This is a genomic window from Pelotomaculum terephthalicicum JT, from assembly GCF_022410535.1.
Taxonomy (GTDB): domain Bacteria; phylum Bacillota; class Desulfotomaculia; order Desulfotomaculales; family Pelotomaculaceae; genus Pelotomaculum_D; species Pelotomaculum_D terephthalicicum.
The window spans coordinates 1-57,671 of record NZ_JAKNBL010000016.1; the positions used below are offsets into that span (position 1 = coordinate 1).

Annotated in this window: 56 protein-coding genes and 1 riboswitch; of the genes, 46 read left to right on the forward strand and 10 right to left on the reverse strand. The window is 47.5% G+C overall.

Going from position 1 to position 57,671, the window contains the following annotated elements; genetic code table 11:
• Positions 1-68: 68 nt before the first annotated feature.
• Positions 69-2,144 (forward strand): FAD-dependent oxidoreductase, encoded by a 2,076-nt coding sequence (locus L9W92_RS10565; protein WP_240083727.1) that lies wholly within the window; start codon positions 69-71, stop codon positions 2,142-2,144.
• Positions 2,145-2,204: 60 nt separating this feature from the next.
• Here the strand turns inward: L9W92_RS10565 and L9W92_RS10570 are convergent, their stop codons facing one another.
• The 5 genes from L9W92_RS10570 to L9W92_RS10590 form a co-directional block, all read right to left on the reverse strand.
• On the reverse strand, positions 2,205-2,780 hold the full coding sequence (locus L9W92_RS10570; RefSeq protein WP_240083782.1) for a hypothetical protein: 576 nt from the start codon (positions 2,778-2,780) through the stop codon (positions 2,205-2,207).
• 35 nt (positions 2,781-2,815) lie between these two features.
• On the reverse strand, positions 2,816-3,112 hold the full coding sequence (locus L9W92_RS10575; protein WP_240083728.1) for a ferritin family protein: 297 nt from the start codon (positions 3,110-3,112) through the stop codon (positions 2,816-2,818).
• Between the two features lie 140 nt (positions 3,113-3,252).
• Complete coding sequence (locus L9W92_RS10580; RefSeq protein WP_240083729.1) at positions 3,253-4,770, reverse strand: purple acid phosphatase family protein; 1,518 nt, start codon at positions 4,768-4,770, stop codon at positions 3,253-3,255.
• 201 nt (positions 4,771-4,971) lie between these two features.
• Complete coding sequence (locus L9W92_RS10585) at positions 4,972-6,540, reverse strand: sensor domain-containing diguanylate cyclase/phosphohydrolase (RefSeq protein ID WP_240083730.1); 1,569 nt, start codon at positions 6,538-6,540, stop codon at positions 4,972-4,974.
• Entirely contained in the window at positions 6,513-7,607 is a 1,095-nt protein-coding gene (locus L9W92_RS10590; protein WP_240083731.1) for an MEDS domain-containing protein, read from the reverse strand. Before L9W92_RS10590 ends, L9W92_RS10585 begins: the two co-directional genes overlap by 28 nt.
• A 288-nt stretch (positions 7,608-7,895) precedes the next feature.
• On the opposite strand from L9W92_RS10590, the gene L9W92_RS10595 reads away from it, so the two are divergent.
• Entirely contained in the window at positions 7,896-9,107 is a 1,212-nt protein-coding gene (locus tag L9W92_RS10595; RefSeq protein ID WP_240083732.1) for a hypothetical protein, read from the forward strand.
• A gap of 2 nt (positions 9,108-9,109) precedes the next feature.
• Here L9W92_RS10595 and L9W92_RS10600 read toward each other — a convergent pair whose 3' ends face one another.
• Positions 9,110-10,018 (reverse strand): NAD(P)/FAD-dependent oxidoreductase, encoded by a 909-nt coding sequence (locus L9W92_RS10600; RefSeq protein ID WP_240083733.1) that lies wholly within the window; start codon positions 10,016-10,018, stop codon positions 9,110-9,112.
• Positions 10,019-10,148: 130 nt separating this feature from the next.
• Positions 10,149-10,317: riboswitch (M-box (ykoK) riboswitch) on the forward strand.
• A 101-nt stretch (positions 10,318-10,418) separates the two neighbouring features.
• Here L9W92_RS10600 and L9W92_RS10605 point away from each other — a divergent pair.
• The 8 genes from L9W92_RS10605 (at position 10,419) to L9W92_RS10640 (ending at position 17,859) form a co-directional block, all read left to right on the forward strand.
• The gene (locus L9W92_RS10605; RefSeq protein ID WP_240083734.1) at positions 10,419-11,708 is read left to right on the forward strand and encodes a magnesium transporter MgtE N-terminal domain-containing protein; all 1,290 of its coding nucleotides are present in this window, start codon (positions 10,419-10,421) and stop codon (positions 11,706-11,708) included.
• Positions 11,709-11,714: 6 nt separating this feature from the next.
• Complete coding sequence (locus L9W92_RS10610) at positions 11,715-12,962, forward strand: NRAMP family divalent metal transporter (RefSeq protein ID WP_240083735.1); 1,248 nt, start codon at positions 11,715-11,717, stop codon at positions 12,960-12,962.
• Positions 12,963-13,201: 239 nt separating this feature from the next.
• A complete protein-coding gene (locus L9W92_RS10615) occupies positions 13,202-14,581 on the forward strand; it encodes a TrkH family potassium uptake protein (protein ID WP_376741802.1) in 1,380 nt (459 codons plus the stop codon).
• Between the two features lie 109 nt (positions 14,582-14,690).
• Positions 14,691-14,900, forward strand: a complete 210-nt coding sequence (locus L9W92_RS10620; RefSeq protein WP_240083736.1) for a sporulation peptidase YabG — start codon at positions 14,691-14,693, stop codon at positions 14,898-14,900.
• A gap of 288 nt (positions 14,901-15,188) precedes the next feature.
• Positions 15,189-15,653: a type II 3-dehydroquinate dehydratase gene (aroQ, locus tag L9W92_RS10625; protein WP_240083737.1), complete on the forward strand. Its 465-nt coding sequence runs from the start codon at positions 15,189-15,191 to the stop codon at positions 15,651-15,653.
• A complete protein-coding gene (locus L9W92_RS10630) occupies positions 15,637-16,728 on the forward strand; it encodes a M24 family metallopeptidase (RefSeq protein ID WP_240083776.1) in 1,092 nt (363 codons plus the stop codon). Before aroQ ends, L9W92_RS10630 begins: the two co-directional genes overlap by 17 nt.
• A gap of 22 nt (positions 16,729-16,750) precedes the next feature.
• Complete coding sequence (gene efp / locus L9W92_RS10635; RefSeq protein ID WP_240083738.1) at positions 16,751-17,308, forward strand: elongation factor P; 558 nt, start codon at positions 16,751-16,753, stop codon at positions 17,306-17,308.
• An 83-nt stretch (positions 17,309-17,391) separates the two neighbouring features.
• Complete coding sequence (locus L9W92_RS10640; RefSeq protein WP_240083739.1) at positions 17,392-17,859, forward strand: CD1247 N-terminal domain-containing protein; 468 nt, start codon at positions 17,392-17,394, stop codon at positions 17,857-17,859.
• Positions 17,860-17,917: 58 nt separating this feature from the next.
• Here the strand turns inward: L9W92_RS10640 and L9W92_RS10645 are convergent, their stop codons facing one another.
• Positions 17,918-18,295 carry a hypothetical protein gene (locus tag L9W92_RS10645; RefSeq protein ID WP_240083740.1) on the reverse strand — a complete coding sequence of 126 codons (378 nt, stop codon included), beginning with the start codon at positions 18,293-18,295 and terminating at the stop codon, positions 17,918-17,920.
• Positions 18,296-18,474: 179 nt separating this feature from the next.
• On the opposite strand from L9W92_RS10645, the gene spoIIIAA reads away from it, so the two are divergent.
• The 24 genes from spoIIIAA to recN all read left to right on the forward strand — a co-directional run bounded on the left by spoIIIAA (position 18,475) and on the right by recN (position 37,967).
• Positions 18,475-19,494 (forward strand): stage III sporulation protein AA, encoded by a 1,020-nt coding sequence (gene spoIIIAA / locus L9W92_RS10650; RefSeq protein ID WP_282442336.1) that lies wholly within the window; start codon positions 18,475-18,477, stop codon positions 19,492-19,494.
• Positions 19,488-20,006, forward strand: coding sequence for a stage III sporulation protein SpoIIIAB (gene spoIIIAB, locus L9W92_RS10655; protein ID WP_240083741.1), 519 nt, complete (start codon positions 19,488-19,490; stop codon positions 20,004-20,006). Before spoIIIAA ends, spoIIIAB begins: the two co-directional genes overlap by 7 nt.
• A gap of 122 nt (positions 20,007-20,128) precedes the next feature.
• Positions 20,129-20,332, forward strand: a complete 204-nt coding sequence (gene spoIIIAC, locus L9W92_RS10660; RefSeq protein ID WP_240083742.1) for a stage III sporulation protein AC — start codon at positions 20,129-20,131, stop codon at positions 20,330-20,332.
• 37 nt (positions 20,333-20,369) lie between these two features.
• Positions 20,370-20,756, forward strand: a complete 387-nt coding sequence (gene spoIIIAD, locus L9W92_RS10665; protein ID WP_240083778.1) for a stage III sporulation protein AD — start codon at positions 20,370-20,372, stop codon at positions 20,754-20,756.
• Positions 20,757-20,768: 12 nt separating this feature from the next.
• A complete protein-coding gene (spoIIIAE, locus tag L9W92_RS10670) occupies positions 20,769-21,935 on the forward strand; it encodes a stage III sporulation protein AE (protein ID WP_248285978.1) in 1,167 nt (388 codons plus the stop codon).
• Between the two features lie 18 nt (positions 21,936-21,953).
• Positions 21,954-22,592 (forward strand): stage III sporulation protein AF, encoded by a 639-nt coding sequence (gene spoIIIAF / locus L9W92_RS10675; protein ID WP_240083743.1) that lies wholly within the window; start codon positions 21,954-21,956, stop codon positions 22,590-22,592.
• 87 nt (positions 22,593-22,679) lie between these two features.
• Complete coding sequence (locus L9W92_RS10680; RefSeq protein WP_240083744.1) at positions 22,680-23,300, forward strand: SpoIIIAG-related protein; 621 nt, start codon at positions 22,680-22,682, stop codon at positions 23,298-23,300.
• Entirely contained in the window at positions 23,297-23,878 is a 582-nt protein-coding gene (locus tag L9W92_RS10685; protein WP_240083745.1) for a SpoIIIAH-like family protein, read from the forward strand. Before L9W92_RS10680 ends, L9W92_RS10685 begins: the two co-directional genes overlap by 4 nt.
• A gap of 123 nt (positions 23,879-24,001) precedes the next feature.
• Entirely contained in the window at positions 24,002-24,400 is a 399-nt protein-coding gene (locus L9W92_RS10690) for an Asp23/Gls24 family envelope stress response protein (RefSeq protein WP_240083746.1), read from the forward strand.
• A gap of 51 nt (positions 24,401-24,451) precedes the next feature.
• Positions 24,452-24,988 carry an alkaline shock response membrane anchor protein AmaP gene (amaP, locus tag L9W92_RS10695; protein WP_240083747.1) on the forward strand — a complete coding sequence of 179 codons (537 nt, stop codon included), beginning with the start codon at positions 24,452-24,454 and terminating at the stop codon, positions 24,986-24,988.
• 26 nt (positions 24,989-25,014) lie between these two features.
• Complete coding sequence (locus tag L9W92_RS10700) at positions 25,015-25,227, forward strand: DUF2273 domain-containing protein (RefSeq protein WP_240083748.1); 213 nt, start codon at positions 25,015-25,017, stop codon at positions 25,225-25,227.
• A 90-nt stretch (positions 25,228-25,317) separates the two neighbouring features.
• Positions 25,318-25,743, forward strand: coding sequence for a transcription antitermination factor NusB (nusB, locus tag L9W92_RS10705; RefSeq protein ID WP_240083749.1), 426 nt, complete (start codon positions 25,318-25,320; stop codon positions 25,741-25,743).
• A gap of 205 nt (positions 25,744-25,948) precedes the next feature.
• Positions 25,949-27,154: an exodeoxyribonuclease VII large subunit gene (gene xseA / locus L9W92_RS10710; protein ID WP_240083750.1), complete on the forward strand. Its 1,206-nt coding sequence runs from the start codon at positions 25,949-25,951 to the stop codon at positions 27,152-27,154.
• Between the two features lie 26 nt (positions 27,155-27,180).
• On the forward strand, positions 27,181-28,026 hold the full coding sequence (locus L9W92_RS10715; RefSeq protein WP_240083751.1) for a bifunctional 5,10-methylenetetrahydrofolate dehydrogenase/5,10-methenyltetrahydrofolate cyclohydrolase: 846 nt from the start codon (positions 27,181-27,183) through the stop codon (positions 28,024-28,026).
• A gap of 129 nt (positions 28,027-28,155) precedes the next feature.
• Positions 28,156-28,794 carry a cyclodeaminase/cyclohydrolase family protein gene (locus L9W92_RS10720; protein WP_240083752.1) on the forward strand — a complete coding sequence of 213 codons (639 nt, stop codon included), beginning with the start codon at positions 28,156-28,158 and terminating at the stop codon, positions 28,792-28,794.
• Positions 28,795-28,817: 23 nt separating this feature from the next.
• Positions 28,818-29,099 (forward strand): exodeoxyribonuclease VII small subunit, encoded by a 282-nt coding sequence (gene xseB / locus L9W92_RS10725; RefSeq protein WP_240083753.1) that lies wholly within the window; start codon positions 28,818-28,820, stop codon positions 29,097-29,099.
• Positions 29,089-29,970 (forward strand): polyprenyl synthetase family protein, encoded by an 882-nt coding sequence (locus tag L9W92_RS10730; protein ID WP_240083754.1) that lies wholly within the window; start codon positions 29,089-29,091, stop codon positions 29,968-29,970. Before xseB ends, L9W92_RS10730 begins: the two co-directional genes overlap by 11 nt.
• A 999-nt stretch (positions 29,971-30,969) precedes the next feature.
• Positions 30,970-31,584 carry a hypothetical protein gene (locus tag L9W92_RS10735; protein WP_376741803.1) on the forward strand — a complete coding sequence of 205 codons (615 nt, stop codon included), beginning with the start codon at positions 30,970-30,972 and terminating at the stop codon, positions 31,582-31,584.
• A complete protein-coding gene (gene dxs / locus L9W92_RS10740) occupies positions 31,581-33,488 on the forward strand; it encodes a 1-deoxy-D-xylulose-5-phosphate synthase (protein ID WP_240083756.1) in 1,908 nt (635 codons plus the stop codon). The genes L9W92_RS10735 and dxs overlap by 4 nt, the downstream gene beginning before the upstream one ends.
• A 21-nt stretch (positions 33,489-33,509) precedes the next feature.
• Positions 33,510-34,331, forward strand: a complete 822-nt coding sequence (locus L9W92_RS10745; protein ID WP_240083757.1) for a TlyA family RNA methyltransferase — start codon at positions 33,510-33,512, stop codon at positions 34,329-34,331.
• A 24-nt stretch (positions 34,332-34,355) separates the two neighbouring features.
• Positions 34,356-35,225, forward strand: coding sequence for an NAD(+)/NADH kinase (locus L9W92_RS10750; RefSeq protein WP_240083758.1), 870 nt, complete (start codon positions 34,356-34,358; stop codon positions 35,223-35,225).
• Entirely contained in the window at positions 35,218-35,826 is a 609-nt protein-coding gene (mnmM, locus tag L9W92_RS10755) for a tRNA 5-(aminomethyl)-2-thiouridylate-methyltransferase MnmM (protein ID WP_240083759.1), read from the forward strand. The genes L9W92_RS10750 and mnmM overlap by 8 nt, the downstream gene beginning before the upstream one ends.
• Positions 35,795-36,250, forward strand: coding sequence for an arginine repressor (gene argR / locus L9W92_RS10760; RefSeq protein ID WP_240083760.1), 456 nt, complete (start codon positions 35,795-35,797; stop codon positions 36,248-36,250). The genes mnmM and argR overlap by 32 nt, the downstream gene beginning before the upstream one ends.
• Before the next feature lie 4 nt (positions 36,251-36,254).
• On the forward strand, positions 36,255-37,967 hold the full coding sequence (gene recN, locus L9W92_RS10765) for a DNA repair protein RecN (protein ID WP_240083761.1): 1,713 nt from the start codon (positions 36,255-36,257) through the stop codon (positions 37,965-37,967).
• On the opposite strand, the gene L9W92_RS10770 is transcribed toward recN, so the two are convergent.
• Complete coding sequence (locus L9W92_RS10770; protein ID WP_240083762.1) at positions 37,948-38,427, reverse strand: bifunctional nuclease family protein; 480 nt, start codon at positions 38,425-38,427, stop codon at positions 37,948-37,950. The two genes, recN and L9W92_RS10770, sit on opposite strands and share 20 nt — an antisense overlap.
• Before the next feature lie 255 nt (positions 38,428-38,682).
• Between L9W92_RS10770 and L9W92_RS10775 the strand changes: the two genes are divergently transcribed.
• The 12 genes from L9W92_RS10775 (at position 38,683) to L9W92_RS10830 (ending at position 55,035) form a co-directional block, all read left to right on the forward strand.
• Complete coding sequence (locus L9W92_RS10775) at positions 38,683-39,612, forward strand: cation diffusion facilitator family transporter (protein WP_240083763.1); 930 nt, start codon at positions 38,683-38,685, stop codon at positions 39,610-39,612.
• Between the two features lie 473 nt (positions 39,613-40,085).
• Complete coding sequence (locus L9W92_RS10780) at positions 40,086-40,388, forward strand: hypothetical protein (protein ID WP_240083764.1); 303 nt, start codon at positions 40,086-40,088, stop codon at positions 40,386-40,388.
• Between the two features lie 111 nt (positions 40,389-40,499).
• Positions 40,500-41,036: an NADH-quinone oxidoreductase subunit NuoE gene (gene nuoE / locus L9W92_RS10785; RefSeq protein WP_240083765.1), complete on the forward strand. Its 537-nt coding sequence runs from the start codon at positions 40,500-40,502 to the stop codon at positions 41,034-41,036.
• The gene (locus tag L9W92_RS10790) at positions 41,036-42,853 is read left to right on the forward strand and encodes an NADH-quinone oxidoreductase subunit NuoF (RefSeq protein ID WP_240083766.1); all 1,818 of its coding nucleotides are present in this window, start codon (positions 41,036-41,038) and stop codon (positions 42,851-42,853) included. The genes nuoE and L9W92_RS10790 overlap by 1 nt, the downstream gene beginning before the upstream one ends.
• A gap of 23 nt (positions 42,854-42,876) precedes the next feature.
• The gene (locus L9W92_RS10795) at positions 42,877-46,338 is read left to right on the forward strand and encodes an FAD-dependent oxidoreductase (RefSeq protein ID WP_240083767.1); all 3,462 of its coding nucleotides are present in this window, start codon (positions 42,877-42,879) and stop codon (positions 46,336-46,338) included.
• 229 nt (positions 46,339-46,567) lie between these two features.
• Positions 46,568-49,249 carry a single-stranded-DNA-specific exonuclease RecJ gene (gene recJ / locus L9W92_RS10800; protein ID WP_240083768.1) on the forward strand — a complete coding sequence of 894 codons (2,682 nt, stop codon included), beginning with the start codon at positions 46,568-46,570 and terminating at the stop codon, positions 49,247-49,249.
• Positions 49,250-49,420: 171 nt separating this feature from the next.
• A complete protein-coding gene (locus L9W92_RS10805; RefSeq protein WP_240083780.1) occupies positions 49,421-51,613 on the forward strand; it encodes a RelA/SpoT family protein in 2,193 nt (730 codons plus the stop codon).
• Positions 51,614-51,632: 19 nt separating this feature from the next.
• Positions 51,633-52,082, forward strand: coding sequence for a D-aminoacyl-tRNA deacylase (dtd, locus tag L9W92_RS10810; protein ID WP_240083781.1), 450 nt, complete (start codon positions 51,633-51,635; stop codon positions 52,080-52,082).
• A gap of 18 nt (positions 52,083-52,100) precedes the next feature.
• Positions 52,101-52,727 (forward strand): MBL fold metallo-hydrolase, encoded by a 627-nt coding sequence (locus L9W92_RS10815; RefSeq protein WP_240083769.1) that lies wholly within the window; start codon positions 52,101-52,103, stop codon positions 52,725-52,727.
• A gap of 180 nt (positions 52,728-52,907) precedes the next feature.
• The gene (locus L9W92_RS10820) at positions 52,908-53,096 is read left to right on the forward strand and encodes a hypothetical protein (protein ID WP_240083770.1); all 189 of its coding nucleotides are present in this window, start codon (positions 52,908-52,910) and stop codon (positions 53,094-53,096) included.
• 74 nt (positions 53,097-53,170) lie between these two features.
• The gene (locus L9W92_RS10825; RefSeq protein ID WP_240083771.1) at positions 53,171-53,911 is read left to right on the forward strand and encodes an SDR family NAD(P)-dependent oxidoreductase; all 741 of its coding nucleotides are present in this window, start codon (positions 53,171-53,173) and stop codon (positions 53,909-53,911) included.
• A 50-nt stretch (positions 53,912-53,961) separates the two neighbouring features.
• The gene (locus L9W92_RS10830; protein ID WP_240083772.1) at positions 53,962-55,035 is read left to right on the forward strand and encodes a mannose-1-phosphate guanylyltransferase; all 1,074 of its coding nucleotides are present in this window, start codon (positions 53,962-53,964) and stop codon (positions 55,033-55,035) included.
• A gap of 78 nt (positions 55,036-55,113) precedes the next feature.
• On the opposite strand, the gene L9W92_RS10835 is transcribed toward L9W92_RS10830, so the two are convergent.
• Positions 55,114-56,520, reverse strand: a complete 1,407-nt coding sequence (locus L9W92_RS10835; RefSeq protein WP_240083773.1) for an aspartate aminotransferase family protein — start codon at positions 56,518-56,520, stop codon at positions 55,114-55,116.
• 102 nt (positions 56,521-56,622) lie between these two features.
• The gene (locus L9W92_RS10840) at positions 56,623-56,973 is read right to left on the reverse strand and encodes a hypothetical protein (RefSeq protein ID WP_240083774.1); all 351 of its coding nucleotides are present in this window, start codon (positions 56,971-56,973) and stop codon (positions 56,623-56,625) included.
• Between the last annotated feature and the right edge of the window lie 698 nt (positions 56,974-57,671).

Genomic DNA, 57,671 nt, shown 5'->3' on the forward strand with positions numbered 1-57,671 from the left:
CCGAATTCCCAATTGGATGCGGATTTAAAAAAAATTCCTCTATGGTAAGTAGGAGGAATTCAATAACGATGGTTCAAGCAAAGCCTTGTGCCATCTGCCTCGGCGAATGCCGAGAGGCTATTTATATATATCCGGAGGTTTTACTACAATTTATGGAACTATTGCCGCCCTGTACCAATGCCTGTCCCGTACACACGGATGTCCGCGGCTACCTAGCCGCCATATCAAAGCGTGACTACACGGAAGCCTACAACTTGATTAAGGCGAACAATCCTTTTCCGTCAGTTTGCGCCTGGATTTGCTCACACCCCTGCGAGGGAGCCTGCCGCCGGGCACAGGTCGACGTACCTGTCGCCATTCGCAGCCTAAAGCGCTTTGTTGTGGAAGCAGTGGGTGCGCGGACGGAAGAGAGCAGGGCAACCGGATATACCGGCAAAAAGGTTGCCGTAATAGGCTCAGGGCCATCCGGTTTAACCGCGGCATTTGACTTGGCGCGTCAAGGGCATCAGGTTGTAGTTTACGACCGTTCCAGGGAGCCGGGCGGACATTTCATGGCCTCGCTGCCGACATTCCGCCTGCCGCGGGAGGTACTGAGACGTGATGTCGGACTGATTTTGTCCGCCGGGGTTGAATTTATTCCGGAAACCGAAGTGGGTAGGGATATCAGTATTGATGAATTGAGAAACGAATATAACGCGGTTATTATTTGTACCGGTCTATGGGGTGGCCGGGGCCTGGCCATGCCGGGTTTTGACCATCCCGACATATTATCTGCGCTGCCTTTTTTGAAGTCGGCAAATCAGGGAGAGCGCCCACGGGTTGGGAAAGAGGTCGTTGTGATCGGCGGAGGAAATGTGGCGATTGACGTGGCCCGCGCCGCGTTGCGCTTAGGGGCGCTAAGAGTTAAAGTCATTTCAGTTGAGAAACGGGAGCAAATGCCGGCGTCAGCCTGGGAGATTGCCGAGGCGCTGGATGAGGGGGTGATTTTGGAGCCTGGTTACGGCCCGGTGGAGGTCCTGCTGTCTAGCGGAGGTATTATTACCGGTGTCAAAGTGCAGAAGGTGAAAGCTGTTTTTGACCGGGAAGGAAAATTTAACCCGACTTATGAACCTAATGTTTATCAGATTGTTCCAGGAGATACGGTAATCCTTTCCATCGGTCAGACGCCGGAGACATCTTTTCTTGAAGGAAGCGGCCTGAAAACCGGTGCGCTGGGTTACTTGCCGACAGATGAAAATTCTCTTGCAACCGGTTCCTCCGGCGTTTTTGCTTGCGGTGAAATAGTCACGGGGGCGGGACTGGCAATAGCCGCAGTGGCGTCAGGTCACCGGGCGGCAGGTATTGTCGGCCGCTACTTGCGTGGTGAAAAAGCGCTCCCGGTTGGTGGAGAATTTAAACTGCTTGGGGCGCTGCCTGAAGAAGTAGCCAAAAAAGTGCCGCTCAAAGAACGTCAGGGAATGCCTTCTCTACCGCCTCGACAACGTTCTCTGAGCTTTTTGCCTTATGAAATGGGTTTAAGTGAAGACGCTGCCCTCCGTGAAGCGGGACGTTGTATGAAATGCGGGTTGGGAGCAAGGGTGGAGCCGGAAAAATGCGCCGCTTGCTTAACCTGTCAGCGAGTTTGTCCTTATGGTGTTCCTGTTGTTGAAGAACACGCCAGGATTTCCGTGGAAGGCTGCCTGGCCTGCGGCGTCTGTGCGGCCGCCTGTCCGGCGGGCGCTATCACGCTGGAAGCTCTGGATGAGATTACCGTAAACATATCAAACGAAAGTTACCTGGTTATATTCGCCTGCCGGGAGGTCTGCACGAGCATCACCCGGAAAAAGTTAAAAAATATATCCGCATTATATGAATCGCGGCTGGTAGAAATACCTACCGCCGGAGCCCTGCGCCTGGAATGGATTCTGGAAGCTTTTGAGAAGGGTGCCGCCGGTGTGGCGGTCGCGGCCTGTGGACCGGGTCAATGTCGGCACCCCGGCGGGAGCGCCTCATGCAAAGGCGTATTAGAGCGCGCCAGAACGCTGATGGCCCAATTGGGGATTCCCTCAGAGCGGCTTTACTACTGCCAGCAAGATGAGGGAGAGGACCTGATTCCTCTGCTTGAAAATTATTATCACAGGTTGAAGATTATCGATACAAATTAGATGAACTCACCACAGTTTTGAGAGAATAAGCCGGGTGTTGGTAACCCGGCCGGCAATGAATTATTTTTTTTCATCTTTTGGGGGCTCATCTTTTTTGGCTTCTTCTGAATAAAACCCTTGGCCGCAGCCACAGTCACCGTCACCCGTGCCTGGGGGCATAATAGGGTTGGGATTCCAAGCCGGCATAGGGAAGCCGCCGGTTAGTCCGCCGGTTAATCCACCGGTTGGCATACCTGGACCGGGAGTGCCTGGACAAGGAGTGCAGCCGGGGGCTGGGCACCATCCAGATGTCGGGGCCATGCCGGGCGGCATGCCTGGAGGGCAGCCGGGAGTTGGGCACCATCCGGATGTCGGGGCCATGCCTGGAGGGCAACCGGGAGTTGGACACCATCCGGATGTCGGAGCCATGCCGGGTTGCATCCCTGGGCAAGTCTCTCCTCCGGTTACCTGGACTCCCCGGTATGCGGCATCAACTGTGTTCCAAAACTTTGCTTCCCCTGCCTCTTCCATGATCATGCCTAAAATTATATGCCGGGTAAATTCGTCCGGAGCCATACATCCCAGCATAGCCAGGTGTTTTATTTGCTGGAGTTCGATCTGAATCACTTCATGAACCAATGTGCGAAGAGCATCCATTTTTATTACCTCCTGTAAAAAATGTTTAGTAAATACTATTTTTTTTCTTCTTGCTCACCGGCGGAATAAGGCATGGTGCCAACAGGTGACGCGGCGGGCATTACCCCGAAACATTGGGACAGCAAGGAAAGTTTTTCCGTCATGCGTTGTTCTTTGCAGGCCATGTATAAGATTATTCTGCGGAGTTCTTCTGAAGGTACGGCTTGTGCAATCCGGGAATAGAGAGCGACTTCCTGTTGTTCACCTTTTGCCAGCATCCCCAGGATGTTTTGCGGGTTGGGATAACAGTCTCCTGTCATGCCGCCCATTACGTCTTCTTGCTTAGCGCTCATATTGATATCCTGCCTTTCTAAGGTTGATTGTTGTTATATTATATGAAAGCGGCTCCATGTGGTTACATTTACCATGTCTGGAATGTGAAATAATTTTATATTTTGTTGAGGCACCCAATATCGTCGTATGTTTTAAAATGTTATCTGACACGCAGCTTGGTTTGCTGAGGCACATCGTAATTGCCTTCTTTGCTGATCGTGGCGTTTATGTTAAAACGTGAAAACTTGTCCCGGTATGATTGGACAGCCGATAAATGTAAATCGTGATGACCTAAGACAACTTTTAAGTTATTGATGTTATCAGAACAAGTAAGACTGGCGCCATCAACGGACTGGACCCGTTGATAAAATTCAACAGCTCTCTGATGCTCTAATGTTACTGACAATTCAAACCGCGCCGGGCGAAATAACCGGCCGTTAGAATAAGAAAAGCACCGATCACCTATCCCGCCGAGACCGTACCAGGTGAAAATGGCATTACCACCGTTTTTGAGAATAAACCTTCCCCGGGACATTTCCGATAAATCCAGCCTGCTCACTTTGTATGAGTTGTAGACAAAACCATTTTCAAAAACTTGAACTACGGCATAAGCGCAAGGGAACTGCACAGTCGCCGGCACTTCCACGTAAGGGAGATTGCCGGTCATGAACCGGTTGGCGGTAACCTTGTTCCGGTGTATATGTCCGCAAAAAACACCTTGCACACAGGAAAATGGCCTGATGGTTTTTTTTAACTCAATATGGTTTTTGACGCCGAACCATAAGTCCGGACCGTTGCATGGATGGTGAAGAAACAGGTAAGAGGGCTTGCCCTCATTTTGCAATATGTTTTTAGTCCATTGCAGCTGATTTTGGTCTATATATCCCCAATTATTGTTTTCTCTGCAGGAGTCAACCAAAATAAACTGGTAATCACGAAATACATAGTTCGCGCAAGTTTTTTCCCGATTGGACACATAGTCAAGAAAACCCTGTTCGCCTATACCTGAATCTTTGGTATATTTGTCATGATTGCCGATGCATAACAGGTGGGGGGTGTCTCCGAAGCAGGGCAGGATTTGATTGCGTAGTTCCAAATATTGCTGCTTGTTGGCGGAATCAGTAAGGTCGCCTGTGAGTACCGCCAGATCAATGTTCCGTCTTTTGCTGTCCTGAATGCACTGGACTAATAAACTGCTTGAGTATTCAACGAGCTTGCCAAAGTAAATTTCATTGATGTCCTGCGCGGGGTTTGTGGAAGCAATGTGCGTGTCGCTAAAAATGGCGTAACTGAAAAGGTGCCTCCCTTCCGGTTTAGGTAGAGTGGTGAACGAGTTAAGGGGGCCTTGCGCTTCTTTGCATTCCACCCGGTACCAATAACGCGCGGAGGATTTTAAGCCATGTATTTCCACCCAGTGATATTGTGTATTTTGGTTGACTGTGTACTTAGTTAACCGTTCGGGAGTGTCCCCAAAACATATTGTGGTGTCGGCTAATCGTTTTGGTGTTGCCCAGGTGATCATGGCGTGGTCATAACCAACAGTACATAACTCTTCGTTGCAAATCGCCGGATAGCTTGTTATAGCCAACGGATAGTAATCAATTTGGCTGTCTGTTTTAAAATTCCAGGGTAAGTTATTGATACACCGTATAGCTGTTTTTTTTGAAACAGTACTCATTTGTGAATTTCTCCATAAATTTATTATTGCTAGTATATGCTTATTTATTGCGACTTGTAACATTTAGCATCAGCGGCGTTGAGTATCTAAAGCGGGTGGCTAAAATTGTTATTTAGACGAGGACAAGTGCCCATGTTTTGGATACCTCGGTATAGAGCAACTGTAGCCCCAAGGAGTATAGTAAAATTATACGGGACCAGACTAAGCGTTGAGTCTTTGTTTTTTCAGTAAGTATATGAATTTTTCTACCAATTGTGGATCAAATTGTTTCCCTGCACACCTTCTTAACTCTTTTATGGCTGCTGTTTGGGTTAAGGCCTTGCGGTATGGACGGTCGCTGGTTATGGCGTCATAAGCGTCAACAATTGCCAGGATACGGCATTCCAACGGTATTTCCTCACCCTTCAGTCCAAGGGGGTATCCCTCGCCGTTCCACCATTCGTGATGTTTAAGGACCCAGTCGGCAATAGGAACAAGATCCGGCGCGAGTATGGCGATACGGTGGCCAATTACGCAATGCTGCCTCATTTCAGCAGTTTCTTCAGCGTTTAGAGGACCGGGTTTAAATAAAATGCTGTCCGGTACTCCAATCTTGCCAATATCATGGAATTGCGCCAGAAGACGCAAATCGGTTAAACTGCGTTCCGGCAGATCGATGGCTGAAGCCAGATTAACGATCAGGATTTGTAACCGGTCCGCATGTTCTTCTGTCATAAAATCCCTTACTTGAAGCATTTTCATCAAGGTTTGCACTACGGCGCTGCGTGTGCTTTGAGCCTGGTGGAGTTTTTCCCGGTACATCTTATTGTCCGCTTCTTTAAAAAGCTCGTTGATGCTTATAGATTGATCGCTTCTTGCGGCAAACCCGACGGAAATACTGAGCGGCAGTTCATGGTTTGTCGCGTTGTGTCTGGCGATGGCGTCTTTTATTCTTTTACAGGCTTCTGCGAGAGTGCTTTCTTTAGTGTCTGGAATAATCGCGGCGAATTCGTCGCCGCCGATTCTTGCCACCACATCGCTTTCACGAAAAGAACTTCTTATGATATTGGCGACTGTCAGCAGTAGAGCGTCCCCGGCTTCATGCCCAAGTGTATCGTTGACAAGTTTGAGCCCGTCCACATCACAAACAATTATACCCGCCGTGTTGCCGCGCCCTCCTCCAACCCGCCGCATTTCCTCCTCAAAATAAGCGCGATTATGCAGGCCGGTGAGGGAGTCATGCAGGCTTATATGTTTCAGGCGTTCCTCAAGCTGCTTTTGTTCAGTTATGTCCCGAATAGTCTCAATCGCTCCGACAACTTGCTTTTCTTTGTCAAAAAGAGGTGAAACAATTCCCCAAATATAGGCGCCTTTTCCTCCGTGCAGATCAGGCAAATATGACTGCCCGTGCAATGTGATGCCTTTCTTTTCAAAGTAATCGTAAAAAGAAGAGGGATCAGCTTCAGCGTTGAAGGCAAAATCAACCAAACCTGGGCGGGGTATCCCGTAAAAAGGTAGGGAGTACATATAATCTCCTTTGCCCAGCATTTGTTCTTTTGGCATACCAGTCATTTCTTCAATAGCCCGGTTCCAGGCAATAATCTTCTTATCCGGGCCGATTACAAAAGTGGCATCGGGCAGGAATTCAATAATATCCTGCAGCCGCTGGTTTGCTAAAGCCAGGGCGGCCTCTTTCTTTTGTAATTTGTCATACTGTTGCCTGAGTTCTTCTTCGGTGGCAATTAATTCTTCATTGATGGCAATTAATTGTCCAAAACCGCCACCAAACAACCGGCAGTATCAACAACTGCTGAGATGAAATCACGTTCCCTTTTTAAATCCCGCTCAGCCTGCTTTCTCTTTGTGATGTCCGTGAGCATGCCCAATGAGCCAATAAAGCGACTGTCCTTGTCAAAAAAAGGGGTGGCCGACACTATCGCCCAAAATGGTGAGTTGTCTTCGCGGCGGTATTCAAATTCGTATTGTTCCCAAATTCCCAGTTTGCGGCGTTTCATGATGTTTTTAGCATGGGACCAGTGCTCTTTGTCTATATAATCAAAATAAGATCGCCCGTTCATTTCTTTAACAGTAGAACCAAACATTAAAGCCAGTTTTTCATTGGCGAAGGTTGTCCGATTGTCGGCATTCAATATCCAGATGCCATCATTGGCGGTTTCGACTATCCGGCGGTACTGCTCCTCCATGTCATACTTGTTTTCCGAGTTGTTTAACCAGTGCTCAACTTCGTATGCACTACTTTTTTGGTTTAGAAAATCATTTGGAGGCAAATAGTAAAAGTTATGGTGAATATGGGTACCACGCACCAGCATCGGGTGAGTGATGATCACTTCTTTTATGATTTCCGGGCCGGTTTCTTTACGGTTATACTGGCAAAGGGAAACACATGGATATTCCGGAAAGAAATAATTCAACTTGGCCTCATATTCCATTAGCTTACGCGCATCTGTTTCACTCTGGAGAAACCGGGTCATTTCTCCGGTTATACGTATGATATTATAACCATCAGCTATTGCTTCAGTTGTTTCTTTCTTTAATAATGCAATCATTTGGTCAGGATCAAATACGCCGTTTTCCAATTGAAGTTCATTTAATGTTAAAATAAGAAGTTGCCCGGATGATTCAGCAGCAGCTACGTTGACGCCTTCTTCATTTAAGTAGCCGCGTACTTGGTCAGCCGTGCTTGCATTCGCGATATAAATGCATTTGTCACCCTGCTCAAAACCAAGGACAATAAAAGGGATGACAATATCATACCATTCTTCCGGCGTGTCATAGATCAAGCAAAGATGACTGTGAGGCTTAATCATTTGCAGAGTATCCTTTTGTTGGTGAAGCAACCTATTTTCCTCCCAGTGCTGTCATATATTTTTTGTGAATTATTTGTTTTTCGGCAAAATTATGAATTTACCTGCAAAACGTGTCTTTTGATGTCGAAAAATATTGTAAAATAGTAATTAAATTATGACTATTATTAGGTGATATAAACTTTTATAATTAGATTACCAGCAGTTTGGTATGCCCGTCCGCATATCAGCCGCATTGTATGTCCAAGGGTTATTGATAAAACATATGTTCTTAAAGAGCAAATGTTTCTTAATTAAAATATATATGGAGGTGTAACTTTATTGAACAAGACAGAAATATTAAATAACATAACTAATTACTATATAAATTCTCACGATTTTAATGGGATTCCTTATATGGAGATCAAAAATAAATATAAAAATTATGATGAGAATGATTTTAAAGCAATAATAATTGATTTAATAAAAGAAAAATTAATAACATTAAACTATACAATAAATCCTCATGTTAAACAATATAGTGATTTTCCTATTACACAACAAATTGAAGTATTAAAGAACAATTCCGTAAAACAAATTTATTTTTATCCAACTGAAGAACATTTAGAAAGTACCTTGGATGAAAATAAGTACAGTGATAAACCGTTCATTAATATGTTGTATTTTGGCAAACCTCAATTAGAACCATTATTCTTCGATATGAGAATTCTGGCGGAATATTCCAATGATTCTTACCATATCAATGTTATATCTGATTATTCTGGTGCCATAGCTTATAATTATAAAGATATGTGCGAGAAGGACAAGATTCTGCTGCCGGCATTTGAGCTTGGATTTGTTAATAAAAGTAGAGAAAGGGTGGTTGCAGCTTCCTTAAGACATCTTAAAGATCTTTCTGTAGAACATCAAAATAAATGGATGTCTTATTTGATCGTTGATGATGAGTGTCAAACTTTTTGCGGTGATTATCATAATTCCATCTTCGGCGAATGGGTTGAAAACGCATCAATATATGAAGCTTTTATAGAGCAATTATTTCATATAAACCAAATGTCTTTGAGTATATTTGATAAAAAATTATTCAAAGAAGATTTCAAAAAAAACAGACCTGATGGTTTCAGGCCGCTTTTTGTTCCAAATGAGAATAATTATAATAATTTTATTAATGTATTGGATGATATGATGTCTGGAAACATCAATATAACTTTCTTTGAAGAGTCTCAAGATTCTTTTAATAACCCGGCAGCGCATCTCTTTAATGAATGGCTGCGGAAGAAAGTCATATTGCAGGATGATGAGGATTATAATGTTATTATTAACCCATTTCTTAGAATCAGCAATATTAAACAAAATTTAGCGCATCATATTGGTAATAATAATTACGATAAGAAATATATTAATGAACAGAATTCTTTATTGAAGGAAGCATATGAATCAATAAAGGCAGTTAGAACGTTGTTTGCCGGTCACCCGGCAGTTAGAGGTTATAGCGTACCGGATTGGTTAAATAAAGATGACTTGATCTTAATTTAATCTCAATTTTCAAGTATGTATTTAAATGTGCCGAGCGCTGCTTTTGCTCCTTCCCCCGCCGCGACGATTACTTGTTTCTCAGGCGCGGATGTGGCATCTCCCGCCGCGAAAATCCCCGGCACGGAAGTATTGCAGCTGCAGTCAATGACAATTTCGCCATTGTCATTTAAATTGATAAATCCCCTTAAAAAGTCGGTCATAGGCACGGTGCCGATTTCAATAAAGACACCTTGCACCTCCAGGGTCGATTCCCTGAAAGGCTCTTTGACAGACTTGAGGACAATATTTTTTACGGTTTGCTCACCGTCAATTCTAATTGTTTGATATCCGGTCATTTTAGTAAGATTCGGGGCGTCTTTAATCTTATCGTTTAGCACGGGATCACTGCTCCAGTCGTCCGGGGAAATCACGTATATGTGCTCAGCTATTTTCATTAAGTCATATGCCGCTGTAATTGCAGAATTGCCTCCGCCGATTACCGCTACTTTCATGTTCGCAAACAAGGGGGCGTCACAGATGGAGCAGTAACTTATTCCTTTGCCGGCAAACTCTTTTTCCCCCGGCACATTCAACCACCGGGGTTGCTTGCCGGTGGCCATGATCAATGTTCTGGCGGAGTATTGCCGTCCGCTTTTTGTGGCAAGAATAAAATTGCTGTTTTGTTTCCCGGCCGAAATAACTTCATCCAGTATTTTTTCAACCGGATACTTCTCAACCTGCTCCTCAAATTTTTTCATCAATTCTTGACCGGTGACAAGCTGAAACCCCATATAGTTCTCCACCATACCGGTCCTTGCCGCCTGACCTCCCCATTCCTTGCCGATGAGCAGGGTTTTTAGTTTTTTGCGTGCCGCGTATACAGCGGCTGTCATCCCGGCGGGACCCATGCCAACTATTGCGACATCGTACAAGAATAAAACCCCCTTTTATTATTAACTTTTGCTCAGTTGCCGGGGATTATTCATCAAACAACGATGGTGGATGGAATTGTCCTTCGTTTGACAGGGACTTGTTTTTTCTATAATATATAAACTGAAATAAAAATTTCCTCGTTAGGTGAGGCTTCTACATAGACCATATGCCGCTGCCCGGAAAAGTCGAAAGACTGTAACGGGTCAACAGGTATTACCGGCTTAAGGTTTTATCTAATGTGGCTGAGATCATTTCTCTAGCTATGTACGTGCCAAAGCTCGAACGAGAGGGGAAAGGGATTTACTGGGAACGACCCTTTTGATACCTTTCTCCAGGGTTGTTTTTATTTTTGTAACCATGAAGGGAAAATACTGTCCGGAAGCTGGGAGGTGCCTTTAAATGAATGAAGTCAAAACACAAGGAGAGTTTTTTATCAGCACCTTCCTTGGTAAAAAGATTTATGACGCCGGCGGTAAAAAGATAGGGACGGTCAGGGACCTGGCGGTGCTTTGGGACGGAATATATCCAAGAGTGACCGGGATAAAATATGCCAAAGGAAGCTTAAAAATCATTAATATTTCTGAGATAAATACATTTCATAATAAAGGGCTTTTTTTAAAAAACAATTCCGATGTGATGAATAATGCGGAAATTCAGGAAAATGAACTCTTTGTAAAAAAGTGGCTTCTTGATAAACAGATCGTGGATATCAAAGGGTCAAAGCTTGTTAGGGTTAATGACATCCAGCTTTCCTGGTTAAAGCGGAACGATGTCTATGAAGTGATGCTGAGCGCGGTAGATGTTGGCGTGCGCGGTTTACTCAGGAGGGTTATCGGTTACGACCCCAAGACAGAGCGGCTGCCTGTAAGTCTGGTTGGCTGGCAGTACTTGGAGCCGCTCCAGACACGCACGGAAAATATAAAGCTTTCCGAGACCACCGATAAGTTCAGTAAACTGCACCCCGCCGATATCGCCGAGATTATTGAAGAACTTGATCACTATGAAAGACCTCATTTTATCAATAACCTGGATGATCAGACCGCTGCCGAGGCGTTGGGCGAGGTGGACCTTGATACCCAGGTCAATATCATTGAACGTATGGATAGTGAGCGTGCTTCCCGCATCATCGAGGAAATGGCCCCTGACGAGGCCGCCGATTTGCTCGGCGAGCTAACGCAGGAGAAGTCGGATGAACTGCTGAACTTGATGGAGCCTGAAGAAGCGGAAGACGTGCGGGAATTGATGGAGTACCCTGAGGATACGGCCGGTGCGCTAATGACCACCGAGTTTATCGCCATAAGCCTAAACATGACCGCGCAGGAATCTATTGATAAAATTCGCGAGACGGCTCACGCGGCGGAAATGATTTATTACCTTTATGTTCTGGATGAAGATGAAACACTATTGGGAGTGTTGTCCTTACGTGAATTAATTATGGCTCAACCGAATACTCCAATGCGGGAAATAATGCAGGATCGAATCATCACTGTTTTATCCGGCGACGAACACAGGGATGTGCTTGACACCATCGTAAAGTATGACTTGATCGCTGTGCCGGTGGTGGATGACAAAAATCACATGCTCGGAATAATCACGGTGGATGACGTATTAAACACTATTGTGCCTGATCGCAAAAACCTGGAGAGCTTTTCCTATTACATGATGCGCAAAGCCTTCAGCAGGAGGTGAGCGTGAATGAAAAAGCCGTCCTTTTTAAAGAAAATAATATTTTTCCTTTCTATTTTAGGGCCGGGAGTGATCACGGCCAATGTTGACAATGACGCCGGGGGTATTACTACTTACTCCGTGGCGGGAGCTACATTCGGCTATCAAATGCTGTGGGTTTTTCTGCCCATGATTCTGGCGCTGTTTGTCGTGCAGGAAATGGGCGTGCGGATGGGGGCTGTAACAGGCAAAGGCCTGGCAGACCTGATTCGCGAAAAATACGGAGTGCGTCTGATATTATTCGCCATGCTCGGTTTGGTTCTTTCCAGCCTGGGCAATACCATTGCTGAATTTGCCGGTGTGGCTGCGAGCCTGGAAATATTCCAGATAAATAGATATATATCAGTGCCGGTTTCCGCATTGGTTGTCTGGTGGCTGGTGGTTAAAGGAACATACCAAAGAGTAGAAAAAATATTCCTAATTGCCTCAGCTATATATTTTTCCTATATAATTTCAGGTATTTTGGCTGAACCGCCGTGGGGCACTGTCGCAAGAGAAACGGTAACCCCTCATTTTACATTTGACAGCGCGTATCTGGCCATGTTAATCGGTCTGGTCGGCACTACCATCGCGCCGTGGATGCAGTTTTACATTCAGTCTGCCGTTGTGGAAAAGGGGATAACAGTTAAAGAGTATAAACTTTCACGTCTTGATGTCATCGTCGGGGTAATTATGGTCAACGTAGTGGCCATTTTTATTGTGGTTGCCTGCGCGGCGACACTGCATAAAAACGGTGTCGCTATTGAAACAGCCAAGGACGCGGCCAGCGCCCTGATGCCCTTCGCCGGCCGCTGGGCTTCCGAGTTGTTTGCTTTCGGCTTGTTTAACGCTTCCTTGTTCGCGGCGTCAATTTTACCTCTTTCCACCGCTTTTCTTATTTGTGAAGCCCTTGGTTTTGAAGCGGGTGTGGATAAGACGTGGGAAGACGCGCCGGTGTTTTACTGGCTGTATACTTTTCTGGTGGTCGCGGGTGCCGGGATTATTCTTATTCCGAATATTCCCCTGATCCCAATAATGATTTGGTCCCAAGTTATCAACGGCGTGCTATTGCCGCTGGTATTGGTGTTTATGTTAAATTTGGTAAATGACCGTGACTTGATGGGTGAGTATGTAAATTCCCGTGTGTTTAATCTGATCGCTTGGGTGACTACAGTAATAATGATTATTTTAACAACGCTCCTGGTTATTTCATCGATATTGCCGGGTTTGTTCCGGTAAGAGCCTGTTGATTGACAGAAAGGTACCAGGGCTGAAGATAACGGCGGGTGATAGATTTGGGAATAATAAATTATGAAAGGAGTAATAGAACCAATATTTTATATAAAGATTATATAAATATTGGCTATGAATACTTGTTTTCTAATATTGTATCACTATAATATAAGCAGTGCAGAATACTATAAAAAACCCAGGTGCCATTTTTAGCATGCTGGGATTTTATTTTGGAGGAAAAAATAGTGTTTAAAAGTTCGGTGAATGGTTCCTCCATATCTTACGGAGAACAACAAAAGAGGTTGACCTTGCGGGCAACCCCGTCTCAGGTTCTGGTAGTGGGTTTTGCATCGCTTATTCTGACCGGAGCTGTTTTGCTTACAATGCCGGCGGCGGTGCGGCCTGGTCAAGAAATTAGCTTTTTAACCTCCCTCTTTACGGCTACGTCCGCTGTCTGTGTCACCGGGCTGGTGGTCGTTGATACCGGCACTCACTGGACCACTTTTGGTCAGGTGGTCATTCTGGCTTTAATCCAGGTAGGCGGTTTGGGATTTATGACAATGGCCACATTCTTCGCCATGTTGATGGGCCGCCGGATTGGCCTCAGGCAAAGGCTGATTATCCAGGAATCGTTGAATCAGACCAATATAGCCGGTATAGTGAGATTAGCCAAATACGTGCTCCTTTTTACTTTTACCACCGAGTTTGTCTTCGCTATTCTGCTGGCCATCCGCTGGTCGACTGACCTGGGGTGGCGAAAGGGGCTCTGGTTCGGTTTATTTCACTCTATTTCGTCTTTTAACAATGCTGGTTTCGATCTGTTCGGCGGTTTTAAGAGCCTGACCGGTTATACTGGAGATATCACGGTAAATCTATGCATTACAACTTTGATCATCTTAGGCGGTATCGGTTTTAGTGTCATAGTCGACGTTTTGCGGCACAACAAAGATTTTAGACATTTGTCCCTGCATACGAAGATGACTTTATCGGTTACCGGGCTTTTATTAGTAACAGGGACACTGATAATATACTTTCTGGAAATGGATAATACTTTAAAAACGCTAAGTCCGGCTGGCAAGGCTTTAGCCGCTTATTTCCAGGCGGTTACGCCCCGGACGGCGGGATACAACACCCTTGATATGGGTGCGTTGCGTTCAGCCACGCAGTTTTTTATCGTAATTCTGATGTTTATCGGTGCCTCGCCGGGTTCCACCGGAGGGGGCGTGAAAACCACCACCATAGGAGCCCTGGCCATTGCTGTCTGGTCAATGGCTAAAGGAAAGGAAAACGCTGAAGTATTTCAACGGCGGATTGGACCGGAGCAGATTTACAAGTCGGTTGCCATTATTCTGCTGGCCACTATCCTGGTTGCGTCAGTTTCTTTACTGTTGTCTATAACTGAGAATGCGGATTTTCTGGCAGTATTGTTCGAGGCCACTTCAGCTTTCGGCACGGTTGGACTGTCTATGGGGCTTACTCCTGAGCTTACCTCAGCCGGACGTATTATTATCATGCTGACTATGTTTTTAGGCAGGGTGGGCCTCCTGACTGTAATTTTTGCCTTGGCCAATAAACAGCGTAGCACTCCCCTGCGTTACCCTGAGGAAAAGATTATGGTCGGTTAGGCGTGGCAGTTGAAACACAACTCCTTTTCTCACTGCATATGCTATTAGAAAAAACATCATTATTGTTCAGCTTTTTTGTTTTTCGCCGATTTCACAGGGGGTATCGCAGATGAGGATCGGGGATATAGTAACCAGGAAAATATACGGTGAGGACATGCAGTTTTGTATTATCGGGTTTTATACGAATCAGACTACAGGGGAGAGGGTGGCTATTCTTGCCATCCTGGACCCCAGTTTAATTGTGGAGGCTTCAGTACAAGATCTGGCTCCAATTTCCGCCCGTCATTTATTTGCTCTGACAGCGCCTTTTGTACACTAAAATGCCGGGGACAGCATTGTTGTAAAGCGGAAATAGATATTTAAATCCATGTGTGCTGTAAATTCTTAGTTTCGTTAAAAGGGATATTATAACTGACATTGAATTATACTACATGAACAAGTAAAACAAGAGCTTGCTGTGGGAAGCTCTTGTTTTACTTGAACAATGCTCCAATTTTACTCATGTGAAATGACGGCATGTGGTAAACAGCATGTCAAAGCAAACTTCTCTTTTGAATTAATAGACGTTCTATGGTAGAATGTTTCCAGCCGGTAAGAGGTGTTATTATTGAAAATATTGGTGCTGAACGGTCCGAATTTAAACATGCTCGGGAAGCGTGAACCGGGAATATACGGTTCCTTGAGTTTGGAAGAGATTAACAATAATTTATCGGTATTGGCCGCCGAATTAGGCGTTGAAATTAGCTGTCGCCAATCAAATCACGAAGGCGACTTGATCGATTTGCTCCATCGCGCCGCAGCGGAAGTTGACGCGGTTATCTTCAACCCGGGTGCGTTTACCCATTATAGCTACGCCCTGCGCGATGCAGTGGCGGCTGTTGGCATTCCTACTATCGAAGTCCATCTATCTAATATATACGCGCGCGAGGATTTTCGGCAGCATTCCGTGATAGCGCCGGTTGCCGCGGGACAAATCAGCGGGCTTGGCGCAAGCAGTTACCTGTTGGCTTTGCGGGCATTAGTCGGTTTATTGGAGGAGAAGCGTGCAAGTAAAAATGCAGGCAAGGATTAATGAATTACAAAAACTGATGGATGCCGCTCAAGTTGAGGCGCTTTATGTGACTAATCCGGAAAACCGTTACTACCTGAGCGGTTTTACCGGAACAGCCGGCGCTCTATTAGTATGCCGGGACAATACTTTCCTGCTCACTGATTTTCGCTATTTGGAACAGGCGAAGCATGAAAGCCCGGGATTGACAATAATAGAGGTAAATGATTCTTACGCTGAGGCGCTTGCTTCGATTTTGACGGCGAATAGCGTTTCCGGTCTGGGTTGTGAAGGGGACCATCTGGTCCACAACCAGTTTCTCATGTTAAAGGATAAATTAGTTAGCGTTGAAATAAAAGAGACAAGTGGACTGGTGGAGAAACTCAGGATGGCTAAAGACGATGATGAGATTAAAAATATTGAGGAGGCCGTCCGCCTGGCTGATCTGGCTTTTGCAAAGGTGTTGCCCATGATTAAACCGGGCGTGTCCGAGCGTGAGGTGGCTCTGCAGCTGGAGTATTCAATGAGGTGTATGGGGGCGGATGGTGTGGCTTTTCAATTCATTGTCGCTTCCGGTCCCCGGTCGGCGCTTCCGCATGGAGTAGCTTCCACCAGGAGGTTGCAGCAGGGGGAGCTGGTTACCTTGGATTTTGGGGCGCTCTACCATGGCTACCATTCCGATATTACCAGAACTGTTGTTTTAGGAGAGCCAAGTCCAAAACAGCAGGAAATATATTATATCGTACTCGAAGCCCAGATGCGGGCAATAGAAGCGATTCGCAGCGGCGTACGGGCGTCGGATGTTGACAAAATAGCCCGTGACATTATTACCGGCAAAGGCTATGGTGAACGATTCGGTCACGGCACCGGGCACGGGCTTGGCCTGAATATACACGAAAACCCCAGACTGTCCATGAAAGATGATACTGTGTTGCGACAAGGTATGACAGTAACGGTTGAACCGGGTATCTACCTTCCGGACTGGGGTGGAGTGAGGATTGAAGACACGGTCGTGGTCGGGGAGTCCGACTGTGAGGTTTTAACCAGGACCCCCAAGGATAGGCTTATTAATCTGATCAACCTTTTTAGTTTATCATAAAAATTGTCAGGAGGCGGGAGCAGTGATATCAACCAACGATTTTAAAACAGGACTAACTATTGAACTGGAAGGAGACGTCTTCCAGGTAATTGAGTTCCAGCATGTTAAGCCGGGTAAAGGCGCTGCCTTTGTACGTTCGAAACTTAGAAACATACGTACTGGAGCCGTTGTCGAAAAAACATTTAACGCAGGGGAAAAAATACCTAAGGCCAGGATTGAGCGGCGTGAGGTTCAGTATCTTTATAACGATGGAAAAGACTATAATTTTATGGATATGGAGACTTATGATCAGATGGCCATGAATACCGAACAACTGGGTGATGCCGTAAAATACCTGAAAGAGAATATGAATATTCATATTCTTACTTTTCAGGAGAGGTCCATCGGTGTGGAATTGCCGAACTTCGTTGAGTTGGAGGTGGTTGAAACAAGTCCGGGTATCAAGGGCGACACCGCCTCTGGCGGTTCCAAACCGGCCACCCTGGAAACCGGGGCTGTAGTCCAGGTGCCTTTTTTTATTAATGTGGGGGATAAACTTCAGATTGACACCAGAACAGGGAACTATATTAAACGGGCGTAATTGATAGACGTGTTTAAACCCCCCTGGTTATAGACATACTATTAAAGCCGGTCAAGGATATAACCAGAGGAGGTATAATTTGAATGAATGATTTAAAAGCGAAAGTAGCATACCTGCAGGGATTGTCAAGCGGGCTTGACTTAAGCCCCGACTCGAAAGAAGGCAAACTTTTTCATGGAATTATTGAGGTCTTGGACGAATTCGCCGATTCATTCGGTGATCTGGAAGAAGGACAGGAACAGCTTGAAGATTATTTGGAAACAATCGACGAGGACCTTTATCAGCTGGAAGATGAATTGTATGAGGATAATGGAGCAAGCCAGAGCGCCGGAAATGGAAATTATATCGAAGTGGAGTGTCCCGGGTGTGGTGAAACAGTCTATTTTGATTCCAGTATAACTAATGATAAAGATGTAGTGGAAATCACCTGTCCTAATTGTGATGAAGTGGTTTTTGTAAACGACGAAGATTATCAAGTCGATGAAGAACCTGAAATGCTTGAAGGACAGACGAACGGGAAAAGATTAACGGCAAGCGATGAAGATATTTGAATTGTTTTTGCGTATTTTGCCCTGAAGCGGCGGCCAACAAGCTGGCCGCTTTAAATCTTTATTGAAAAATCTTACGGATGACCGCCAGTATTTGTTCTTTTCTTGTACCAAGCATGATTAAAATAAATATCAGGAATAAAATATAAGCGTTGGGCAGAACGGGTGTTTGTCTGGAGCAATTGTTAGCGGCCTGACAGGCATTTGGGTTGGCGCCGCTTAAATCCGCCGGGCAAAACGGCAGGGAAGTGTAAGGTGAACCCATGTAAGGACATGACGGATAAACCGGTATAAAAACCGGCGCGTAATTTTGATATTCTTTGGCGCTGCCGGCAGGACGGGCGTTTCCTTTGACCGGTTGTTGGTTTTGCAGCCATAAATGGTATTGTTCGAAAAACGTTTCCGGCCAGATGTATGAAACAGATGGTTGTTTTTTCATAATATATTGTCCTTCCAAAATACTGTTATAATTTTACCTACTACACAATATATGGCATAATGCCGCTTGGGTGACTGGTTTTTTTAAACCATGGTCGTTTAAGCGGCTTTTTTGTGTTGAAAAGAACTGGCATATTTTACCGCAATACTCAATATTAATTATTCAGGAGGGACAAAACTTTGAGTTTCGCGGACTTGTATCAGTTTACCCCGAGACATTGCGGCCCCGGGGCATTAGATGGTATTTTACCGGTTTTGCCGGGCAACATCCGGTCCATGGTTGCCGCGTTGCCTCACACAGCTATTGATAAAATCGAAGAGATCCGGTTTAGACAGGGAAAACCCTTAATCCTCGGGTTAGCCGGCAATGAAATTTTCTTAACTGTTGAGGGGCGGCCTACTCGTGAAGCCGGAGAAGCGTATTGTGTCGCACCTATTGACATGGAAAGATTAATCCAATTAATCAGCAACTCGTCTTTTTATGCAATTGAGGAAGAATTGAAAAACGGGTTTATTACTCTACCCGGTGGTCACCGTGTCGGCATTACGGGAAAAGCAGTGTTGGATGGCGGGAAAATCAGGACATTGAAGTACCTTTCCGGGTGCAATATTCGCCTAGCCAGGGCCGTCACCGGCGCAGCTTCCAGTCTTCTCCCGTACCTGTTGAACAATAGCCGTGGGGATATCTTCCATACGGTTTTGGTTTCCCCGCCTTGTTGCGGTAAGACAACCATGCTTAGAGACTTGATCAGGCAATTGAGTAATGGTGTTCCGGAACTTGGTTTTTCAGGATTAACTCTTGGCGTGGTGGACGAGCGGTCGGAAATTGCCGGCTGTTACAAGGGAGTACCGCAGCTGGACGTGGGACTAAGGACTGATGTCCTGGACGGGTGTCCTAAAGCAGAAGGCATGATGATGCTCTTGCGCTCAATGAGCCCGCGGGTAATAGCTGTTGATGAAATCGGACGCGGTGAAGATGTTGGGGCGTTGGAAGAAGTATTGAATGCCGGGGTGAAGGTTTTAGCCACCGCCCACGGAAAAAATTTGGCCGAACTGGCTGAGCGGCCGGCGCTGGGAAGGATAATCCGCTCAAAAATAATCGAGCGTTTTGTCATACTTGGCCGCTCCCGGGGGGTGGGAACAATAGAAGAAATAATCGACGGCAGAACCATGCGGTCACTGGGGGTGAAAAAATGCTGAAACTGATTGGAGCAGTGATGGTGATAGCGGCCAGCGGCCTCAGCGGGCTAGCCATGGCGGGAAATTACGCCCGCAGGCCGAAGGAATTGCGCTCGCTCCGTTCAGCACTTCAGATACTTGAAACGGAAATTGCATACAGCGCAACTTGTTTACCGGATGCTTTTATGCAAGTATCCGGCCGTTGCGATAAAACCTCTGCCACTTTATTCAGTGGGGCGGCGGCGGAACTTTCCAACATGTCCGGTGTTACCGCCTCAGAAGCCTGGGATAAGGCCCTTGAGAAATATTATCCGGGTACCGCGCTAAAGTCAGGTGACTTATCCATCCTGCGCAATCTTGGAGGTTCCCTGGGTATTTCCGACAGGGAGGATCAGATAAAACACCTGCGGCTGGCTATGGAACAAATCAGTGCGGAGACTTTAGCCGCGGAAGAGGAGGCGGCAAGGAATGTCAAGCTTTGGAGTTATCTTGGTTTTCTGGGAGGACTCCTGGTCGTGTTGCTCCTTTATTGAGAAGGGGGATAATTAGGTATTCAGGAGTCAGGATACATAGTAAGGATAAACCATTCTTTATTCTAGTAATTTCTAAATGATTTTTAGAAATGTTGAGGTAATTATAGATCGGAGGTCAATATATGGGAAGCAGTATAGATCTGATTTTTAAAATTGCCGGGGTGGGTATTCTGGTGGCTGTTTTAAACGCTATTTTAAAACACGCCGGAAAGGAAGAACAAGGTCATCTAGTCACTTTAGCGGGGTTGGCCATTGTTTTCATGTGGGTCATCCAACTGCTCGCCAATTTATTCGACCAGGTGAAATCTGTTTTTAAACTATTTTAGGGGCGTCAGTTTGAGAAAGTGTACGGGAGAGCAAGACATGGACATTATGCAAATAGTTGCCATCGGTCTTATTGCCACTGTCCTGATCGTGGTAGTGAAAAGTCAGCGGCCGGAATTGGGGGTACTCTTAAGCTTAGTGGCCGGCATTATCATTTTCCTTCTGGTATTAGGTAAAATCGGTTCGATTATGGATGTAATCATGGATTTGACGGCTAGAGCGGAAATCAACATGGTTTACTTGGGTACCATTCTAAAAATTATTGGAATTGCTTATATTGCTGAATTCGGGGCTCAAATCAGCCGGGATGCTGGTGAGAGCGCAGTTGCCACCAAGATTGAATTTGCCGCTAAGATAATGATTATGGTGCTTGCAGTACCAATGATCGTAGCTGTGCTTCAGATGCTTTTAAAACTTGTACCGTGAGGCGGTGGGATATTGCCTAATATTTTTTTTACGTTGTTTTTTGCTGTTCTTTTACTGGTTCCGGCGCCTGTATGGGGGGAGCAGCCCGCGGTTATAACACCGGAAGGACAAATATCATCCTTAAACCTGGCGGAAGTGCAACAATATGTTGAAAAGCTTGATACGGAAATCAAGGGGTCGATTCCCGCCTTCGATTTTAAAGACATGGTAATTAAGCTGGTGAAAGGAGAACTGGATTGGAAACCGGCGGAAATCTTTAAGAATTTAATCCGGCAGCTTTTCAAGGAAGTGGTAGCGAACTTCGACCTCTTGGGAAAGCTGGTAATCCTCGCGGTAATTTGCGCTATTCTGCAAAATTTAATGGCATCTTTTGAAAAAGGCACCGCCGCTCAATTGACTTATTCAGTTACTTATCTGGCATTAACTACCATCGCTATCGGTTCCTTTTCCCTGGCAGTCAACGCCGGCAAGGAAGTTGTAGAAAATATGGTGTTGTTTATGCAGGCGCTCCTGCCGGTTTTATTGACTCTCCTGGTTGCCGTAGGGGGTGTGGCTTCCGCCGCGGTTTTTAGCCCCGTTATTTTGACCACGGTGGGTGTTTTTAGCACCTTAATAAAAAATATAATTTTACCGTTGCTCTTTTTCGTGGCAATTCTGGGGATTGTCAACAATTTATCGGAAAAATTCAAGGTTTCAAACCTGGCCGACTTGTTAAAAGGGGTAGCCATGGGCTTAATGGGAATATTCTCCACGATTTTTTTGGGGGTTCTGACTATTCAGGGCGTGGCCGGCGCTGTTGGTGATTCTGTTACTTTTAAAACGGCTAAATTTGGGGTGGACGCCTTTGTGCCTGTAGTGGGCGGAGTGCTCTCCGACGCTCTTGCCGCCGTGGTCAGTTCGTCTTTGTTAATAAAAAACGCTGTTGGCATAGCCGGGGTGGTGGTAATTAGCGCAATAATGCTTATTCCTTTATTAAAGATTATAACGCTCGCTTTTATTTATAAACTTGCCGGAGCATTGATTCAGCCGATTGGAGACGGACAAATGGTCAACTGTTTAAATGGTCTTGGCAATAATTTACTCTTGATTTTCGCTGCGGTGGCGACAGTAGGCCTGCTGTTTTTCTTTGTCATCACAATTATTGTCGGTGTGGCGAACATTACCGTCATGCTCAGGTGAACAGTTAGGAGTGGTCGGGTGGAGGTAATACGTTCACTTATCCAAAATTTGATTATCATAGTAATCTTAGCAGTATTTCTCGAAATGCTTCTACCTGCCGGAGAAATGCGCAGGTATGTAAAAATGGTCATGGGGCTCCTGATTATCGTGGCAGTAATTCAGGCGGCGGGTGATCTGATGCACCGGGACTATTCCAGTGACTTGCCTTCGCTAACTGAAAAAATGACGGATGAACGTCTTTCCATGATCATGGAGTCTGGGAAAAAAATATCCAGCGAGCAGGAGCAAAAAGCGATTGAACAATACAAGCGCGGACTTGCCAATCAGGTAATGGCCATTGCCAATATTAACAAGGAATTACCAGTGGTGGATGCGGAGGTAATGGTGAATTCGGAAAAAGAAGGAGCAAACTATGGGCAAATAAACAGAATAGTTCTGTTTGTGGAAAAAGAACCTGGCAAATTTGACAAACAAAATGGCAAAGACAATGCCTCAATTATTGAGCCGGTAACTGTGCGTGTCGGGCAAAAGGCTGAGCAAAAAGAGCCGGTAGAGGCTGAACCGGGGCCTCCTGATGAAGCAGCAGCCGGACTGATCAAGACAGTTGCCAATTTTTATAATTTAAAGCAGGAACAAGTTGACTGCGTGTACCGTTGAAAACAGTCGTCGGAAGTCAGATGTCAGATCTCGGAATTGAACAAAAAGTAATAGTTATCTGCAATGCATATGAGTGGAGGTGCCTATTTGAACAAGCTGCTTGAATTCTTTGGTTTCGGTGGACAGGGGGGAGGTGGCTCAAGATGGCAAAACAAGCGCAACCTCTGGCTGGCGGGACTGGCTGTGATTGGAGTGCTGATGCTTGTCTTCTCCGCGGTTGACGGGACAAAATCAAACCAAAAACAAATACCGAATGCGGAAGTTTCTAATAAACAAGCTCAAGAACAGGTGATAAGCGGCATGTCGAGAGAAGAAGAACTCTTAAGCAAAAAGCTTTGTGAGATGCTTAAGAAAGTTGAAGGAGCCGGAGAAGTTGAGGTGTCCGTGCGGCTGTCGGACACAACCCAGTCTGAATATGCGGTCAATACTACCACGGGCAAGAAAACAGTTCAAGAGCGTGATCAGTCGGGGGGAACACGGCTTACAACTGAGGACAATAACAGCGGCCAACTGGTGATGAACCGCAACGGACAGGGAGAACAACCGGTTGTGGAACGGGAGGTGGCCCCTCATGTGGCCGGTGTCTTGGTTGTTGCGGAAGGTGCGGATAACGCCGAAGTGAAGGCGATGCTTTTTCAGGCGACGAAGGTGGCCATGGGTATCGAACCTCAAAAGATACTCGTATTGCCAAGGGAAAGGAGAGAATGATGAAAACACTTATTATCAGTAGAAGAGTATTGTCGCTCGCTGTCTTGAGTATAATCGGCGTTGTTCTGCTGCTATTATTTAAGCATGGCGCTGTCAAGGAGAAAACAGACGTTCCCGGTATGCAAGTAAATATTCCCACTGCCGGAGAAGTGCTTATTAACAATGACAGGACAGCGCCGGACGGGAGGATTGCCGGTGATTTGATGGAAGAGACCGCCACCAAGAGCGATGCCAATTTCTATGTGGAATACCGGCTGGAAAGAGAACGCACCAGAGGCCAGCGGGTAGAGTGGCTTCGCGAGGTGATTAATAATGCCAATTCTTCCAGCGAGACCAGGCAAAAAGCACAGGATAACCTGTTAAACATCAGCAGCCGTATGGAAAAAGAAGTTGAAATGGAAAACTTGATTAAGGCAAAAGGATACGATGATGCGGCAGTATTAATTGATGATAAGTCTGTGACGGCGGTCGTGGCGGCAGACAGCTTAAACCACGAAGAAACGATGCAGCTGGGGGAACTGATTGCGCGTGGGACAGGCGTTGACTCCAGCAGCATTATCATTATCGCTAAACTCTGACCGTATATATTTATCTAAAATTATTTTCCCTGCAAATAATCTGGTTTGCGTTAATTTACCATCTTTGCTATAATAAAAAATGTGGAATTTTAATTGTTTTTGGTGTGACTGGGGGGAATAAAGGTGGATGCCTCGGGAGTAGTCCGGGAGGAACAAACCAGGTATGGCGCAATAAGAATAGCGGATGAAGTTGTTAAAGTTATTGCCGGATTGGCGGCTATCGAAATTAAAGGCGTGGCCGGCATGAGCGGCGGCCTTGCGGGTGGTATCGCGGAGCTGCTCGGAAAGAAGAACTTTTCAAAGGGTATTAAGGTAGAGGTCGGGGAGAAAGAGGCGGCTATAGATATTTTCGTAATTGTGGATTACGGTGTGCGAATTCCGGATATTGCCGCAAGTATCCAGGGCAGCGTTAAAAATGCCGTTGAGCGAATGACCGGGCTGGTTGTTGTGGAAGTTAATGTCAATGTTCAAGGTGTTGCTTTTACTTCTGAAATGAAAGAAGAGGAACATAGAGTAAGATAAACTACGCAGCCCCCAGAAAGAGGGGGGCTGCTTTTTAAGGGGGTATATCCGGTGAGGCCTTTTGACCGTGCTTTACTGGCAGTATACACTTTCTTTTTAACAGCGATTTTCGTACTTTTTTCAGCGGTGATGCTGGGCTGGACAACACCACAGTTCCTGCTCAGAGATCTTTTTTATCCCGGCCAGCCGGAGGTTTTTTGGACACTTATGGCAATATTGATACTTGCCGGTGCCAGATTGTTTTGGATAGGTGTAAGCAGATCCGACAGAGTTGGCAGGTACGTGTTGCTCACAGAAAGTGCTGCTGGTCAGATTCGTGTGTCCATAAAAGCGATAGAAAATCTTACTGTAAAAGTAGTATCTCAGGTTAACGGGGTAAAAGAGGTGAAACCCAGGGTAGTAGCAGTCTCGCAGGGGGTCGGGATCCAACTGCGCGCCGTGGTGACTCCCGACATCAATATTCCGGAAGTTTCCGAGAAAATACAGACCCTGGTAAAAGAAAAAGTTTTTGAAGTAACGGGTATTGCTGTCAGCACAGTTAAAGTTTCTATTGAAGATATATCGGCGCACAAGCCGAGAGTCGAGTAATATTGCCGGAGAAGAGAGGGAGCGGGTTGGGCATAATCCAAGAAATTTTGGATAAACACTTGGGCAAGGCGGCAGGTGTTTTATTGGGTTTGATTTTTGGCTGGTTTGCTATCAAGTACGGCCTTTTTAAAGCTTTGTTTGTTGTTGCTTGCGCTGTGGCCGGCTACTATTTGGGCAAGCGCCTTGATGAAAAAATTGATTTTCGGGAATTTATATCAAGGATTTTTCGGGAACGATAGCTTGCAGTGTATTCGGGCCGGAGTAATGGTTGCCGTCTAGGGCGCTGGATACGTTATTTTTGCGCGTAAATTGCTACGAGGAGGAATTTGATGAGCAGGAGACAGGCCAGAGAAAGGGCGCTTCAGGTCCTGTTCCAAATAGATCTTGGCAATATTGAGCCAAGCGAAGCTTTTAATAAAGTGGACGGAAGTCTGGGCAGATTAAAGAAAAATGAAGAATTCGCCCGGCAGCTTGTTAACGGAACATTGGCCAACTTGAGGTCTATTGACCAGGTTATCGCAGGCCTAAGCAAAGACTGGAATATAAAGAGGATGGCAAGCGTCGATAGAAATATAATGCGCCTGGCGCTTTTTGAAATACTGTACTGTAAGGACATACCGGATAACGTTTCTGTGAATGAAGCCATAGAATTAGGCAAAGCATTCGGCAGCGAAGAGTCAGGAAAATTTATCAACGGCATCCTGGGGCGTGTTGTGGAAAAACCGGAAATATACCAAAATAATATTGAGTCTTAGAAAGAGTGGTTGTTTTTATTGAACAACTGCTCTTTTGAATTTGTATTTTATTAATCGGTTGCAGGGATTGTATTCTCATTATAGAATAATAACATATGGCATTATTAAAATAGAACAGGTCGTTTTAGCCGGGCTAAAGGCGCTGCTGCTATTTTCAGCGCGGTGGCCCGGTTGCTTTCATTATTATTATTAGGAGTTAAGAGCGGTGCGTGTGCTAAGTGTCCGGGAATTGACCAGGCAAATCAAAACAATGTTTGAAAACGATTACCTGCTGGCTAATATCTGTGTAAAAGGGGAAATATCCAACTTTAAGCCTGCTTCATCCGGACACTATTACTTTACCTTGAAGGATGAGTCAAGCTGTCTGAAAGTGGTCATGTTTCGCTCCCGCAGCCGCGCCGTGCCTTTCCGGCCGGAAAACGGCATGGCCGTGCTGGTACGCGGCTACGTTTCAGTTTATGAAAGGGACGGCGTATACCAGCTTTACGCTGATGAGATGGAACCGGACGGAACCGGCGCGTTGTATTTGGCTTTTGAACAGCTGAAAGACAGACTGCAGCGGGAAGGGTTATTTGACCCAAAACATAAAAAAAATTTGCCGCTGCTGCCCCGCCGGATCGGTATTGTCACTTCCCTGGCCGGTGCGGCGGTACGTGACATGGTGGAAATAATTCGGCGCCGCTGGCCCGGCCTGGAGGTTATTCTGGTCCCGGTGCTGGTGCAGGGCGAAGGCGCGCCTCTCGCGGTGGCGCGGGGGATCCAGCTGTTAAACAAGCTCGGCGGGGTTGAATTGATTATTATCGGCCGGGGCGGCGGGTCTATTGAGGACTTGTGGGCTTTTAACACGGAAGTTGTCGCCCGTTGTATTTATTACTCCGAAATCCCCGTCATATCGGCGGTGGGACATGAAACTGACTTTACCATATCCGACTTTGTGGCTGACGCCCGCGCCGCCACTCCTTCGGCCGCCGCGGAAATGGCTGTTCCCAATAAAAGGGAAATGGAGCGTTATGTCCAAACAATTGCGGACAGGCTTAAGCGCGCTGTTGAGCAAAAAATAAATGAAGGAAGACGGCGTCTGGATTATTGTCTGTCCGGCAGGACTTTGGCGCGGCCGGTGGAAACTTTTTGCGGCGCCAGGCAGCAATCAGTTGACTTCCTCACCCACCGCCTGACCCAAAGCGTGTGCAGCGTGGTCGAAAGCGAGGGCGGCCGCCTCGCGGCGCTCGCCGCCCGGCTAAACACCTTGAGTCCGCTGGCCACTCTGGCCAGGGGATATAGTATTTGTACCACACCGGACGGCAGGCGCGTCATTAGCGACATTAAAGAAGTGGACGAAGGCGACAAGCTGGTTGTGCGCTTGTACAAGGGGTTGTTGCAGTGTGCTGTGGAGGAAAAAAGGTTACAATAAAATAAAGAAAGCGCACAGGTAATAAAATGGCAATTATTCTCGACGGTAAAAAAATTGCTGGATTAATCAGAGCGGAAATAAAAAAAGAAGTTGGGCAACTGCGCGCAAGGGGAATTGTGCCTAAACTGGCTGTTATCCTGGCTGGTGATGACCCGGCGTCAGTCATTTACGCCCGCTCCAAGGAAAAAGCCTGCCTTAACGCCGGCATCAGCTACGAGCTCTTCAACTTGCCGGGTGGAATTCCTGAAGATGAATTGATGTTCTTAATCGGTAAGTTGAATAAAGATGAAAATGTGCATGGAATTATCATTGAATTGCCTTTGCCCGAGGGAATAAACAAACAAAGAGTTTTAGAAGCGGTATCGCCGCTTAAAGACATTGACGGGGTGCATCCCGTCAACCGGGGTTATCTCGTCAGTAATAGCGACGGGCTTTTTCCGGCCACACCGCAAAGTTGTATTGAAATCATGCAGCGCGGCGGAATAGAAATAGAGAGTAAGCATGCCGTTCTGGTAGGCCGTGGCGAAACAGTGGGTAAACCGCTGGTTTTTATGATGCTGAACCAAAACGCTACGGTGACTGTCTGCCACACTAAAACCAGCGACCTTGGCCGGCACACCAGACAGGCGGACATACTGATCACCGCCGTGGGCAAGGCCAAGATGATTACAGCCGACTTGATCAAACCCGGCGCCGTAGTGATAGACGCCGGTATAAATGAAACGGCGGAAGGCATTTGCGGGGACGTTGACTATGAAAATGTGCAAAAGGTTGCCGGCGCGGTTTCACCAGTCCCAGGCGGGGTCGGCAGTCTTACCACCGTTTTGGTGCAGAGAAACCTGCTTAAAGCAATCAAACTTCAGAAGAAATAGTGCGCAGGACAGGGGAAGACAGAGGGGACGGTTCTCCTGGACCGCTCAGGAAACATTTAATAAGTTGTCAGAAGAACCGTCCCCCTGCCATCTCCCCCTGCCAACTCTTTAAAAAAGGAGATGTCGCCTGTGAGCGCTTTATTTGATAAAACCTTGCGGGAAGTAATAGAACTTTCTGCCTCCAGTTCCCCTGCGCCGGGTGGCGGCAGTGTTTCCGCCATAGTGGCGTGTTTCGGCCTGGCTATGACCGCTATGGTCTGCAATCTGACCACGGGGAAAAAGAAGTACCGGGAGGTTGAACCGCAGGTCAATGAAATTATCAGCACCGCCGATAATTTGATGAGAAGACTGGAAGAACTGGTAGACAGGGACATGGCGGAGTTTAACAATTATATGAGGGCTTTTCGGATGCCCAAGGAAACCGATGCTGAAAAAGCAACACGTGAAGAAGCTATGCAGAAAGCTTTAGTAAAAGCCACGGAAACTCCTTTGGACATAGCCCGTGTTTGTCTGGAAGCGCTGCGGATCACCGCGCGGCTCTCCGGCATGGGAAACAAAACAGCCATCAGCGACGCCGGGGTGGCCGCCGTTATATTTGACGCCGCTGTCAACGGCGTGCTTTTGAGTGCTGAAATTAATGCCGCCATGATCGAAGATCAGGATTATGTAAAAAGGGTTATTGAGGAAAAAGAGGCGATGGCTGCCGCGGCCGGGCGGCTGAAGGATGAGGCCGTGGCCGCGGTGCGGGCGCGGATTAAAGAGTCTTAAGAGGTACGGTAAGGAGGACATTTATGGTTGTGGAAAACACCGCTGGAGGTAAAAAAATATCTTTCGAAGAAGCCATAGCGCGTTTGGAAGCACTGGTGCGGGAATTGGAAGACAGCCGGTTGCCGCTGGAGAAAGCGCTGGAGATGTTTACGGAGGGAATCGGACTTACCCGTGTCTGTAATGAATACCTGGCGGCGGCAGAGCAACGTATTGCCATATTAACCGCTAACGAAAAAGATGAAATAAACGTTAAGGAAATTGACGCGTTGCCCTTGGCGGTAGGGGGTCAAAAAAATGAATTTTGAAGAAACATTGGAGAAGTATAGTTCTATTGTTGAAGAGGCGCTTGAACATCACCTGCCGCCGTCCAACGCCTATCCGCCTTTGATTCACCAGGCTATGCGGTATAGCGTCATGGGTGGAGGCAAACGGCTCAGACCCGTCATGGTAATAGCAGTGGCTGAAGCAGTGGGGGGGAAAGCCGCGGATGTAATGCCCGCGGCCTGCGCTCTTGAAATGATTCATGCCTACTCACTGATTCACGATGACTTGCCTGCCATGGACAATGATGATTATCGCCGGGGTAAACCGGCGAACCACAAGGTATACGGGGACGCTGTAGCGATTTTAGCGGGCGACGCCCTATTAACTCTGGCATTTTCCATGTTAGCGAACGTTCGCGCCCAAAATACGGATGATGTTGTAAAAGTTATTGATGAGATTGCTCTCGCGGCAGGAACATTCGGCATGATTGGAGGACAGGTTGTCGATACGTTTTCCGCGGGAGAGGATATCAATGAACGCACGCTTGAATACATTCATAGTCACAAAACAGGCGCCCTTTATCGCGCGGCAGTTCGGGCGGGGGCTATCCTGGCCGGGGCGGAAGAGGAAAAATTAAATAGTCTTACATGCTATGCGGATAATTTAGGCCTTGCTTTTCAAATAATTGACGACATTCTTGATGTTGAAGGTGACGCGGCAAAGATAGGCAAACCGGTGGGAAGCGATGTCAAGAACAAGAAAGTCACTTACCCTTCGCTTTTTGGTATGGAAGAAGCGAGGGCAAAAGCGCGTCAGGCCGCGGGAAGAGCTTTATCGGCTCTGGATTGTTTTGGGGAAGAGGCGGATTTTTTAAAGATGCTCGTACATTATATCATCGACCGGGATTACTAAATTATGCTTTTAGTCCGGGCAGTTCAATAAGTGAAAATATTATCTACAGGAACACACCGCTACTATACAGATTTGCGATATGGCGGTTATTATTTTTTAGGCTAATAACCAATTAAACAGCGAAAACAGAGAAAAACCGGCATTTGAAAGAAAATAGATGTTTTGTTATAATTACAAAGTGAAAATATTTATCGGTAAGTGATACAGTATTCTAGTCAGATGCACCTTTTTGAAGGCGGGCCTAAAAATCCGTCAAGGGCACAACGATGAAGTTCCTGGTGCTGGCTGCTGACGCCCAGTCGGGGGCTGGTACTGGGAGTTAAGGTGGTTGGGCGACCCGCAACGGCATGCGGGCGTTGACCCTGCCTCCGTGGAGACCCAAGTATGTGGGAAGCTGTACCGCCTTGGCGCGGTTGGTAGACTATGGCTTGGGATTTAAACCTGCATGTGGTCGAAGCTGCGTGCAGTGTAGCCTGCCTTGAGTGGTAAGGGTGGATTTCAGCATTTTTACAAACCGGCTGACATGGGCCCGTGCACGGTTGGTTTGATGATTGAAACCTTTATTGCAAAAGAGGCTAAAAAAGGTAAATTCTGTCGAGGAAAACTCCTAGGCTGTCCGGAATTCCGGGGCAGATTGGGGATTGCAGTGTGGACTAAGTGGTAATCTAGCCCCGGTACGGTGACGGACGGAAACAGTTGTAAAGGGAAACCGCCGGTTTGGCGACAGCCGGTAGCTGTTTGGGAAAACCTGCTAGACCTAAGCCACAATATTTACCCGGTCTGCTGTCACTTATCTTACATATATTACGTAATAACTTGTGGCATAGTATACTTTACATGATATAAGTTTCTATTTGTTACTATTCTGGCATTCAGAATTCAGGAGTCAGAATTCAGAATAGTTCGAGACAATAAACAGTTTTCTTATTCTGACTCCTGACTACTGATTACTGGCCCCTGAGTAGTGCAAAATAGATATGCCAACTGTCGCAGTATGAGGTGACATTTTTGGGTAATAATAAATCTACTGTTTCCGGTAGATATATTTTCCTGGTCGGTATAGGCTCGTTTATAATCGCAATCATATTTACCTTGTTTTCAGAAATATTTGCGTCTAAATTGAATAACCTGATTTTGTCTTTTGTTTTTTTGATTATCATCATTACAATAAACATTCTGGCCGATCTTGTGGGTACGGCTGTGACAGCCGCCTCTCACGCTCCTTTCAACGCAAAGGCAGCTAAACGTGTTAAAGGTGCGCCCCAAGGGCTGCTGTTAATCAAAAATGCCGATAGAGTAGCTAATATCGCAAATGATATTATCGGTGATATAACCACCACGGTAAGCGGCGCGTTGGGGATATCAATCGTAGTGCAAATCATGAGGGTGGGACCGCGGTTCGATCAGTTTTGGCTGAATGTGCTGCTTACCGCCCTTATTTCTGTTTTGATTGTTACCGGTAAGGCCGCGGGGAAAAAAGTGTCTCTCAGCCATCCTGACGAAATTATTTTTTTTGTCGGTACTGTCCTGGCGAAAATTGAAAGTGTCACCGGTTATAACTTTTTTCAAAAACAAAAGGTGCCGAAGAATAAGCAAAAGGTGGGTAAGCAGTGAGTAGACTTTTAAAAAAAGTTCATTCCCCATATGTGATTCGCTCGCTGAATTTTGCCCAACTGCAGGAGTTAGCCGGGGAAATACGTCAGGAAATAATTAATACTGTCGCGAAGAATGGGGGACACCTTTCACCTAGTTTAGGGGTGGTGGAACTAACACTGGCTCTTCATTATGTTTTCAACTCTCCCGTGGATAAGATTATCTGGGATGTGGGACACCAGAGCTATGCTCATAAACTGCTTACGGGACGTTATAAGGAGTTTGGCACTTTGCGTCAAATTGGAGGTATCAGCGGTTTTCCCCGCCCCGCTGAAAGCAAGCATGATGTGTTTGGTACAGGGCACAGCAGTACATCTATTTCCGCCGCCCTCGGCATGGCTGTCGCGCGGGATTTAAAAGGAGACAATTATTCTGTAGTCGCAATTATCGGCGATGGCGCCATGACCGGCGGGATGGCCTTTGAGGCGCTTAACCACGCCGGTCATATGAAAAAAGACTTGATCGTGGTTTTAAATGATAATGAAATGTCCATTGCCCAGAACGTGGGGGCTTTGTCCGGCTATCTTAACCGCCTGCGCACCGATCCGATGTATTCAAGGGGCAAGGAAGAAATTGAGCAAATCTTGCGCAAACTGCCGGCGGGTCCAACCCTGTTGCGGCTGATTGAGAAGCTAAAAGACAGCTTGAAATACCTGGTGGTGCCCGGCATGTTTTTTGAAGAACTGGGTTTTATTTACCTGGGGCCTGTAGACGGACACGACATCAAGGCGGTCACCGGCGTCCTGCAACGAGCCAAGTCTATCAAGGGGCCGGTCTTGATTCATATGTTGACAAAGAAAGGCAAGGGCTACAAGCCGGCTGAAGATAATCCGGACAAGTTTCACGGAGTTGGCCCGTTTGATGTTGCTAGTGGAGAGGTTAAGAAAAAAAACGCCCCGCTTTCATACACCGAAGTGTTCGGCAGAACTATGGTGAAGCTTGCCGGCAGCGAGCGGAACGTCCTGGCAATCACAGCCGCCATGTCGGGCGGCACGGGTTTGACAAAATTCGCGCGGCTTTTTCCGGAACGTTTCTTTGACGTGGGTATTGCCGAACAGCATGGGGTTACCCTGGCCGCCGGGCTTGCTTCCGGGGGATATCATCCTGTTGTGGCAATATACTCAACTTTCCTCCAACGCGCTTATGATCAGATCCTGCATGATATTTGTCTGCAAAACCTGCCGGTGGTTTTTGCTATTGACCGGGCTGGTATTGTCGGGGAGGATGGCCCCACTCATCATGGGCTTTTTGACTTGTCTTACCTTGGGTCTATGCCCAATATGATCGTGATGGCACCCGCAAATGAAAATGAGCTGCAGCATATGCTTGCCACAGCGTTAACATGCCATGGGCCGGTGGCTATACGCTACCCGCGGGGAGCGGGAGTCGGCTGTAAAATAGACGATGAGCTGAAATTACTGCCTATCGGTAAGGCTGAAGTGCTCAGGGAAGGGGCAGACCTCACTTTACTGGCGGTGGGGAGCATGGTCGGCAAGGCTGAAGAGGCGGCAGGGGTTCTTTCCGGAATGAGCATTGAGGCGACAGTAATAAACGCTCGTTTTATTAAACCCCTTGACGAGGAACTCATCCTTAAATATGCTACAATTACAGGTAAGGTTTTTACCTTTGAGGAACATGTTGTTAAAAACGGCTTCGGCAGCGCCGTTCTGGAATTATTGTCATCAAAAGGGAAAAAAGAAGTCATGGTGCACCGTTTCGGTATTCCCGACTGCTTTATTGAGCATGGCAGTCATTCACTTTTAATGGAGAAGTATGGCCTTACTGTGCAACAAGTGGTCAATTTTATCGCGGGTCAATGCGTGCCGAGAAAAGTGACTAAAAAGCTCAAGTTGGTTTTTGATTAAAACGGCGCGGAGGTTATCAGCTTGTTGCCGAAAAAGCAAAGGTTGGATGTCAGGTTGGTGGAGGGCGGCTTTTTTGCCAGCCGTGAGAAAGCGCGCGCAGCTGTTATGGCCGGCCTTGTTTTTGTGGACAACGAACTGGTGGACAAACCCGGCCGGACGGTTAACCGGGAGGCCAAAGTTGAGGTGCGCGGTGAAGCGGCTCCTTACGTTAGCCGCGGCGGGCTTAAATTAGAAAAGGCAATAAATGCTTTCCACCTTGATTTGAGCGGGAAAGTGGTGCTTGATGTCGGAGCCTCCACGGGTGGTTTTACCGACTGTGCGCTTAAGCACGGAGCGAGACTGGTTTACGCTGTGGATGTCGGCTATGGCCAACTGGCCTGGTCGTTGAGAAATGATCCGCGGGTGGTTGTCCTTGAACGGACAAATATTCGCTACCTTTCAAGTGATATTCTCACTGAGCCGCCGGATTTTACCACAATAGATGTTTCGTTTATCTCGCTTGCCAAAGTGCTGCCGAAAGTCAACGAATTGATTCTTCCGGAAGCCGCCGGGGTGGCGTTAATTAAACCACAATTTGAGGCTGGCCGGGAAAAGGTCGGTAAAAGAGGGGTCGTCCGCGATCCCAAGGTTCATTTTGAAGTAATGCAAAATATAGCCATGCTCGTCGCTGCCTTGGGTTGCTCGGTAAAAGGCCTTGATTTTTCACCAGTTACCGGACCGGAAGGAAATATTGAATTTTTAATCTACTTTATGAAAAATGAGAAAAAGGAATCTATTATTTCCGGCGCCGAAATTGAGGAATGCAAGATGATAGTGGAACGTGCGCATGCTGAATTGTCTTGATATGTTTTTAGGGGAGGTCCCGGATTGAACACAATCGGGCTTGTTATTAATTTACATAAAAAAGGGGTTGTTACCCTGGTAGAAGAAGTTATCAATTGGCTTGAGGACAAAGGCCGTAAAGTATTGATTGAGCAGGAGACCGCCGGTTCCATTGGCTTGGTCAGATTAGGCACAACGGAGAAAAACTTGATTGAGCAGGCTGAATGTGTGATCGTGCTCGGCGGCGACGGCACGCTGCTCAGAACGACTCGCAAAGTAGCGGCGGCGGGCAAGCCTGTTATCGGCGTAAATCTGGGACATTTGGGCTTCCTGACCGAAATCGACATACCTGAGGTGATCCCTGCCCTGGGAAAAATGCTTGCCGGGCAGTATTATATTGAAGAGCGTATGATGCTTGAGGCGCTGGTATATCGTGATAATGAGGCAGTTGAGCATGCCTTGGGGCTAAATGACGCCGTGATCACAAATGGAGCTTTTGCCAGGCTGATTCATCTGGAAACTTATGTTAATAACGAGTACGTGAACACTTATCCTTCTAACGGCTTAATCATAGCCAGCCCAACCGGTTCTACCGCTTACTCCCTCTCTGCGGGGGGACCCCTGGTTACTCCCGATTTGAATTTGATGTTAATCACTCCGATTTGCCCGCATACCCTCTGGGCGCGACCGCTGGTTGTCGCGCCTGAAAGCACGGTTAAAGTAGTGATCCTGTCCGGCCGGGAGGAAATCATGCTGACCATGGACGGCCAGCACGGCTTTAGGCTGCTTCAGTCTGATCAGGTGCTGATCAGACAGGCTTCTCAAAGGGCCCGGTTCCTGAGACTGAAAGGGAGAGGTTTTTTCGAATTACTGGGAAAGAAGCTGAAAGAAGAAGGGGACCGTTCCTGTGATTAATAAAGGATTGGGGAGCGCCGTCCACATAGTCCAAATGATTATCGCCGAGGTGCTGAAGCACGGCGGAACAGCGGTTGATGCCACCGCCGGTAACGGACATGACACCCTTTTTCTGGCTCGCCTGGTGGGGTCTGAAGGGCGGGTCTACGCTTTCGATATACAAAAAAAGGCGCTGGAGAGCACAAAAAAATTACTTGAACGCTATGGCGCCGCCGGGCAAGTGACCCTGCTTAACACGGGACATGAGGAAATGGACAAACTGGTGCCTGAGCCGGTGGATGCGGTTCTATTTAATCTTGGTTATCTGCCGGGTGGCGATCATGCTCTGGTTACCAGTGCCGGCACTACCGTCACGGCGCTAAAATCTGCGGTGGAGCTGCTCCGCCCGGGGGGCAGAATCGGCATGGTGCTCTATACCGGGCACCCGGGCGGCAATGAAGAACTCTGCGCTGCGGAACAGTATGCTTCCGGCCTGAAGGGAGCCGGATTTAATGTGATTAAAATAAACTACTTAAACCGTACTGCTCACGCACCGGTAATCATCCTTGTCGAGAAAGCGGGTGATCTGCTTGAAAGCCAGGCGGCAACGCAAAATTCTTGAGATTATCCAGCGGGAATTAATAGAGACACAGGAGGAAATTGCCGTTAGTCTGAAGAAATGTGGCTTTGAGGTTACCCAGGCTACAGTTTCAAGGGATATCAAGGAATTAGGCTTAATCAAAATACCGTATGAGAAAAATCTTTTTAAATATGCGTCGCCCGGTGAACATACTGTCCAACGCGCGGCAGACCGCTTAAAACGATATTTTCGCGATTCAGTAATAAGTTTGGCCATAAGTGAAAATTTGCTTGTAATTAAAACACATCCCGGCGGGGCGCAAGGAGTGGCCTCGGCAATAGATCAAATCGGTTGGCCGGAAATAATCGGCACGGTCGGCGGAGATGACACCATCCTGGTGGTTGTCAAACCAAAACAAGTTGCAGAAACTGTGCTGAAAAGGTTTGAGGAACTGCATAGGGGGTAAGATAATGTTGCTCAATCTGTATATCAAGAATTTCGGACTGATTGATCTGCTGAGTGTGGACCTGCAAAACGGACTAAATGTCATTACCGGCGAAACCGGTACGGGAAAATCCATTATCATTGAAGCGCTGCAAGTGGCATTGGGCGGCCGGGCCGCGGCAGGCGAACAAATCCGAGCGGGGGCTGACAGAACGTTGGTTCAAGCTGCTTTTGACGTCAGCAATAACAGAAATGTCATCTTAATGCTTGATGAGCAGGGGATAGAATTAACTGAGGACGGAACCTTGATCTTAGCAAGGGAAATAAACCGTTCAGGCAAGAACACTTGCCGCCTGAACGGGCAGATTGTCACTTTAGGTTATTATCGGGGGATCGGGAGAAATCTTGTGGATTCGCAAGCACAGCATGAACAGCATTCATTGCTTGACCAGAATCGACACCGTGACTTGCTTGACCGGTTTGGCGGCGCTCCCGTTCTTGACGCGCTGAAAGAGGTAAACACTTTATATTCACAGTGGAAAGAAAAGCTCGGCATATGCGAAAATCTCCACCGTAACAATGAGGAAAGAATTGAACGCGCGGATTTATTGCGCTATACAATAAAAGAAATCGAGCAAATCGACCCGGAACCGGGGGAAGATGAAAAACTGGCGTCAGAGAGGAAAGTGCTGGTCAATGCGGAGAAAATATGCCTTCTCGCCGCTGAATCATATTCATTGATTTATGAAGGCGCGCACGGGCAGGCGCCGGTAACGGATTTGTTGGCCAAGGCCATGGATTTGCTCAAAGATCTGGCGCTTTTAGACGAAAGCGCGGCATGCTTGTACCAGTCCCTGGAAAATGTTTTCTATCAAGCGGAAGATACCGCCCGGGAGCTGGCCGCCCTGCGGAACAGAGTGGAACTGAATCCCCAAAGGCTGGAAGCTGTGGAAGAAAGACTGGCACTCCTTAATAATTTGAAAAAAAAGTATGCGCCCACGATTCCAGAAATACTGGATTATCTTGCACAGGCCCGGAATGAACTGGAAATACTTGAGGGTAATAAAGAATTAGCCGCCATTGCCGCCGGGGAATTGAAAAAATTAGAGCAGTCTTACCTGAAGGCCGCCGAAATCTTGAGCTCCCGCCGCGTACGGGCGGCAAAAAAGCTTGAGGAGGAAGTGTCGCGCGAACTAGTTGATTTGGAGATGGGCAGGGTTAAATTCCAGGTAGTTTTTACCGGGATTAACGGCTTGTCACCGGGCGGTGCGGAACGTGTTGAATTCCTGATTTCGCCGAATCCTGGCGAACCGTTGAAACCACTGGCTAAAATCGCCTCGGGAGGTGAGCTTTCCCGGATTATGCTTGCCTTGAAAGCACTGCTGGCGGAGGCAGACGAAATTCCAGTGATCATATTCGACGAGGTGGATGCCGGAATTGGCGGCCGGGCGCTGCATGCCGTCGCGGAAAAACTGGCTGTGATTAGCGAACATCATCAGATTATATGTGTTACCCATGCGGCTCAAATAGCCAGCTACGCCGGTGCGCACTACCGGGTGAGCAAGGAGTTCGACGGTGAGCGCACGGTTTCAAAAGTGGATAAACTTGATTTTGCAGAAAGGGTGGATGAACTGGCAAGAATGCTGGGCGGCAAAGACGTAACGGACATTTCCAGACGCCACGCCAGTCAGATGTTAAGTTCAGCCTCAAAAAAACTTGCTAGTGAAGAGATTTCTTGAGTTCATTTATTCTGCCGGGATCGAGGAGTTTTTTTAATTCATTCTGCTGTTCTTCATTTAATAAATCCTTTAGCGCTAAAAAGCCTTCCGCTACTTTATCACTCAGATAGATAGGTGTTTTGGTGCGAATAGCCAAAGCGATGGCGTCACTGGGTCGCGAATCGATTACCAACTCCCTGTCATGATGCCACATGTGCAATTCAGCCATATATGTTCCTTCGATAACGTCATTGATAATTACCATGCTGAATCTTGCTTCGAGCTTATCGCAGATTCCTATTAACAAGTCATGGGTCAAAGGCCGGTCCAGACAAATTCCCTGAAGAGCCAATGATATGGAGTTGGCTTCGAACGGACCAACCCAGATTGGCAGCGCCTTTAATTGATTTTCATCAATTAGCAGCACTACCGGATTCATCATAATGTCATAAGCAATTTCTGTCGCTTTTACAAGTATCACAACCTCACCTGCTTTTCGAAACGACTAATAAAATAATATGTTATATTCTAAATGCATTGCCTTTAAAATGTCAATTTTCTTTTTCAATTATGCCTGGACACCGGTTGTAGTAAAAAAAATATTGTGCTATACTACTTTTAAGTCAGGCCGGTAAAACCGGTCGGGCCGCAAGGCAGCGGTATCGCCCGTGGGACTGCATCTATTCGCAGAAGATGAGTTCCATGGGCTTTTTTCATTGCGGGAGTGGTGCAGCATATGAATGAAAAGATGAAGGTAGCCCGTCTGTCAATAGCTTCTAACACAGCATTAACATTGGGAAAACTGGCAATAGGGGTTACCATGAATTCCGTCGGCGTAATATCAGAGGCGATTCACTCCGGGCTGGATCTGATTGCCGCGCTAATCGCTTTTTTTTCCGTCAGGGAATCATCCAAGCCGGCTGACGAGCGTCATCACTACGGTCATGGAAAATTTGAGAATGTCGCCAGTATTACTGAAGCAATATTAATCATGGGCGCTGCGCTGATCATTATATACAACGCCTATCCGAAGCTATTCGGTCAGACGGAGATTCATGCTCTGGACATGGGGGCCGCGGTGATGGCGATATCCGCCATAGTTAACTTTTTCGTTTCCAGAAAATTATCCATTGTCGGCCAAAGGACTGATTCACCGGCGCTGGTAGCCGACGCCTGGCATTTGCTTACCGATGTTTACACGTCTTTAGGGGTTTTGGCCGGGATTATCGCGATCAGGATTACCGGTCTCACCATCATTGATCCATTAATCGCAATCGGTGTGTCACTGCTAATCTTCAATGCCGCGATAAAACTGATCAGGGACTCTATGCAAAGTATATTAGACGCACGTTTGCCGGAAACTGACGAGAAAATTATCAAAGAAGTTCTCAATAAATATTCCGCTGAATTTGTGGAATTCCACAAACTAAGAACTAGAAAAGCCGGTTCTCAGCGTTATGTGGACCTCCACCTGGTGGTGCCCGAAAACATGGTTATTAATAAAGCGCATAATATTTGCAATCAAATTGAAGAGGAAATTTCAGTCAGGTTATCCGGCATTCATATCTTAATTCACGCGGAGCCGTGCGCCTTGAATTGCAGTGACTGCCGCCAGACTGCGGCTGGAAAGCCGAACAGTATGTCATGCGATAAAAATAGACGATAAGATTGGATTTAATAATACCGCCTAGGTCCAGTGGAAATTAGCGGCTGAGGCTTATGGCAAGTGGAAGTCAATATTTTCGAGGGCTTCCATTTTGTTTATGCCGGAAGTTCCAGCGTATTGTGTGAATATATGTTGCATTATGATAATTTGTTGCTATAATTATGTTATGCTCGTTCGCCAATTAGTTACCACTATGCTATTTGTTTCTGAGGTGGAAGACAATCTTTTACCAGCAGCCCGATCATCAAACATTCTGTTCAATTTCAATGGTGACTTATATATATTTGGTTAAGTAAACACAAAACCCCTGCAATTAAACCGCCAGGTTTAACTACTGCGTACACAGAACGCCTCGTATTCTGTACTTAACCAAAATAGCTGCGGTAAACAAAATTGGTCGTTCACACGTATGTCTGAGCAATGATTTTTGAGTTTAAATGTGTCTGAGACAAAAAATTTGAGGAGGAGTTATCATGGGTTTAAGAGCTTATCTTTTGGTTACCGCCAACGATGACGTGGGGCGAAAGGAGTTTGTGGACGAGTTGCTGGAACTGGAAAAGGTGCCTGAAGTGGACTTCGTTGATCCGGTTGTGGGCAATGTGACAGATGTCGTGGTCATGATTGAAGCGCCTGTTTCAGTAGAAGCCGTTGCCCGTAAAATCGAGGCTAAGCCGTGGGTAAAAGACGTCAAGGTGTTAAGGATTGTCAGCGTGTTTGAAAAGCATAAGGATTCGAAAGTGGAACTGCTTAAAACCCTGAATGGGTCAGGGGTTTAACAAATAAAAAATATTTGCGGCAATATGTCAAGACATAGAGGAAAGTTTAACTTGTGATAAGTCCATATTGCCGGGGCACACCAATTATTTATTCAAGGGGGGGTAATAACTATGAGCGATGAAATGGTTGGCGTATTACCGGATGAAAAAATCATTGCTCTCGACCAGTTAATCCAGAACAACAACGGGCCCGGTGCCGCTATCATCATCCTGCAAAAAGTTCAGTCCATGTTCGGCTGTGTAACCCCGGCCATGATTTCCCGCATAACCGAATATACCGGCATCCCGGAAAGCGAATTATACGGTATTGCTACATTTTACTCACAATTTCGGTTGCAGCCGCCGGGCAAATACCTTATCAAGGCCTGCTGCGGCACCGCGTGCCACCTGGGCGGCGCGGAAAAAGTGGCGCGGGCGATTGAGGAGTATACCGGTGCCGCGGAGGGAGGCACCAGCGAGGACGGATTATTTTCACTTGAAACTGTCGCCTGCCTGGGATGCTGTAGCATGGCCCCGGTGATGATGGTTAATGAGACTGTTTACGGCGGGGTTACGCCTAAATCCATACAAAAAATCGTCAGACAAATAAAATCCCGGGAAAAGGCCGAAAAGTCTTCAATAGGGGTCCTTGAGGGAGATGATAAATAATGGCAACAGCAAAGACTGCAAAGACTGCAAAGACTGCAAAGAAGCCAAAGACAGTAATTAAAGTAGGCTTGGCTACATGCGGCATAGCGGCCGGCGCTGACAAGGTATTTGCATCCCTGGCGAAATATCTTGACGGAAAAAAAGACATTGAACTAAAGCGGACGGGCTGCCTGGGCATGTGTTACAGCGAACCCAATCTCGAATTGTCATTCCCGGAAAAAAATGAACGTTATATATATGGAAAAGTAACACCTGAAACTGCTGAGAAGATAGTCAAAGGGTTTCTGGAAACCGGCCGTCCGGTAGAAGACAACCTGATGTTCAGCAATGTTCATGAGGTGACCGGGGCGGAGTTTCTGTCCAAACAGCAGCGCATCGTATTAAGAAACTGCGGTGTGATCGACCCCGAAGATATAAATGACTATATCGGTGTCGGGGGTTACGAGGCTATAAGAAAAGCCGTTACGGAGATGACCCCTGAGCAGGTGATCAAAGAAATAGAACTTTCCGGCTTGCGCGGCCGGGGAGGTGCAGGATTTTCAACGGCGCTCAAGTGGAGTTTTGCCCAGGCCAACCAAGGCAGCGCCAAGTATGTAATATGCAACGCAGACGAGGGCGACCCCGGCGCGTTCATGGATAGAAGCGTTCTGGAAAGCGACCCGAACAGCGTTATTGAAGGCATGCTTATTGCGGGATATGCCATAGGGGCTTCAGGGGGATATATATACGTGCGGGCAGAGTACCCCCTGGCTGTATCCAGGTTGACGAAGGCCATAGCTCAGGCCAAAGAAAAAATGCTTTTGGGAGAAAATCTTTTTGGCAGCAGTTTTTCCTTTGATATTCAATTGCGCGAAGGAGCGGGGGCCTTTGTCTGCGGCGAGGAAACCGCTTTGATCATGTCCGTTGAAGGAAAGCGGGGCATGCCGAAGTTGCGGCCGCCTTTCCCGGCGCAGTCGGGTCTCTGGGGTCAGCCCACTATCATTAACAACGTGGAAACTCTTGCCAACGTAGCCTTTATTATTAAGCAAGGCGCTTCCGCTTACAACGTTTACGGGACGGAAAAAAGCAAGGGAACCAAGGTTTTTGCCCTGGCGGGGAAAGTGAAGCGGGGTGGACTGGTGGAAGTGCCGATGGGCGTATCCATCAACGAGATCGTTTTTGACATCGGCGGGGGGATCGTTGAGGACAGGCCGTTCAAAGCAGTCCAAACAGGCGGGCCGTCAGGCGGCTGTATACCCGCCAACCTTTGTTCCACACCTATCGATTACGACTCGCTGGCTCAGATCGGTTCAATCATGGGCTCAGGCGGCCTATTGGTTATGGACGAGACCACCTGCATGGTGGATGTGGCCAAGTTCTTCTTAAACTTCACCCAGAGCGAGTCATGCGGAAAATGTACTTTCTGCCGGGTGGGGACCAGGCAGATGAAACTTATTTTGGACAGGATAACAGAAGGTAAGGGTGACAATGATGACCTGGCCAAGCTCGAGGAACTGGCAGCCAGCATCAGCCAGGGGTCCCTCTGCGGGCTGGGCCAGACGGCACCCAACCCGGTACTCACCACCTTGAAGTACTTCAGGGACGAATATGAAAAACATATTCTGGATCATAAATGTCCTGCGAAAAAATGCAAGGACTTGCTTGTATACTCGATTATCGCTGAGAAGTGTACCGGGTGTGGACTTTGCCGTAAAAACTGTCCCGCCGGAGCCATTTCAGGGGACAAAAAGGTACCTCACACCATCGACACTGAAAAATGCATTCATTGCGGCGTCTGCATAGATAATTGCAAGTTTGAAGCCGTTACAGCGGAATAACCCCAGAGCGGAGGAGGGAAAAAATGGCTACGGTTGATATTTCGATAGACGGAGCGAAAATCAAAGTTGACGAAAATATGAGCATCCTGGATGCAGCCCGGGAAAACGGTATAGACATACCAGTCCTGTGTCATGACCCGAGGCTGGAACCGTTTGGCGCTTGCCGCCTGTGCCTGGTTGAAATGGAAGGGGGGCGCCGGCCCATGCCGGCGTGTGCGACAAAAGTCGGCCCGGGCATGGTAATAAAAACAAACACTGAAGAACTGGCAACCATGAGGAAGACGGCGCTGGAGCTGCTGCTTTCCACACACTACGGTGACTGTGAAGCCCCCTGCAAGAATGCCTGTCCGGCGGGAATAGACATACAGGGATTTGTTGCCATGATTGCCGACGGCCAATTTGACGAGGCCGTGCGCCTGATTAATGAGCAACTCCCCTTCCCGGCATCAGTGGGCAGGGTGTGCCCGGCTTTCTGTGAAAAAAACTGCCGGCGCAATCTTGTCGACGAGCCTGTTGCTATATGCGACCTCAAGCGGTTTGTCGGCGACTTGGACATTGATGGTGAGTCTGTCCCCGCCGCCCTGCCTTCTACCGGCTGTAGTGTAGCCGTGGTCGGCGGCGGTCCCGGCGGTCTTGCGGCGGCTTATTATCTAGCCCTGCAGGGACATGAGGTGACCGTTCTGGAAGCCAATGACAAACTCGGCGGGATGATGCGCTACGGCATTCCAGAATACCGCCTGCCGAAAGCGCTGATGGATACGGAACTGGCCAAGGTGGTTAAATTATGCCGTGAAGTAAAATATAATGCCGTATTAGGGAAAGATTTCACCCTGGACAGCCTCAGGAAGAAATATGACGCCGTTTTCCTGGCCATTGGCGCCCAGGCTTCCCAAGGGCTGGGGATTCCCGGGGAAGACATGGCCGTTCACGGCATCAAATTCCTGCGGGACGTTACCGATGGCAAGGATATCAATCTTGGCGCCCGGGTGGCGATAGTAGGCGGCGGGAATACCGCCATTGACTGCGCGCGGACAGCTTTAAGAAAGGGCGCGCAGGAAGTAATTGTTCTCTACCGGCGCTCCGAAGAGGAGATGCCGGCCAGCGAGGAAGAAGTAAGAGAAGCGCGCGAGGAAGGAGTCGTCTTTCAATTCCTGGTTAACCCCGTCAGCCTGGAAGGCAGCAACGGTGTTATCCAAAGTTGCACATGCGTCAGGATGGCCCTGGGAGAGCCGGACAGCAGCGGCCGGCGGCGGCCGGTACCGGTGCAGGGCTCGGAATTCCAGATTCAGGTCGACAGCGTGATCTGCGCAGTCGGGCAAAAGGTTGACACTGCCTGTCTGGAAGGCAGTGAAGTGCTGGATAGAAACAGGGTCTCTGCCCAGTCAGACTCCCAGAAAACCCGCCTGGATAATGTCTTTGCCGGCGGAGACTGCGTCAGCGGCCCGGCTACAGTGGTCGAGGCAGTGGCGGCCGGGAAAAGAGCAGCCTTAGCTATAAACATGTTTTTGACGAACCCTCAAATGGACCTTGCTGCCAAGCCTTACAATCACTCAAAAGGAGAACTCTCCGAGATCGACAGGGAAGAGTTTAGTAAATATCCCAAGCTGCCCCGTGGCCGCAAGACAGTTATGGAGGCCAAAGCCAGGAGGAACGGTTTCCAAGAGGTGGCTTCCACCTTCACCGAGGGAATGGCCCGGCAAGAGGCCATGCGGTGTCTTTCCTGCGGGTGTCTTGACGCCTATGAATGCAAGCTGAGAAGTCTGGCAACCGAATACAAAGCTGAGGCGGACAGGTTTGTCAGACAAAGACAAGACCATTTCATCCAGGAAGACAACACGCAAATAGCCCGTGATGTCAATAAGTGCATACTCTGCGGCTCTTGCATAAGGATATGCAGTGAAGTGCAAGGCATAGGCGCCCTGGGCTTTGTGGGCAGAGGCTACCTGGCGGTGGTAAAACCGTCCATGGGGGTACCGCTTGATGAAACTTTGTGTACATCCTGCGGGCAGTGCATTTCAGCGTGCCCGACCGGCGCCCTGACGGCCAAGACGTACCTGCCCAAGCCCATTCCCTGGAAAGGTGAAAAAATCGACACAGTTTGCCCGCAGTGCAGCATGAACTGTGATTTGGAACTTAAGATAGCGGGCAAAAAAATCATTGGTACGGGATCTCCTTTAGAAGACACGGTAAATGAAGGAAACCTATGCAAACTGGGTGCTTTCGAGTATGATTTCATCCACAGTAAGGACAGGATTACCAGGCCTCTTATGAGGAAAGAAGGAAAGCTGACTGAAGTAAGCTGGCCGGAGGCAATTTTCGCGGCCTGCCAGGGGCTTGCTAAAGTCAGGGATCATCTTGGCGGAGAATCATTGGCTGTGCTGGCTTCGCCCAACCTCACCAATGAGGAAAGCTATCTTGTCCAAAAGCTGGCACGAATGGCTATGCGCACAAGCAAAGTGGAAAGCTTGAGGCCTTTGCCTGCCGAAATACTGGTAAGCGCCGGCGGTTCACTGAAGGACCTGGAAAAAGCAGACCTGGTGTTTGCATACAAGTGTGACCCGGACGTCGACAGCCCTGTGCTGGCCAATAAGCTCAGAAAAATGCTGAGCGGAGGCGCCCAGCTTGTCTTTGCGGGCCCGCGGGTCACCAGGTTTGCCAAAGAGTCCGAGATGACCATAAAGGTTGGTTCCGAGAAGGCAAGGTATATCCTTAAGGGCATGTTGAGTTACCTTCTGCAGAACGATTTGTTGAAGCCTGAGGATGTGGCTGCGGAGACTGAGCGCGACCGTGAGCGGTTGTTAACCGATATACAAGAACTAGAAGGCTCCATCCGGACAAAGCCCGCCAAACTCGTTGAATTTACCCAGCTCTACCTGCGGGCAAAGAACCCGGTGGTCATTGTCAATGCGGAAAAAATCGACACCGATGAACTGCACATGCTGCGCATCCTGGCCGGCCTGAAAAATTCCGCATCCGGCATCTATGCCTTTAACCCCTATGGAAACCTGTACGGTCAGGCCTTCATGGGAGTAAATCCGAGTCTTTTGCCGGGATGCAGAAACCTGCAGGGCATGAAGGTCAACGGAGCACGGCTGTGTGAAGAAGGCCTCGCGGACGTAAAAGAGAAAGCTGATATCCTCAGCGAGCTAAATAACGGCAATCTGGCCGGCCTGCTGACCGTGGTTAACGATGACATGAAACTGGACGGACTGATTAAAGAGAATGTTTTCAACGTCGTCGTCGCGCCTCTGCTGAGCAGTGAGATCGCCCGGGCAAATGTGATTCTGCCGGCGGCGACTTTTGCGGAAACACAGGGGACATACCTGAACAGCAGCGGTGAAAAGAGAATACTGAACAAGGCTCTGCATCCGCTTGCAGGCAAAGAGAATTACAGCATACTTGCCGAACTAAGCACAAACCTGGGTATCCCCACGGATTACCGAGACATAACCGACTTGCAGAAAGAAATAGACGGCATTGTTTAACTGACCGGTTGACCGGTTCGCCGGGTTGAAGCCGGCCGGGATCAAGATCCATGCCGCTATAAGTAAATCACATGAGTCAACGGAACCGTTCCTCTGACTCATGTGATTTTTTGCATGTCGCTGAAGGCGAATTTATGTTCAACCCGCCGGTTAAATACCATCAGCGTTAATTGTTTCAGACCGTTTTGCGTTGCCAAACCATATCGGGTCGGCTATAATTTTAATAGTCATGGAATATTCTCCGAAGATCAAACAACAAAAAATATGGCAGGTTAAAACCCCTTTTCCGGCTCTGCAGCAAATATTAGCTCGTGAATTGGGCATTTCTTTAATTACGGCTCAGTTGCTGATTAACCGGGGTTTTTATACCGTTGAACAATGCCGGGACTTTTTCAATTGCGGGCTGGGCAGGCTTTATCATCCGCTCCTGCTAAAGGATATGGGGACAGCTGTCAGGATAATTAACCAGGCTGTGCAAGCAAGGAAAAAAATATTGGTTTACGGTGATTATGACGCTGACGGGATTACGGCAGCTGTGCTGCTGGTACAGGTTATGCGGCATTTAGGCGGAGTGGTTGAATATTATATTCCGAATCGTTTGGACGATGGCTACGGATTGCATATTGACGCTTTGATGCGATGTAAAGAAAAAGGGACAAGCCTGATTGTTACAGTTGATTGTGGCATTAGCGCTCTGGAAGAAGCAGCCTGGGCGCGTGAAAACGGATTGGACTTGATTATTACGGATCACCATGAACCTCCCCCGGTCCTGCCGCAGGCGCCGGCGGTGATTAATCCGAAAAGACCGGATTGCGGCTACCCGTTTAAAGATTTAGCCGGGGTGGGTGTCGCGCTAAAACTTGCGCAAGCGCTTTTGGAAAATGACGGTTATGAAAGACAAGCCTGGCATGATTACCTGGACCTCTGCTGTCTTGGCACCATAGCTGATATTGTTCCTCTCCACGGTGAAAACCGCATCCTCGTTAAGCATGGGTTGTCAAGCCTCGCGAATTCTAAAAGGCCGGGTATTCAGGCCTTGATCGGGGTAAGCGGCATTAAAGATACTATTGGAGCCAGTGAGGTGGGCTTCAGACTCGTGCCCCGCTTAAACGCGGCGGGACGTATCGGCAGCCCTGATTTGGCGGCGCGGCTGTTGCTTACTGATAATATTGGAGAAGCATGGGAATTAGCCAACGAGCTGCACACGGGCAACAAGATCAGGCAGGAAATAGAAGCAAAAGTTATGCAGGAGTCCCTGGCAATGCTTGGCGATCAGCCGGGTACCGCCAAGGAAAAAGTTATTGTGCTGGCCTCGGCGGGTTGGCACCCGGGAGTAATCGGCATTGTCGCCGCACGCCTGCTGGAACGTTTTTATCGTCCGGTGCTGCTGATATCTCTGGAGGGGGAAACAGGTAAAGGTTCAGCGAGAAGCATCCCGGCTTTTAACATTTACGGCGCTCTCTCGCAATGCCGGGAATATTTGCTGAAGTATGGAGGGCATGCCCTGGCGGCGGGGTTTTCGCTCCCCGCGGACAAGATTGAGGAATTTTCCAGGGAAATAAATAATTACGCCGGCAAAGTACTTGACGATAAAAAAATGGTTCCTCGTTTAAACCTTGACGGCTTAATTAGTCTAAATCAGGTCTCAGAAGAACTGGTAAATGAAATTGAACTTATGCAGCCGTATGGACATAGCAATCCGGTCCCTCTTTTAGGCTGCCGTGAAGCGCTGGTGAAAACCTGCCGGGGTGTGGGCAGGGACTCCGCGCACCTGAAGATGCTCTTGTATTCCGAAGGAGTGACGGTTGACGGTATCGGTTTTGATCTTGGCGCTTACGCGGAGGTGCTCGCCACAGATGAGTCGGTTGATCTGGCTTTTGTGCCCGGTATAAATGAGTATAACGGACGGCGCTCTTTGCAACTGGAAGTCAAGGACGTGGGGATACCGGCATTATTGGAGCTTTCCACACAAGAAAACAGCAAGAGCAGTTCTTGGGAGGAATATGTAACAAAAAATGTCTCTCAAAATCAGGAGGAGCTTTTTATACCGGAATTCATCCTTGAGACGCTGAATAACGGCCATTCAGCGGAAATGCGGCCTTATTTATATGAAATGAAGAATAATCAAGCAAAGCCGGAATTTATTGACCTGCGCGAATCTATAGACAGGCAGGACAGATTAAGAGATTTGGCTGCTGATGAAATACCTACGGTGATTATCACCGCCTGCGCTTACCAAACAATTGAAATTGCCTATTATCTGCAATTATCTTTCCCGTCGCTGAAAGGTAAACTTGCCTGCTGCCATGGTTTGTTGCCTGAAAAAGATTTATTGGAGAACGCTGTCAGATTTCAGAATGGCGAGCTGAGCATACTGGTGGCCACTCCGTCTATGGCACGTTCTTTAAATATTAAAGCAGGTCATGCAATAATTTATCACCTGCCCTTTAACCGGACAATGTTTAATAATGTTACAGAAATGGTGCAAACAAAAGGCTCTGTTTATTTGCTTTTTGGAACCGATGACTTTGAAAAGAATAGCTCTTACCTTGCCGCGCTGACACCGGACAGGGATTGCCTGGCCCTTTTTTACACAATTGTTCGCCGCAAGATCAACAAGTACGGGCGGTTTATACTGGAGCCCGGGCAGATGGTCCGGTCGTTGACGGAGTCAGGTTTCCTGCACGTGCGCGAGTATACTGTGCAAATAGCGATAAAGGTTCTTCAGGAGCTTGGACTCCTTAAAGCGGAAAGAAAAGAAGAGGCCATTCATGTAAGTTTACTGCCGGCGCCCGGGGGAAAACGGGATCTGCACAGTTCCCAGACATATTTGCGTCTTCACCGGGTAAGAGAGGAATCAATGGCCTGGATGATGAAGCTTTTGAAGGACCCTTTAAATAATTTTATTTAGGTTTGGGCAATATGGTACCTTATAGATTATAATACAAATAACATAGTGTAATTATGAAAAAGGAACATGATTGTTATGGATATTAATCCAGCCTGCGCCTCTGCAAATAACGAACTGCCTGACCGGTCGGAATATGTGCCCGCGGAGAGCGGAGCATATTTCGATGATTTAATGCAGCGGTTAAAGGAATATAATTCCAGGGCGGACTTGTCGTCCATCAGCGACGCCTATAAATATGCCGAAGCAGCGCACCGGGGGCAGAAAAGGTTTTCGGGTGAACCTTTTATCGTCCATCCGGTGGAAGTGGCTAAAATCCTGGCGGAACTCGAGTTGGATCAAGAAACTGTTATCGCCGCTCTGCTACACGACGTGGTGGAGGACACTGGAGTCGCATTGGCCGACATCGAAGAGCGTTTTGGTAATGAAGTAGCTCTTTTAGTGGACGGAGTGACAAAGTTAAGCAGGATTGAGTATATATCTAAAGAAGAACAACAGGCGGAAAATCTTCGCAAGATGTTTCTCGCCATGGCTAAGGACATCAGGGTGATTTTGATCAAACTGGCCGACCGTCTGCATAACCTGCGCACGTTGAAATATCATCCGGTGGCGAAGCAGGTGGAAATAGCGGAAGAAACTCTGGAAATATTCGCTCCGTTAGCGCACCGTTTAGGAATTTACCGGATCAAGTGGGAACTGGAAGATTTGGCGTTTAGCTTTAAAGATCCGTTAAAGTATTCGTCATTAGCGGATAAAATTGCCAAGACCAGAAGCAAGCGTGAAGAATATATTTGCTCGGTGAGTTCACTTTTGAAGGACAAACTGGCGGTCATGGGAGTTGACGCCGGTATTAAAGGCCGCCCCAAGCACTTATACAGCATCAACGCAAAGATGATCAAGCAGCAAAAAGACTTGAACGAGATTTATGATGTAATGGCCGTGCGCTGCCTTGTGAAAACAGTGCGGGACTGCTACGCCGCGCTCGGTATCATTCACACTCTGTGGACTCCCATACCTGGGCGTTTTAAAGATTATATCGCCATGCCGAAGTCGAATATGTATCAATCCCTCCACACAACAGTTATCGGGCCGAATGGGGAACCTCTGGAAATACAGATACGCACGTGGGAGATGCACCGGACCGCTGAATACGGTATAGCCGCTCACTGGCGCTATAAAGAAGGCGGCCGGGGCGATAGTGATTTTGATAAGAAGCTGGCCTGGCTGCGCCAACTCCTGGAATGGCAGCATGACCTGCGTGACGCCAGGGAATTCATGGAAAGCTTAAAGATAGATATATTTGCAGACACGGTTTTCGTATTCTCGCCTAAAGGTGATGTAATTGAACTGCCGGCAGGCTCAATGCCCCTGGATTTTGCTTACCGGATTCATACAGCGGTTGGTCACCGCTGCATCGGAGCGAAAGTAAACGGGCGCATCGTGCCGCTTGAATACAAGTTAAAAAATGGCGATATTATTGAAATTATGACGTCGAAAAACAGCGCTCCCAAAAGAGGTTGGCTTAATATAACAAAAACTTCCCAGGCAAAGACAAAAATAAGGCAGTGGTTTAAAAAGGAGCAGCGTGAAGAAAATATCCTGAAAGGAAAAGAAAGCTTTGACCGCGAAGTAAAGAAACAGGGAATAGAGGCTGAACAGCTTAAAAGCGATAAACTGCTGGATATCGGCAAGCGGTTAAATATTTTGACTGTTGAAGATTTGTACGCGGCTATCGGCGATGGAGTGATCACTGCTAATTATATTCTGTCAAAGATAAAGATGGAGGAGGCAAAAACTGAAAAAAAAGGCTTGCTCGCTGAAGAAGCCCAGACATTAATCAATGAAACAAGGCCTTCCGGCGGATGGGGCAAACCCACTCAGGGAATTCGCATCAAAGGTATCGACAACCTGCTGATCAGGCTGTCACATTGCTGCAATCCGGTGCCGGGCGACTTGATCATCGGGTATATAACCAGGGGAAGGGGTGTGTCGATTCACCGGACAGATTGCAGAAACATAGCGTACGCGGTCCGGGAGGAACCGGAGCGATTGGTGGAAGTCGCCTGGGACAAGGAATTTGAAGAACCTTTCCAGGTTAAGCTGGAAGTAACCGGTATGGACCGCGCGGGGCTTTTAAATGATGTGATGTCAGTACTTTTAGAGATGAAGATCAGTGCCAACTGGGTTACCGCGAGGGGTAAAAAAGAGAGGGGCGCGGTGATAGATATGGTGTTGGAAACAAAGGGGCTGGAGCAGCTTGAGTTTATAATGAATAAAATAAGACGGATCAAGGACATTTATGATATTAGGCGTGTCAGCTTCAGCGGCCGGCCGACGGTGGAAAATCGGGCGGAAACCGTAAATTAAGAAACCGGGGAGGTAAATGTTGCGGGCTGTTGTGCAGAAAGTTGTCAGGGGTTCAGTGACTGTTGACAATAAAATTGTGAGTGAGACCGGACACGGTATGGTGGTGCTCCTAGGAGTGGGGCGCGGTGACACTGTGGCAGGGGCGGCGTATCTAGCGGACAAGATTGCCAATTTAAGAATATTTGAAGATGCGGACGGCAAGATGAATCTTTCTGTCAGGGAAGTTGGAGGGGAAGTGCTGTCGGTTTCGCAGTTTACCTTATATGGAGACTGCCGTAAAGGAAGAAGACCAAATTTTTTCGACGCCGCGTCTCCTGAAGAAGCAGGGTGTCTTTATGAAATATTTAACGCGGAGTTGGAAAAACTTGGCTTAAGAGTGGCAAAAGGCTGTTTCCGCGAGCATATGGTTGTGGAAATAATCAACGACGGGCCGGTAACAATACTGCTTGACAGTAATAAGATATTTTAATTAGCGGAGGTTGAATTTATGATTCTGGATGGATTTTCGGTAGGCTCCATTGACGCGAATTGTTTTATTGTCGGATGTGAGGAAACAAAAGAAGCAGTGGTAATAGACCCGGGGGCGGAAGGCGGCAGAATTTTAAAAAGGATCGCATCGTTAGGTCTTAAAGTCAAATATATTATTCTGACCCATGGGCACATTGACCATATCGGCGCGCTGGATGAAGTGCAGCGGGGCACCGGCGCCAAAGTGCTGATCCACGCTGAAGATGCCGGTATGTTGACTGACGCGGGTAAAAACCTTTCGACATATGTGGGGCCCGCGGCGAAAATGCGCGCGCCGGACCAACTGCTTAAAGACGGGGATATTGTCAAGTTTGGAAAAGAAACTATGGAAGTAATTCACACACCGGGGCACACCAAAGGGGGAATCAGCCTCAAATGCGGTCCTGACGTGATATTTTCCGGGGATACACTTTTCGCGGGTTCGGTTGGCCGCTCAGATTTTCCTGGAGGCAGTCATACCCAGCTCATCGAATCAATCAAGAAGAAGCTTTTACAATTCCCGCCGGAAACAAATGTGTACCCGGGCCACGGTCCCGCGACCACTATCGGCATGGAAAAGCGCTACAACCCGTTCCTTATTTTTTAAAATATATGTTGTGTTTCATGTAAGGAATAAAGGGAACCCAAAATATAGAGGGTTCTCTTATTACTTCTAAAGAAGACTGTGAATTCAGGAGTCAGGAGTTAGAATGTCGGACCGAACCAGCGGCGCTGCAAAGGCGGCGATAGGCTGGTTATGGAAGAAGTCAGTTATCCACTAGACTAGTTGTCAGTTGTGCTCAGATTCGTAACGCTGGTAGCCCGCTGGTTTCGCGTCGCGTTTGGTTACCCTCGCTTCGCCGGCTATTGTTACCGGCGCTCCGCAAGTCGTTCGCTAACGATAACACCATACCTCAGCCGGGTTAAACTGAATAGTACGAATGAGAAACTGGCTTATCTTAACGTTAAATTCTGAATGCTGACTACTGACTCCTGAATACCTAAATAGTACTATAATGAGCAGATATTTTGAGAGGGAGTGGCAAAATTATGGGTGTTTCAAACAAAACTGCTATTATAACCGGCGCGGGCAGCGGAATTGGCGCCGGTATCGCGGCAAAACTGGCGCAAAACGGCGCGAATATCGTGGTATGCGACCTTAACGGTGATAACGCGGAATCTGTAGCCGCGCAAATTAATACCGCGGGTGGCAGGGCAATAGCCGCCAGGGCGGATGTGACCAATTGGCTGGAAGTCAGCGCTATGGCGGAAGAAGCCGCCCATGTTTTCGGGAGCGTGGATATTCTCGTGAACAACGCCGGCGCGCTGAAAGACAACTCAATATTAAAAATGCCTGTGGAAGACTGGGAACTTGTAATCAATACCTGTCTGAAAGGCTCCTGGTTATGCTGCAAAGCTGTTTTAGGCCATATGCGGGCGCAGGGATTCGGACGCGTGGTCAATATAACCTCCCGCGCCTGGCTGGGAAATCCCGGTCAATCAAATTATTCCGCGGCCAAGGCCGGGGTAGTGGGGCTGACGAGAGCCCTGGCCCTGGAATTCGCTAATTTTGGTGTCACAATAAATATTGTGGCGCCCGGCTTTATTGAAGCGCCTATGGCCAGAAGGCTGCCGCCGGAGACACAAGAAAAAGTTATTAACGCCCAGCCTATCAAGAGACCAGGTAGGATTGACGATGTGGCGAACGTGGTATTATTTTTCTGTGATGAAGAGACAAGTTACATAACCGGACAAATTTTATATGTCGACGGCGGCCGTCATGTTGTATGATATAATCTAATATAGATCGGCTGCCAATATTTTCTGAGAGGGTGGTGGGTATGGCTTGTGTAGTCATCATGGCCGGCGGCAGGGGTGAGCGATTTTGGCCGCGCAGTAGAATGGCTTTGCCAAAACAGTTTTTAAACTTAATTGAAAATAAAACCATGCTGCAGCAAACGGTAGAACGGGTGCAAGGATTAGTAAACATGGAGGATATTTATGTAGTGGCCGGAGCGGAGTTTAAGGATATAATAATTAAACAAATTCCGCAAATACCGCAAAGCAATATCATTGTTGAACCTTTTGGACGGGATACCGCGGCGGCTGTCGGACTGGCCGCGCTGGTTGTGCGGCAAAAAAACCCTTTTGACGTGATGATCGTGTTGCCGGCGGATCATTACATAAATGACGTTCCCAGGTTCAAGGATATTATTAAAGGCGCTATAGCGGCAGCCGGCAGAGGTGAAAATATTATTACCCTCGGCATCGCCCCGCACAGACCTGAGACCGGGTATGGATACATTTGTCAGGGTGAGCAATTTGATGAGTTCGCCGGGATAAAAGCTTACGTGGTCGATAAATTTTTAGAAAAACCAAACTATGCTCAAGCTTTGGAGTTTCTTTTCCAGGGGAATTATTTATGGAATAGCGGCATGTTTGTCTGGCGCGTCGATCTGATCAGCGCATTGATTGAAATACACATCCCTGAGTTGGCTGAAGGTTTAAGAATAATTGAGCGGACAATGGGCATGGAACAATATGACGACACACTCAGAGAAGTATACAACGGTTTGCCAAAAATCTCAGTTGATTATGGCATTCTGGAACGTACGGAGCGTGTTTTAGTGATCCGCGGTGATTTTGGGTGGGACGACCTCGGGTCGTGGACGGCTTTGGACCGTTACGCTAAAAAGGATAAGAGCGGGAACGCTCTTGAAGGCAATGGAGTATTTCTGGAGACAAAAGATACTTATGTATACTCTCCGGATAATATTGTGGCTGTAATCGGTGTTGAAGATCTGATTGTTGTCTGTGAAAATGACAGTTTGCTTGTCTGTCATAAGGACAAGGCGCAGGATATCAAGAAGGCCGTACAGGCCTTGAAGGATAATGGCTTTGAGGACGTGCTGTAAACCTATGCCTTGCCTAATCCGGGGCTTTTCATGTCGGACCTTTGCCTAAAGGCCCTGCCGGGTCAAGAGTTATATTGATCATGATGACTTTTTCGTGAATGACTTAAAAATCGTTTTTGCGCTGGTGGCGGCTAAACTGATAAAACCTTTGTGTTTCCTGAAAATGCCGTCCAGGGCTTCCAGCAAGGTGTCTATTTGTTCCCTGGTTACCTGCAGGGGCGGCTCCAAGCGGATGACGTTGGGGTTGTTCAGGGTGTAAGCGGTGATAATCCGGTATTTGTTGAGCAATTCCACGGCGATCAAACTACCCATGTACTCTTGCGAAATTTTGTTTGCCAGTCCCAGAGTTGCTTTTACGACGAACCCTTCAGGCTGATTGAATTCGAGCCCGGCCATCAGGCCGCGGCCGCGCACTTCTTTGATCAGAGGGTAATTCTCTTTTAACCTGTTAAGCCCGGCCAGCAGGTAGTCGCCGTTTTTACGCGCCCGTTCAGGCAGATCTTCCTCATAAAGTACTTCCAGTGTCGCTATGGCTGCGGCTGCCGCCCAGGTATTGCCGCCGAAAGTGGAAGTGTGGAGCCGCGCTTTTTCCATACCACCGTACGCTCTTTCCCAGATATCGTCTGTGGTGATAAAAGCGCCAACAGGCATAACTCCGCCGCCAAGGGATTTGGCCAGACACATGATGTCGGGCGTGACGTTTTCATGCCGGCAGGCGAACATCTCTCCGGTGCGTCCCAGTCCGGTTTGGATTTCATCAAATATGAGCAGCGTGTTATATTTAGCGCATATTTGCCTGGCGCCGGACAAGTAGCCTGCCGGCGGGAGGATGATGCCGGCTTCGCCTTGAATGGGCTCGACAATAAAGGCGGCGGCGGTTTTATCTTTTAATTTGTCTTCAAGCGCATTTAAGTCGCCGAAAGGTATTGACACTATGCCTGGGATTAAGGGCTGGAAAGCTTTCTGGTATTGCTCGCGTCCGGTTACCGACAGGGCGCCCATGGTTTTGCCGTGAAAGGAGCCTTCGCAGTAAACAATCCTTTGCCGTCCGGTAGCCGCCCGCGCCAGCTTCAGCGCGCCTTCCACGGCTTCCGCCCCACTGTTGCAGAAGAAGGAACGTTGCAGGTCCCCCGGGGTTATCGCGGCTATGTTTTGCGCCAGAGCGCTTACGACGGTGCCGAGCGACGCCTGCAGCATGTTGGGGAATTCTTTCACCTGTTCCAAAGCCGCCAGAACGCGCGGGTGGTTGTGCCCTAAATTCAAAGCGCCGTAGGCGCCTAAAAAGTCCAGGTAAAGGTTGCCGTCGCTGTCCCAGACCTTAATTCCTTCAGCCTTTATAAACTGTTTGTCAAAATTTAAAAGACTCAACATCATGGCCAGGCCGGAGTTGAGGTATCTTTTATGGTTTTCCGCAACCTGCTCCCGGTTCAGCTTGACAGCTTCCGGCAGGGAGATGAAATGATCAGGCGTTTTTATTTTTCTCACCTCGTTAAAAATGTGAATTGATGGCCGCGCTGGGTTATTTATATTATTTTCTACGTTCGGCTATAAAAACCTTTAAATATTAAAAATACATGAGCTATGCAGTTATTGGTGAATAATGCCAGTCCCGCAACCGTAAAAATGGATGCGGAGGCCAAAATTTTTCGATGAACCTTGAAAACCGATTACCAGTTGTGTCAAGATAAACTTGGATTTGTTGCCCGTAACAGCAAATCCGATGACTGGCGTTGAATAAGTATCTAACCATTTCGCGGTGGGATAGGGCTTCTTCGGCGCCTTCTTTATTACATTCCCACCTTGCGTAGCATAATAGGTACGATAGAACACTTCAATACGCCAGCGCTTGACATAAACCGCTGCAACTTCTTCCGGCACATCATACCGGTTGCTGAGCAACAAATAGGCATCCCGGTAAGTGGCGCTCTCATCTTCCACTTGAATAAATAATTCCATCCGGTAGTTATATTGCCACGACAACTGTTTATATGTTCTGTCAGTTTTAATAACATGGATTTATTGCTGCTTAAAAATATTGAATACATTATACAAATTGTCAATTTGTATAATGTATTTTGAGCTTTATTATCGCATATCATTGCTGTTTAATTAAATGATGGCAAAAAATTTGCATATACTCTTAAACGTAAATAGTTTAATAGCAAAGAGGTTTTACTAGAAATCATGCGGGCAGTTGGCGAAAAAATTGGTTAGGAATTCAATATTGTGAATCTTCTTCTAGATGAGTATCTTGTAAGTGATAAAAATAGGGGTGGTAGCTGTTCTGGTCAATACATTGGCTACAGCACAGAAATTTTGGCTTTCCTTTTGGTCTTAAGCGTACATAATCAATTTTAAAGTCGTTCTGGCTCTGCAGCAGACGGTAGCACGATACTTTAAGCGCCTGTTATTATATTATCTCATGAAGTTAGCTACAGCTTCATAATGAGTATTTTTATCTGGCATCTTAAAAGGTATCCGTTCATGCTCCGTCTTGAGCTCAAAACAGGTTGTTTCAAATAGGTTACTTGTAATACTATGGCTCGTTGTCCGAGCGTATCAGAGTATTTAACAGATAGCAAAGAAATCACCCCTCATTTATGCCAACTCGAAAAACCACGGATTTACAAATAATG

What these genes read in the sequence shown, in the direction of transcription:
- L9W92_RS10620 (WP_240083736.1), top strand. Translation starts at nt 14,691, where the DNA reads ATGAGGATCGGGGATATAGTAACCAGGAAAATATACGGTGAGGACATG.
- L9W92_RS10685 (WP_240083745.1), top strand. Translation starts at nt 23,297, where the DNA reads ATGATGAAAACACTTATTATCAGTAGAAGAGTATTGTCGCTCGCTGTC.
- nusB (WP_240083749.1), top strand. Translation starts at nt 25,318, where the DNA reads ATGAGCAGGAGACAGGCCAGAGAAAGGGCGCTTCAGGTCCTGTTCCAA.
- L9W92_RS10575 (WP_240083728.1), bottom strand. Translation starts at nt 3,112, where the DNA reads ATGAGCGCTAAGCAAGAAGACGTAATGGGCGGCATGACAGGAGACTGT.
- L9W92_RS10610 (WP_240083735.1), top strand. Translation starts at nt 11,715, where the DNA reads ATGAAAAAGCCGTCCTTTTTAAAGAAAATAATATTTTTCCTTTCTATT.
- L9W92_RS10605 (WP_240083734.1), top strand. Translation starts at nt 10,419, where the DNA reads ATGAATGAAGTCAAAACACAAGGAGAGTTTTTTATCAGCACCTTCCTT.
- L9W92_RS10795 (WP_240083767.1), top strand. Translation starts at nt 42,877, where the DNA reads ATGGCTACGGTTGATATTTCGATAGACGGAGCGAAAATCAAAGTTGAC.
- L9W92_RS10640 (WP_240083739.1), top strand. Translation starts at nt 17,392, where the DNA reads ATGAATGATTTAAAAGCGAAAGTAGCATACCTGCAGGGATTGTCAAGC.
- nuoE (WP_240083765.1), top strand. Translation starts at nt 40,500, where the DNA reads ATGAGCGATGAAATGGTTGGCGTATTACCGGATGAAAAAATCATTGCT.
- L9W92_RS10825 (WP_240083771.1), top strand. Translation starts at nt 53,171, where the DNA reads ATGGGTGTTTCAAACAAAACTGCTATTATAACCGGCGCGGGCAGCGGA.
- L9W92_RS10565 (WP_240083727.1), top strand. Translation starts at nt 69, where the DNA reads ATGGTTCAAGCAAAGCCTTGTGCCATCTGCCTCGGCGAATGCCGAGAG.
- recJ (WP_240083768.1), top strand. Translation starts at nt 46,568, where the DNA reads ATGGAATATTCTCCGAAGATCAAACAACAAAAAATATGGCAGGTTAAA.
- L9W92_RS10790 (WP_240083766.1), top strand. Translation starts at nt 41,036, where the DNA reads ATGGCAACAGCAAAGACTGCAAAGACTGCAAAGACTGCAAAGAAGCCA.
- L9W92_RS10775 (WP_240083763.1), top strand. Translation starts at nt 38,683, where the DNA reads ATGAATGAAAAGATGAAGGTAGCCCGTCTGTCAATAGCTTCTAACACA.
- recN (WP_240083761.1), top strand. Translation starts at nt 36,255, where the DNA reads ATGTTGCTCAATCTGTATATCAAGAATTTCGGACTGATTGATCTGCTG.
- spoIIIAB (WP_240083741.1), top strand. Translation starts at nt 19,488, where the DNA reads ATGCTGAAACTGATTGGAGCAGTGATGGTGATAGCGGCCAGCGGCCTC.
- L9W92_RS10715 (WP_240083751.1), top strand. Translation starts at nt 27,181, where the DNA reads ATGGCAATTATTCTCGACGGTAAAAAAATTGCTGGATTAATCAGAGCG.
- spoIIIAD (WP_240083778.1), top strand. Translation starts at nt 20,370, where the DNA reads ATGGACATTATGCAAATAGTTGCCATCGGTCTTATTGCCACTGTCCTG.
- L9W92_RS10730 (WP_240083754.1), top strand. Translation starts at nt 29,089, where the DNA reads ATGAATTTTGAAGAAACATTGGAGAAGTATAGTTCTATTGTTGAAGAG.
- L9W92_RS10630 (WP_240083776.1), top strand. Translation starts at nt 15,637, where the DNA reads ATGCAGGCAAGGATTAATGAATTACAAAAACTGATGGATGCCGCTCAA.
- L9W92_RS10580 (WP_240083729.1), bottom strand. Translation starts at nt 4,770, where the DNA reads ATGAGTACTGTTTCAAAAAAAACAGCTATACGGTGTATCAATAACTTA.
- xseB (WP_240083753.1), top strand. Translation starts at nt 28,818, where the DNA reads ATGGTTGTGGAAAACACCGCTGGAGGTAAAAAAATATCTTTCGAAGAA.
- L9W92_RS10815 (WP_240083769.1), top strand. Translation starts at nt 52,101, where the DNA reads ATGATTCTGGATGGATTTTCGGTAGGCTCCATTGACGCGAATTGTTTT.
- L9W92_RS10805 (WP_240083780.1), top strand. Translation starts at nt 49,421, where the DNA reads ATGCAGCGGTTAAAGGAATATAATTCCAGGGCGGACTTGTCGTCCATC.
- L9W92_RS10830 (WP_240083772.1), top strand. Translation starts at nt 53,962, where the DNA reads ATGGCTTGTGTAGTCATCATGGCCGGCGGCAGGGGTGAGCGATTTTGG.
- spoIIIAC (WP_240083742.1), top strand. Translation starts at nt 20,129, where the DNA reads ATGGGAAGCAGTATAGATCTGATTTTTAAAATTGCCGGGGTGGGTATT.
- L9W92_RS10570 (WP_240083782.1), bottom strand. Translation starts at nt 2,780, where the DNA reads ATGGATGCTCTTCGCACATTGGTTCATGAAGTGATTCAGATCGAACTC.
- L9W92_RS10780 (WP_240083764.1), top strand. Translation starts at nt 40,086, where the DNA reads ATGGGTTTAAGAGCTTATCTTTTGGTTACCGCCAACGATGACGTGGGG.
- L9W92_RS10645 (WP_240083740.1), bottom strand. Translation starts at nt 18,295, where the DNA reads ATGAAAAAACAACCATCTGTTTCATACATCTGGCCGGAAACGTTTTTC.